Annotated in this window: 59 protein-coding genes, 1 pseudogene and 1 other annotated feature; of the genes and pseudogenes, 53 read left to right on the top strand and 7 right to left on the bottom strand. The window is 40.9% G+C overall.

Going from position 1 to position 57,671, the window contains the following annotated elements; all coding sequences use genetic code 11:
- Window positions 1-18 precede the first annotated feature (18 nt).
- Together LC091_RS01515 and LC091_RS01510 are read left to right on the top strand one after the other, a co-directional pair.
- Entirely contained in the window at window positions 19-1,167 is a 1,149-nt protein-coding gene (locus tag LC091_RS01515) for an NAD(P)/FAD-dependent oxidoreductase (protein ID WP_226679963.1), read from the top strand.
- A gap of 32 nt (window positions 1,168-1,199) precedes the next feature.
- Window positions 1,200-1,673 (top strand): DUF3830 family protein, encoded by a 474-nt coding sequence (locus LC091_RS01510; protein WP_226679962.1) that lies wholly within the window; start codon window positions 1,200-1,202, stop codon window positions 1,671-1,673.
- Window positions 1,674-1,736: 63 nt separating this feature from the next.
- Here LC091_RS01510 and LC091_RS01505 read toward each other — a convergent pair whose 3' ends face one another.
- Window positions 1,737-2,876, bottom strand: coding sequence for an aminotransferase class V-fold PLP-dependent enzyme (locus LC091_RS01505; protein ID WP_226679961.1), 1,140 nt, complete (start codon window positions 2,874-2,876; stop codon window positions 1,737-1,739).
- 55 nt (window positions 2,877-2,931) lie between these two features.
- Between LC091_RS01505 and LC091_RS01500 the strand changes: the two genes are divergently transcribed.
- The 3 genes and pseudogenes from LC091_RS01500 (at window position 2,932) to LC091_RS20545 (ending at window position 4,880) form a co-directional block, all read left to right on the top strand.
- Window positions 2,932-3,612, top strand: a complete 681-nt coding sequence (locus LC091_RS01500) for a Crp/Fnr family transcriptional regulator (protein WP_226679960.1) — start codon at window positions 2,932-2,934, stop codon at window positions 3,610-3,612.
- Window positions 3,613-4,090: 478 nt separating this feature from the next.
- The gene (locus tag LC091_RS01495; protein ID WP_226679959.1) at window positions 4,091-4,546 is read left to right on the top strand and encodes an SRPBCC family protein; all 456 of its coding nucleotides are present in this window, start codon (window positions 4,091-4,093) and stop codon (window positions 4,544-4,546) included.
- Between the two features lie 29 nt (window positions 4,547-4,575).
- Window positions 4,576-4,880: pseudogene (locus tag LC091_RS20545) on the top strand (amino acid--tRNA ligase-related protein).
- A gap of 72 nt (window positions 4,881-4,952) precedes the next feature.
- Here LC091_RS20545 and LC091_RS01485 read toward each other — a convergent pair.
- Window positions 4,953-5,807, bottom strand: coding sequence for a glycerophosphodiester phosphodiesterase (locus LC091_RS01485; RefSeq protein WP_404819649.1), 855 nt, complete (start codon window positions 5,805-5,807; stop codon window positions 4,953-4,955).
- A 553-nt stretch (window positions 5,808-6,360) separates the two neighbouring features.
- Here LC091_RS01485 and LC091_RS01480 point away from each other — a divergent pair.
- The 9 genes from LC091_RS01480 (at window position 6,361) to LC091_RS01440 (ending at window position 13,684) form a co-directional block, all read left to right on the top strand.
- On the top strand, window positions 6,361-6,816 hold the full coding sequence (locus LC091_RS01480; protein WP_226679958.1) for a GNAT family N-acetyltransferase: 456 nt from the start codon (window positions 6,361-6,363) through the stop codon (window positions 6,814-6,816).
- A gap of 44 nt (window positions 6,817-6,860) precedes the next feature.
- Window positions 6,861-7,568, top strand: a complete 708-nt coding sequence (locus tag LC091_RS01475; RefSeq protein WP_226679957.1) for a DUF2711 family protein — start codon at window positions 6,861-6,863, stop codon at window positions 7,566-7,568.
- An 11-nt stretch (window positions 7,569-7,579) separates the two neighbouring features.
- The gene (locus tag LC091_RS01470) at window positions 7,580-8,311 is read left to right on the top strand and encodes a class I SAM-dependent methyltransferase (RefSeq protein ID WP_226679956.1); all 732 of its coding nucleotides are present in this window, start codon (window positions 7,580-7,582) and stop codon (window positions 8,309-8,311) included.
- A 196-nt stretch (window positions 8,312-8,507) separates the two neighbouring features.
- Window positions 8,508-8,777, top strand: a binding site (T-box leader).
- A 53-nt stretch (window positions 8,778-8,830) separates the two neighbouring features.
- Entirely contained in the window at window positions 8,831-10,462 is a 1,632-nt protein-coding gene (metG, locus tag LC091_RS01465) for a methionine--tRNA ligase (RefSeq protein WP_226679955.1), read from the top strand.
- A gap of 66 nt (window positions 10,463-10,528) precedes the next feature.
- Complete coding sequence (locus LC091_RS01460) at window positions 10,529-10,957, top strand: hypothetical protein (RefSeq protein WP_226679954.1); 429 nt, start codon at window positions 10,529-10,531, stop codon at window positions 10,955-10,957.
- Window positions 10,958-11,167: 210 nt separating this feature from the next.
- A complete protein-coding gene (locus LC091_RS01455) occupies window positions 11,168-11,434 on the top strand; it encodes a hypothetical protein (RefSeq protein WP_226679953.1) in 267 nt (88 codons plus the stop codon).
- Window positions 11,435-11,517: 83 nt separating this feature from the next.
- Window positions 11,518-11,922 carry a hypothetical protein gene (locus LC091_RS01450; protein ID WP_226679952.1) on the top strand — a complete coding sequence of 135 codons (405 nt, stop codon included), beginning with the start codon at window positions 11,518-11,520 and terminating at the stop codon, window positions 11,920-11,922.
- Window positions 11,923-12,451: 529 nt separating this feature from the next.
- Window positions 12,452-12,865, top strand: coding sequence for an RrF2 family transcriptional regulator (locus LC091_RS01445; RefSeq protein WP_226679951.1), 414 nt, complete (start codon window positions 12,452-12,454; stop codon window positions 12,863-12,865).
- Between the two features lie 111 nt (window positions 12,866-12,976).
- Entirely contained in the window at window positions 12,977-13,684 is a 708-nt protein-coding gene (locus LC091_RS01440) for a nitroreductase family protein (RefSeq protein WP_226679950.1), read from the top strand.
- Between the two features lie 49 nt (window positions 13,685-13,733).
- Here LC091_RS01440 and LC091_RS01435 read toward each other — a convergent pair whose 3' ends face one another.
- Window positions 13,734-13,907: a hypothetical protein gene (locus LC091_RS01435; protein ID WP_226679949.1), complete on the bottom strand. Its 174-nt coding sequence runs from the start codon at window positions 13,905-13,907 to the stop codon at window positions 13,734-13,736.
- A 38-nt stretch (window positions 13,908-13,945) separates the two neighbouring features.
- On the bottom strand, window positions 13,946-15,451 hold the full coding sequence (locus tag LC091_RS01430; RefSeq protein ID WP_226680468.1) for a glycine betaine uptake BCCT transporter: 1,506 nt from the start codon (window positions 15,449-15,451) through the stop codon (window positions 13,946-13,948).
- A 152-nt stretch (window positions 15,452-15,603) separates the two neighbouring features.
- Between LC091_RS01430 and LC091_RS01425 the strand changes: the two genes are divergently transcribed.
- The 24 genes from LC091_RS01425 (at window position 15,604) to spo0A (ending at window position 37,689) form a co-directional block, all read left to right on the top strand.
- Window positions 15,604-15,885, top strand: coding sequence for a YqhV family protein (locus tag LC091_RS01425; protein ID WP_226679948.1), 282 nt, complete (start codon window positions 15,604-15,606; stop codon window positions 15,883-15,885).
- Between the two features lie 77 nt (window positions 15,886-15,962).
- The gene (gene spoIIIAA / locus LC091_RS01420; protein WP_226679947.1) at window positions 15,963-16,895 is read left to right on the top strand and encodes a stage III sporulation protein AA; all 933 of its coding nucleotides are present in this window, start codon (window positions 15,963-15,965) and stop codon (window positions 16,893-16,895) included.
- A complete protein-coding gene (gene spoIIIAB, locus LC091_RS01415) occupies window positions 16,892-17,407 on the top strand; it encodes a stage III sporulation protein SpoIIIAB (protein WP_226679946.1) in 516 nt (171 codons plus the stop codon). Before spoIIIAA ends, spoIIIAB begins: the two co-directional genes overlap by 4 nt.
- 277 nt (window positions 17,408-17,684) lie before the next feature.
- On the top strand, window positions 17,685-17,888 hold the full coding sequence (gene spoIIIAC / locus LC091_RS01410; RefSeq protein WP_010194848.1) for a stage III sporulation protein AC: 204 nt from the start codon (window positions 17,685-17,687) through the stop codon (window positions 17,886-17,888).
- 16 nt (window positions 17,889-17,904) lie between these two features.
- Window positions 17,905-18,294: a stage III sporulation protein AD gene (gene spoIIIAD / locus LC091_RS01405; protein WP_083800911.1), complete on the top strand. Its 390-nt coding sequence runs from the start codon at window positions 17,905-17,907 to the stop codon at window positions 18,292-18,294.
- Between the two features lie 27 nt (window positions 18,295-18,321).
- Window positions 18,322-19,494, top strand: coding sequence for a stage III sporulation protein AE (gene spoIIIAE / locus LC091_RS01400; RefSeq protein WP_226679945.1), 1,173 nt, complete (start codon window positions 18,322-18,324; stop codon window positions 19,492-19,494).
- 12 nt (window positions 19,495-19,506) lie between these two features.
- Window positions 19,507-20,127 (top strand): stage III sporulation protein AF, encoded by a 621-nt coding sequence (gene spoIIIAF / locus LC091_RS01395; RefSeq protein ID WP_226679944.1) that lies wholly within the window; start codon window positions 19,507-19,509, stop codon window positions 20,125-20,127.
- 6 nt (window positions 20,128-20,133) lie between these two features.
- Complete coding sequence (spoIIIAG, locus tag LC091_RS01390; RefSeq protein WP_226679943.1) at window positions 20,134-20,802, top strand: stage III sporulation protein AG; 669 nt, start codon at window positions 20,134-20,136, stop codon at window positions 20,800-20,802.
- Between the two features lie 3 nt (window positions 20,803-20,805).
- Window positions 20,806-21,459 (top strand): SpoIIIAH-like family protein, encoded by a 654-nt coding sequence (locus LC091_RS01385; protein ID WP_226679942.1) that lies wholly within the window; start codon window positions 20,806-20,808, stop codon window positions 21,457-21,459.
- 424 nt (window positions 21,460-21,883) lie between these two features.
- Window positions 21,884-22,384 (top strand): acetyl-CoA carboxylase biotin carboxyl carrier protein, encoded by a 501-nt coding sequence (gene accB / locus LC091_RS01380; RefSeq protein ID WP_226679941.1) that lies wholly within the window; start codon window positions 21,884-21,886, stop codon window positions 22,382-22,384.
- A gap of 16 nt (window positions 22,385-22,400) precedes the next feature.
- Window positions 22,401-23,753, top strand: a complete 1,353-nt coding sequence (accC, locus tag LC091_RS01375; RefSeq protein ID WP_226679940.1) for an acetyl-CoA carboxylase biotin carboxylase subunit — start codon at window positions 22,401-22,403, stop codon at window positions 23,751-23,753.
- Window positions 23,754-23,774: 21 nt separating this feature from the next.
- On the top strand, window positions 23,775-24,179 hold the full coding sequence (locus LC091_RS01370) for an Asp23/Gls24 family envelope stress response protein (RefSeq protein WP_010194870.1): 405 nt from the start codon (window positions 23,775-23,777) through the stop codon (window positions 24,177-24,179).
- Window positions 24,180-24,561: 382 nt separating this feature from the next.
- The gene (gene nusB / locus LC091_RS01365; RefSeq protein WP_226679939.1) at window positions 24,562-24,963 is read left to right on the top strand and encodes a transcription antitermination factor NusB; all 402 of its coding nucleotides are present in this window, start codon (window positions 24,562-24,564) and stop codon (window positions 24,961-24,963) included.
- Window positions 24,964-24,990: 27 nt separating this feature from the next.
- Entirely contained in the window at window positions 24,991-25,866 is an 876-nt protein-coding gene (gene folD, locus LC091_RS01360; protein WP_226679938.1) for a bifunctional methylenetetrahydrofolate dehydrogenase/methenyltetrahydrofolate cyclohydrolase FolD, read from the top strand.
- An 84-nt stretch (window positions 25,867-25,950) separates the two neighbouring features.
- Entirely contained in the window at window positions 25,951-27,306 is a 1,356-nt protein-coding gene (gene xseA / locus LC091_RS01355) for an exodeoxyribonuclease VII large subunit (protein ID WP_226679937.1), read from the top strand.
- Entirely contained in the window at window positions 27,299-27,535 is a 237-nt protein-coding gene (locus LC091_RS01350) for an exodeoxyribonuclease VII small subunit (RefSeq protein WP_226679936.1), read from the top strand. Before xseA ends, LC091_RS01350 begins: the two co-directional genes overlap by 8 nt.
- 12 nt (window positions 27,536-27,547) lie before the next feature.
- Window positions 27,548-28,432 (top strand): polyprenyl synthetase family protein, encoded by an 885-nt coding sequence (locus LC091_RS01345; RefSeq protein WP_226680467.1) that lies wholly within the window; start codon window positions 27,548-27,550, stop codon window positions 28,430-28,432.
- 769 nt (window positions 28,433-29,201) lie between these two features.
- The gene (locus LC091_RS01340; RefSeq protein ID WP_226679935.1) at window positions 29,202-29,801 is read left to right on the top strand and encodes a hypothetical protein; all 600 of its coding nucleotides are present in this window, start codon (window positions 29,202-29,204) and stop codon (window positions 29,799-29,801) included.
- Between the two features lie 22 nt (window positions 29,802-29,823).
- Window positions 29,824-31,716, top strand: a complete 1,893-nt coding sequence (gene dxs, locus LC091_RS01335; RefSeq protein WP_226679934.1) for a 1-deoxy-D-xylulose-5-phosphate synthase — start codon at window positions 29,824-29,826, stop codon at window positions 31,714-31,716.
- Between the two features lie 6 nt (window positions 31,717-31,722).
- Window positions 31,723-32,559 (top strand): TlyA family RNA methyltransferase, encoded by an 837-nt coding sequence (locus LC091_RS01330; protein ID WP_226679933.1) that lies wholly within the window; start codon window positions 31,723-31,725, stop codon window positions 32,557-32,559.
- 92 nt (window positions 32,560-32,651) lie between these two features.
- On the top strand, window positions 32,652-33,101 hold the full coding sequence (gene ahrC / locus LC091_RS01325; RefSeq protein ID WP_010194884.1) for a transcriptional regulator AhrC/ArgR: 450 nt from the start codon (window positions 32,652-32,654) through the stop codon (window positions 33,099-33,101).
- 22 nt (window positions 33,102-33,123) lie between these two features.
- On the top strand, window positions 33,124-34,830 hold the full coding sequence (gene recN, locus LC091_RS01320; RefSeq protein ID WP_226679932.1) for a DNA repair protein RecN: 1,707 nt from the start codon (window positions 33,124-33,126) through the stop codon (window positions 34,828-34,830).
- 499 nt (window positions 34,831-35,329) lie between these two features.
- On the top strand, window positions 35,330-36,625 hold the full coding sequence (spoIVB, locus tag LC091_RS01315; protein ID WP_226679931.1) for a SpoIVB peptidase: 1,296 nt from the start codon (window positions 35,330-35,332) through the stop codon (window positions 36,623-36,625).
- Between the two features lie 272 nt (window positions 36,626-36,897).
- The gene (spo0A, locus tag LC091_RS01310; protein WP_226679930.1) at window positions 36,898-37,689 is read left to right on the top strand and encodes a sporulation transcription factor Spo0A; all 792 of its coding nucleotides are present in this window, start codon (window positions 36,898-36,900) and stop codon (window positions 37,687-37,689) included.
- Between the two features lie 88 nt (window positions 37,690-37,777).
- Here spo0A and LC091_RS01305 read toward each other — a convergent pair whose 3' ends face one another.
- The gene (locus LC091_RS01305) at window positions 37,778-37,930 is read right to left on the bottom strand and encodes a YycC family protein (protein ID WP_226679929.1); all 153 of its coding nucleotides are present in this window, start codon (window positions 37,928-37,930) and stop codon (window positions 37,778-37,780) included.
- A gap of 92 nt (window positions 37,931-38,022) precedes the next feature.
- Here LC091_RS01305 and LC091_RS01300 point away from each other — a divergent pair, with 92 nt between their 5' ends.
- Entirely contained in the window at window positions 38,023-38,748 is a 726-nt protein-coding gene (locus LC091_RS01300; RefSeq protein ID WP_226679928.1) for a glycerophosphodiester phosphodiesterase, read from the top strand.
- A gap of 27 nt (window positions 38,749-38,775) precedes the next feature.
- Here the strand turns inward: LC091_RS01300 and LC091_RS01295 are convergent, their stop codons facing one another.
- The gene (locus tag LC091_RS01295; protein WP_010194894.1) at window positions 38,776-39,018 is read right to left on the bottom strand and encodes a DUF2627 domain-containing protein; all 243 of its coding nucleotides are present in this window, start codon (window positions 39,016-39,018) and stop codon (window positions 38,776-38,778) included.
- Window positions 39,019-39,207: 189 nt separating this feature from the next.
- On the opposite strand from LC091_RS01295, the gene LC091_RS01290 reads away from it, so the two are divergent.
- The 9 genes from LC091_RS01290 to LC091_RS01250 all read left to right on the top strand — a co-directional run bounded on the left by LC091_RS01290 (window position 39,208) and on the right by LC091_RS01250 (window position 50,981).
- Window positions 39,208-41,259, top strand: a complete 2,052-nt coding sequence (locus tag LC091_RS01290) for a sigma 54-interacting transcriptional regulator (RefSeq protein WP_226679927.1) — start codon at window positions 39,208-39,210, stop codon at window positions 41,257-41,259.
- Between the two features lie 135 nt (window positions 41,260-41,394).
- A complete protein-coding gene (gene yqiS / locus LC091_RS01285) occupies window positions 41,395-42,294 on the top strand; it encodes a phosphate butyryltransferase (protein WP_226679926.1) in 900 nt (299 codons plus the stop codon).
- Window positions 42,295-42,347: 53 nt separating this feature from the next.
- The gene (bcd, locus tag LC091_RS01280) at window positions 42,348-43,451 is read left to right on the top strand and encodes a Leu/Phe/Val dehydrogenase (protein WP_226679925.1); all 1,104 of its coding nucleotides are present in this window, start codon (window positions 42,348-42,350) and stop codon (window positions 43,449-43,451) included.
- A gap of 76 nt (window positions 43,452-43,527) precedes the next feature.
- The gene (gene buk, locus LC091_RS01275) at window positions 43,528-44,655 is read left to right on the top strand and encodes a butyrate kinase (protein ID WP_264179189.1); all 1,128 of its coding nucleotides are present in this window, start codon (window positions 43,528-43,530) and stop codon (window positions 44,653-44,655) included.
- Window positions 44,656-44,671: 16 nt separating this feature from the next.
- On the top strand, window positions 44,672-46,096 hold the full coding sequence (lpdA, locus tag LC091_RS01270) for a dihydrolipoyl dehydrogenase (protein ID WP_226679923.1): 1,425 nt from the start codon (window positions 44,672-44,674) through the stop codon (window positions 46,094-46,096).
- Window positions 46,097-46,152: 56 nt separating this feature from the next.
- Window positions 46,153-47,145, top strand: a complete 993-nt coding sequence (locus tag LC091_RS01265) for a thiamine pyrophosphate-dependent dehydrogenase E1 component subunit alpha (RefSeq protein WP_226679922.1) — start codon at window positions 46,153-46,155, stop codon at window positions 47,143-47,145.
- 12 nt (window positions 47,146-47,157) lie between these two features.
- The gene (locus LC091_RS01260) at window positions 47,158-48,141 is read left to right on the top strand and encodes an alpha-ketoacid dehydrogenase subunit beta (protein WP_064098284.1); all 984 of its coding nucleotides are present in this window, start codon (window positions 47,158-47,160) and stop codon (window positions 48,139-48,141) included.
- 220 nt (window positions 48,142-48,361) lie between these two features.
- Window positions 48,362-49,711 carry a dihydrolipoamide acetyltransferase family protein gene (locus LC091_RS01255; protein ID WP_226679921.1) on the top strand — a complete coding sequence of 450 codons (1,350 nt, stop codon included), beginning with the start codon at window positions 48,362-48,364 and terminating at the stop codon, window positions 49,709-49,711.
- A gap of 304 nt (window positions 49,712-50,015) precedes the next feature.
- Entirely contained in the window at window positions 50,016-50,981 is a 966-nt protein-coding gene (locus tag LC091_RS01250) for an NAD(P)-dependent alcohol dehydrogenase (protein ID WP_226679920.1), read from the top strand.
- Between the two features lie 62 nt (window positions 50,982-51,043).
- On the opposite strand, the gene LC091_RS01245 is transcribed toward LC091_RS01250, so the two are convergent.
- Window positions 51,044-51,472 (bottom strand): hypothetical protein, encoded by a 429-nt coding sequence (locus LC091_RS01245; protein WP_226679919.1) that lies wholly within the window; start codon window positions 51,470-51,472, stop codon window positions 51,044-51,046.
- A 199-nt stretch (window positions 51,473-51,671) separates the two neighbouring features.
- Between LC091_RS01245 and LC091_RS01240 the strand changes: the two genes are divergently transcribed.
- The 5 genes from LC091_RS01240 to LC091_RS01220 all read left to right on the top strand — a co-directional run bounded on the left by LC091_RS01240 (window position 51,672) and on the right by LC091_RS01220 (window position 57,537).
- The gene (locus tag LC091_RS01240; RefSeq protein WP_226679918.1) at window positions 51,672-53,537 is read left to right on the top strand and encodes a methylmalonyl-CoA mutase subunit beta; all 1,866 of its coding nucleotides are present in this window, start codon (window positions 51,672-51,674) and stop codon (window positions 53,535-53,537) included.
- Window positions 53,527-55,704 carry a methylmalonyl-CoA mutase gene (scpA, locus tag LC091_RS01235; protein WP_226679917.1) on the top strand — a complete coding sequence of 726 codons (2,178 nt, stop codon included), beginning with the start codon at window positions 53,527-53,529 and terminating at the stop codon, window positions 55,702-55,704. Before LC091_RS01240 ends, scpA begins: the two co-directional genes overlap by 11 nt.
- Complete coding sequence (gene meaB, locus LC091_RS01230) at window positions 55,697-56,716, top strand: methylmalonyl Co-A mutase-associated GTPase MeaB (protein ID WP_226679916.1); 1,020 nt, start codon at window positions 55,697-55,699, stop codon at window positions 56,714-56,716. The genes scpA and meaB overlap by 8 nt, the downstream gene beginning before the upstream one ends.
- A 181-nt stretch (window positions 56,717-56,897) precedes the next feature.
- Window positions 56,898-57,335: a BrxA/BrxB family bacilliredoxin gene (locus LC091_RS01225; protein WP_226679915.1), complete on the top strand. Its 438-nt coding sequence runs from the start codon at window positions 56,898-56,900 to the stop codon at window positions 57,333-57,335.
- 61 nt (window positions 57,336-57,396) lie between these two features.
- Window positions 57,397-57,537 (top strand): hypothetical protein, encoded by a 141-nt coding sequence (locus tag LC091_RS01220; protein WP_226679914.1) that lies wholly within the window; start codon window positions 57,397-57,399, stop codon window positions 57,535-57,537.
- Window positions 57,538-57,671: the final 134 nt, after the last annotated feature.

Here is a 57,671-nt window from a genome sequence, read left to right as displayed (position 1 = left end):
AAGAAGGGGGAAACACACATGACACAGCAGTACCCAGAAGTCGTTATTGTGGGAGCTGGCATTATCGGATGTAGCATAGCGTACTTTTTAGCAGAACAAGGCTGTACAAATGTTCTCGTCATCGATGAAGGGGGAATCTCTTCTGGTGTCACAGGAATCTGCCCTGGAGGCATTCGCCAGCAATGGGGGACTGAAATCAACTGCATGATGGCGAAAGCTTCTGCGGAATTCTACTATTCTATTAATGAAAGATTAAACCCTGAGTACGAAATAACGTTTCGTAAAGTAGGATATCTTTATACATTTCATTCCGAGGAGGCGGTTGCCGGCTATAGGAGGAACATGGCGCTTCAAAACTCATTAGGTATTCCAACGAAAATGATTACACCAACGGATGCAATGGAAATCGTACCAGGACTGAACAGCAACAGTTTCTTGGCAGCCTCCTTCTGTGATACAGATGGATTTGCTGATGATGCCTACCATGTTACAAATAGCCTGGCTATCGCAGCGAAGCAAAAAGGCGTTCAATTTATCTCGGATAAAGTTCAAAGGCTGGTTAGAGAAGGAGACCGGGTCATAGGTGTGGAATGTAAAACAAAAGGCATGATCCAGTCTGGAAATGTGGTCAACGCCGCGGGTCTTGGCTCTGTAAAATTAGCGGAGACGGCAGGCATTGAAATCCCAATAAAAGAAGAGGTTAGAAGAATCCTCTATACAAACCGCCTAGAGGAGCGAGTCCTTGAACCGCTCCTCGTTTCATTTGAAAAGGGATTTGCAGCCAAACAACTCACAGACGGTACCATCTATTGCAGTTATCTTGGCAAAGATTTGCAGCCGCCTTATAACAAGTTCGATTTCCAATTGCGGGCAGCGGAAGTAGGTATGGAACTCTTCCCGCCTCTTGAAAAGGTGGAATTCCGCACCCATATAGATGGAAGATATGATAGTACTCCAGACCATCAGGCTATTCTTGGTGATATAGATGGGATAGAGGGTTATTATCAAGCTATCGGAATGAGTGGACACGGCTTCATGATGGCACCGGCTATCGGAAGAACATTGGCACAGACCATTTTGAGGGAATCGCCATTCATTGATATTTCCAGTTTGCATTACCGGAGATTTGCCGCTAATCAGCTAGTCTATGAACCAAGTGTCGTCTAAATACAAGCTAATCAAAGAAAGGAGAAAATCAGATGAAAGCAATTAAATTGACCTTTCCTGAACATGGAGTAAGTATAAGAGCTACACTTTTGGAGGATAAAGCCCCAAAAACATGTCAGGCATTTTGGGATATTATCCAGGAGCCTATAGAAACAAATGGCCGACATGCTATGTACACTGGGAAGGAGATCTCTGTTCAACTTCCAGGAGAAAGAGCTGCTTCAACGAATTTGCATGAAGTATCTCCTGAAAATATCACTTGTTTTCCACTGCCAGGAGAACTTCTTTATACTTATATGCCTGCCTATGCATGGGGAGGCAATCCAAAAGCCATCTATGATCTGGGTTGCTTTTATGGACCGGATGCCCGTACTTTTTTCCCGATGGGTTGGATTGCTGGAAACCGTTTTGCAAAGGTATGGGACGAAGACTTGGAAACCTTCGGAGAGATGGGGAGCAAGGCAAATACAGAAGGAGTTCAACAGATTGTTATAGAAAGAATTTAAAGGAAAAAGGCTGTCTGAGATGGATTAAGTTTCCATACTGAGGCAGCCCTTTTTAGAGGGGAATCATAAAGACAAGGAGTTCAACGCATCAATCGCTTGTCGGATATCTTCCTTTGTATTGTATAAATGTGGAGCGATTCGAATTACATCTTTGCGGGCAGACACAATAATACCTTTTTCCTTCATTAATTTTTCTATTAGTGGTGCTTCCTCAAAATATAAAGCGGTATTAGCCCCTTTTTCAGTTGAGTTCTGAGGGCTCATCACATGAAAACCGTGTGACTTGGCATATTTCATGGTAAAGTCGGATAGGTCCTCTAGATACATTTGAATTTCCTTTACCCCAATATCTAATAGTAGCTTCATTGCTGCAGAGGCCACATATGCATTTATGACAGGTGGAGTTCCTGTATCAAAGCGTGAAGCATAGGAAGAATAATTATTGCGTTTGACATCAAAAGAGAAAGGATCTGCCTGGCTGAACCATCCGGTCACTTTTGGTGTCAATTTTGATGCGAGCTCCTTTTTAACATAAAGAAAGGCAATTCCAGGAATACCTAACATGAATTTCTGTGCTCCTGCAGCTAAAAAATCCACATTCATGTCTTTCACATCTATATTAATGTTTCCAATAGATTGATAGGCATCTACAAAAAGATACGATCCCTTTGCATGAGCCAAAGCAGCAATTTCTTTAACATTCTGCTTCCAACCATTGTAATAGGAAACATGTGAAATGCTCGTTAGTAGAGTTTTAGTGTCTAAATACTTATCATAATCATCTAGTGAAATGGTATAATCTTTATTACTAGGTATATAGTTTACAGTAACGCCCAAGCTCTTGTTATTGGTCTGCATCGCATGACCTATACATGGGAAATCCAATTCCGTTGTGATAATTTTATTCTTCCCATGATTGACAGGGAAACTGCTCAGAACGGAGGAGATGCATTCTGATACGGAAGACATAATGGCGATTTCGTCTACATCTGCATTGATTAGCGAAGCAAAACGCTGCTTGGACTCGTTAACTTTATCCATCCATAACTCCCAATCCATTCCACCTTGAATCAAACTTTCTTTATATTCTTCCATTGCATCAATGACTGGTAAAGCAAGTGCGCTCTGGGAACAACTAGATAATTGTATCTTTTCTTTTAAAGTGGGAAAAAGCTCTCGATATTGAAATAGGGTTTTGGTCAATTCTTTCACTCCTTAAAAATAGATAGTAGAGGTGATAACATTGATAACACATTCTGTGCAAGAGATCCACGCGGTAACACCCTGGTTAGAAAACCTTCCTTTTGATTGGAGCCCTGTCATTGAAAAGGCTACGAAGAAAAAAATGAAAAAACATAAAGTCGTCTTTGACCAGAACGAACAAGCGGACCACTTATACATCGTCACTTCAGGAAGAGTGAGACTTTACTTGATATCACCTAATGGCGACGAGAAAGCATTGGCCATTATCGGAAAGAATGGCTTGGTTGGTGAATGTGGCTTTTATGATGAAGGAGTTTACTCCACTAGCGCCATCACTGCCTCGGAAGCAACTCTGTATCAAATTCACAAGGAAGAGTTCCGTAACTTACTGAAACAGCACTTTAATCTCGTTGAACAAGCGATGTTCCTTTCAACCAGAAAATATAAACTTCTCTGTATGCAAACACTCCAACTAAGTTATAGTAAAGCGATGCCGAGAATTTGCGCATCTCTCATTCAATTAGCCTTAAACTATGGTACTACCGTTGATCAACAAGAAATACAAATCTCCATTACTTTTACCCATCAAGAACTTGCGAACCTTATTGGAACAACAAGAGTAACCGTAGTTAAAACTTTGCGTCTTTTAGAGGATGAAAACATTTTAATTAAAAGGAACCGTTTTTATGTAATCAAGGATTTGGAAAAACTTACTGAGCTAGCTCATAAAGAATAATACAATAACTTACCTTCATAATACGGTTTATAGTTTAAAAATTCTGTAAACTTTTTTACACATAGTGAGATAAAATAATTTCCCGACAACACAATATCCATCGTATTCAATCGCATAACTGAAGATCAGGAGTAGGTAATCAATTTTATTTTTATAATATATTAGTGTTTTTAAAAGTAGAGGTCCAAATGTTTCTGATTGGGAATCGCTAATTTAACAGAACTTGTGAAATATAATTAGCTGGAGTGAGTTTATGGATAGGTTTTTATTTGTCTTTGGAATGATCGTATTTTTCTTTAGTTTTATATTTTTTATAATGAATTTTTTTTCTGATTATGACAGTACAACAATGATAGGTTCTGTGTTAATAATGTTCAATGCGAGTATAGCAATGTGTGTTTCAGAGATTTCAACAAGAATTAAAGACATAAAATGAAATTATAGTGCTAGTGAATACTTGTAAAAAGGAGAAGGGTTAATGCCTCTGATTGAGCATCGTCAATTTATCAAAGCACCTGTTGAGATATGTTTTGATCTAGCAAGGAATGTAGATATTCATACCCAGACGACTTCTAAAACAAAGGAAAGAGCTGTTGCCGGAGTGACAGAAGGCTTATTAGAGCAAGGAGATTTTGTCACCTGGGAAGCTATTCACTTTGGTATTAAACAAATGTTGACAGCTAAAGTAACATTAATGGAACCACCTCATAAGTTTGTGGATGTTATGGTGAATGGAGCTTTCCAGTCTTTTACCCACACTCATCAATTTTTTGAAGCAGATGGTGGGACCATTATGGTGGACAATTTTCAATACAAGTCGCCTTTCGGTCTGATAGGAGTTACTGCTGACAAGTTGTTTTTAGAGAGGTATATGAGAGGATTTATTATTTCGCGTGCAAAGGAATTGAAAAGGATTGCTGAGAAGTTAGATTAACTTTATACCAATGATTTTTTTAAAAAAGTGTGTCGCCCGCATTTAATCAAACCAACATTTTTAATCAACCAGCAATAACAGATCGTTTTCAATTAGTAGTAAATGGTGCTGAAATCATCAATGCCTACTCAGAATTAGTCGACCCTGTAGAACAGAGGAAACGATTAGAGACACAAGCTATGTCATGGAAATGGATGAAGACTACTTGTTGGCCATGGAATATGGGATGCCTCCGATTTCCGGTTGGGGATTTGGGATTGAGCGATTGCTGATGGTATTAACGGATTGTGATACGATCAAGGACTGCGTTTTATTTCCGTTAACTAAAAAATAGTTATAAAAAAACTGCACCCCATTGTTAGTTATATATGACAATAGGGGTGCAGTTCTTTGTCAGTTATCCTCTTTATTTTCCTTTTTTCACTTCATGCAATAGGTCTGGGAAATTGGTAAATATGCCTGTTACACCCCACTCAATAAGCTTTTCCATTTCTTCTTTCTCATTGACTGTATATGGATGGATTTCTAGCCCGTTTTTTAGGGTTTTTTGGACATACTCTTGGTCAATCATGGCGCTGTTTGGACCAATTCCAATAGCATATTTTTTTATGGTTTTTAACTCTGTATCTGATAAAGCTGCTGGAGATGTGTACCACATAAGTTGCACTAACTTGACAGATGGGTCAATTTGGTTCATCTTCATTAAGCTATCCGGACTGAAAGATTGAACAAGAAGCTTATCTTTATCAATGTTATATTGGTTCACTAACTCTACTAATTCTTCTTCCATTCCCGGATATACCTCTGGTGATTTTGTTTCAATATAATAACTAGCATTTTTACCGAACTTTTGAAAAACTTCTTCTAGTGTCGGAACTTTAAGACCTTCGTATTCAGGATTGGCTTTCTCGGGGTATTTCTCATTGAACCAGCTACCTGCATCTAGTTTTTTTATTTCCTCAAGTGTATGGTCCTTTACTTGACCAGTGCCATTTGTCGTTCTGTCTAATGTTTCATCATGCATGGCAATAAGATGGCCGTCTTTTGTCATTTGAAGATCTATTTCAATATAGTCTCCCTTCATCTTTTCACCCATTTGATAAGAGGTCATTGTGTGTTCCGGCGCATGACCCGAAGCGCCTCGGTGTGCAACATTCAGGATATCCTTATTTTTTTCAGAAGCATCTGCTGCAAAACCAGTCCCCATTACAGATAAACTAAGTGCTAGAGCCCCAATTGTCATTTTAAGTCCTTTTTTCATCATGTTTACACCCTCCTATTTGTAAATGAACTACTTCTAAACTGTAACAAGGAAGCATGAACGTTCTTTTACAGGGGCGTAAATGGGTCGTAAAGTTTTGAGGACAAAATCAAGAAGGGCTGACATATTTGAACCAGCTTTTGTAAGAAGGGGAGAACTGGTTGATCCACATATTCACTTTTGAAGATTATGAACGCTCAAGAATAAAGAATTCTGTCAAAAAGATTGAGATATGTACCTTATTTTGAAATAATTGGTATTAAGGTTTAAAGTTAGGGTCTATAGACCTTATTTTTAGTACAGTTAACGGACACTTATCTCGCAAATGGGGGTAAAGGATGTTGAAAAAGGTATCAGAAAAAGTAATATATTTTGTATTTACTTTGTTTTTATTTGTTCTGTTATGGAAGGCAATGGGGGTATTCTGGAATGCTTTCGTACCATGGAATCTTACAACGGATTTAATAGGATTGTTTGTGGTTGCGCCATTGCTAATAATATTGGCTTTTGTTTTGTCGGGTTTGTCATTTAAAGTTATAAGGGGTTGTTAAATGTGTACCAATATTTCAATGGCCTGGTAATAAGGGAAGGTACAGAGGGTGTTCCTGCTGAATTTGTGGAAGCTCTGTTTGAAGATGCAGGCTGGGTTAGGAATACACCTGCTTGGCAAAAAGAGAAGTTTTCCCTTATTTTCAAAAACTCTACGTGGGCATTTACAGTTTGGGATCAAAACAAGATGATTGGGATGGTTCGAGTAATCTCAGATCAAATAATGGTTGCAAACATTTTAGATTTAGTGGTTTTATCCGAATATCGCGGGAAAGGAATCGGGCAGAAAATCGTAGAACTGTGTGTTCAAAAACTTCCTCATGGTGATTGGTTTGCACATACTTCCGCTAATAATTTCAGTTTCTATGAGAAGTGCGGTTTTGAGGTAAAAGACTTAACCCAGAATGGGACTTGTGCCTATTATGGTTATATTCGAGCGAGAAAAGACGGCCATAGGTAGAGGAATTAAAATGGGCCATAAACTTTGGATAAGGAGAGTTCAATTTGGATACTGAAAGAGTCGCTCCAGAACCTCATAGACATACAGTTTGTGCCGATGAGGACGTTTCAATAAAGGAATTTTATAAAGGTGTTTTTAATGAAGTATATATTTTCTTCCATCCTTTTATTAAACCAGTTACCATAGATCCCAAACTGTTTAATTCAGAAACAAACATAGACAAGTTTCAAATTATCAATCATTGCGAAATGGTAACCTGGAAAGAATTCTTAGCTCTCAATGGATTGAAAAGTTATGAAGAGTTAGATATTGGCCTCCGCACAAGAATACTTGGCTTAAAAAAGGAGTATGAGAATAAGAAATTCACAGAGATCATTAACACTGTCAGTGGGAAAGAAAATCTTATTCCACCAACAGAGGGAATGCTCCCTGAGCTCTTAATAAATAATCTGTTAGGAGCAATTAAAAAGGAGAAGTATGATTGGATTTGGGTTGGCGATGAATTTGGTACAGAAAGAAAATTAGAGTACATAGATGACTTAATCAATCAAGATACACTAGCAAGACATAACCTGTTCACTCATGATAACTCCATCCTTATTACCACACATTGGGATAGCCATTTCTCTATGATATGTGCAGATGATAGAAAGAAGTTAGATAGAATAATAAAATGGTGTAACCTAGAAGGATTTTATTGTGATGATCACACAGAGATATATTGGAGCGTTCGTACCTCAAAAAAAGAATAGGAGATGTTTCAATGGAATTCAGAGGATCTAGTGTTTACGATCAATCGGATTTTTTTACAAATTATATGAATAGAAGAAACAGAAAAGACAGTCCTAATAATGCCATTGAAGGCCCAATTATGTCCGAACTAGTTGGGAACATTCAACATAAAACCATCTTAGATTTAGGGTGTGGAGATGCATCGTTTGGTAAAGAACTGCTGCAATTAGGGGCGAGGCACTACACTGGAGTCGAAGGTTCTATACAAATGCTAGAGGCAGCGCACTCTAACTTACTTGAATTAGACGCCACAATATACAATGAAACGATGGAATCATATGATTTTCCTAGTGAGTCATATGATCTTGTAACTTCGCGTTTTGCCATTCATTATGTATCAGACATTGACCGCCTGTTTCAAAATATTTACGGAACCCTAAAAAAGGATGGGAGATTTGTATTCAGCATTCAACATCCGCTTACAACTTCCTCTTTTGCCAGTAAGGTGACTGGAGATAAACGCGGGAATTGGATTGTGGATGATTATTTTCAAGATGGTCAAAGGAAAGAGCCATGGATTAATCAAGTGGTGGTTAAGTATCATCGCACGATTGAACAGTATTTCACAGCATTAAGAGAGGCGGGTTTTACTGTAAGAGATTTGCGCGAAGGTACACCGAAGCGCGAACACTTTAGTAGTGAAGAAGAATTTGTTAGGAGACAGAGGATTCCAGTAGTTTTGGCGTTTGCTTGTGTGAAATAAAGTGGAACACAAGTCTAAAATATAGCTACAATGGATAAAGTGGATGTAAACATGGATAAATCGTTTTTATGATGGATAAATTGATTTTACAATTGATAAAAGTGTCTTTACAATGGATATAATTATTTTACGATGGATAACCGAAAATATCTTTTACAATTCCACCCAATGTGTCATAATAAGGAAAATATATGTATGAAACGCTATGATAAGGAAAGTAAATCAGCCTTCATTTTCTTACAGAGAGCTTCGGTAGCTGAAAAGAAGCAGAGAATAGTTGATTGAAAATGGCCTTTGAGCAGCAAAGTCGACTTTCTGAGTAAGAATTAGATTTTGACGAGATTTGGCACTCGTTACAAATGTCAGAGTATAAGAGTGATTTGGTTTCACTCCGTACTTATGGAGGCTAGTAATGTGAATTACTAGTAAATTAAGGTGGTAACACGAGATAAACCTCGTCCTTAGGCAATCAATTTGTCTATGGGCGAGGTTTTTTATTTGGATTAGGAGGATGAGAAAATGACTATTTTTATTGGAGGAGCTTGGCCTTATGCCAATGGTTCCTTACATTTGGGCCATGTTGCAGCATTATTACCAGGAGATATTTTAGCAAGGTATTACCGGCAAAAAGGAGAAAAGGTCTTATATGTTTCAGGAAGTGACTGTAACGGAACGCCGATTTCCATAAGAGCAAATAAGGAAGGTACCACAACAGAAGCGATAGCCAATCGTTATCATCAAGAATTTACAGAGTCGTTCAGAAAGCTAGGATTTACTTATGATTTTTATTCCCGAACAGACGCAGATCACCATCATAAATCCGTTCAGGAAATATTCTTAAAACTGCTAGAAAATGGCTACCTTTACAAAAAAACAATTGAGCAGGCCTATTGTGAGACAGATCAACAATTTCTTCCTGATCGTTTTGTTGAAGGGGTATGTCCGAACTGCGGCGCTAAAGCAAGAGGAGATCAATGCGATAATTGTTCTGCTATTCTAGATCCACTGGATTTATTAGAAAAGAGATGCAAGATATGTGGAAGCCAACCTTCTATTAAAGAAACAGAGCATTTTTATTTTTCCCTTAGTCAATTTCAGCAACGTTTGGAAGCTTTAGTGGAGGATGCTGAACAAGAAAATAGCTGGCGGGAAAATGCGATTAGCCTCACACAAAGATATCTAAATGATGGTGTGCCAGATCGCGCAGCGACACGTGATCTACCAAATGGAGTAAACGTTCCAATACCAGGATTTGAAGGGAAGAAAATATATGTCTGGATTGAAGCGGTGTCAGGCTACTTAACAGCAAGTAGAGAATGGGCAAAACAACAAAACGAAAAGATAGCAGACCTTTGGAATAAAGAAACCATTTCCTACTACATTCACGGCAAGGATAATATCCCCTTCCACACAATTATCTGGCCTTCCATTTTAATGGGTATTAATAATCTAGCACTACCAACACATATCATCTCCAATGAGTATTTAACACTCGAAAAACGGAAGATAGCGACAAGTCAAAACTGGGCAGTTTGGGTTCCAGATATGTTAGAAAGATATGATGCAGACTCTATCCGCTATTTTCTAACAATCAATGCCCCTGAAAATAGAGACACTGACTTCTCATGGCGAGAATTTATCTACAGTCATAATAGTGAATTGCTAGGCGCATATGGGAACTTTGTTAATCGAACATTGAAGTTTATCGAGAAATCTTACGCAGGAACAACGCCAATAGGGAAGATTGAATTAGAAATCAAGGGTAAGGTTGAGGTGCTTTATAAAGAAGTTGGCTCCTTAATTAGAGAGGGACAATTTAAAAAGTCATTAGAACAAATTTTTGAATTCGTGCGCTATGCCAATAAATATTTTGATGAGCAAAAGCCATGGATCCAAATTAACGAAGATAAGCCTTCCTGTGATAAAACGATGGCTAATTGTGTGTATATCATTGCAAACCTTACACAATTGTTAAACCCTTTCCTACCTATATCAAGTGACAAAGTTAAAGAGATGTTGGGGTTGAAAGAGCTTAGATGGGAAGAAATAGAAGTTTTAACTGTACATCTGGAAGAAATAAAACCACTTTTTGAAAGAATTGATGTAAAAAGAATTGATGAAGAATTAGAGAGGTTAAATGAGACATATTAATTTAAAAGAAGTTGAATAGTTTGATGTGTAATGCTGAATATTAAGCTAAAAACTAGGAGGAATTTAATGATTAAGAATCTAAGATTGATATGCCTAGTTATATTGGTTTTAATTTCAGGGGCTACTACTGCAAGTGCTGAAAATACAAATTTGTTTGGAAGACCAAAATCAATAACATTTAAAGGTGAAAATCAAAATTGGCTTGTTGTTCACCTGATGTATCTTGTTGGAACAGAGATAGAATATGAAACTAAAATTAGATACAAAGGTAATAATGAGCAATTAAAAAATCGCCCTTCTTTGTTCTACACATTCATTGATAAAGAAGAAAAATTGGGTGTAGGTGGAGTATTTTCACTGAAGGAATCAAATGTGTTTAAAATCGAAAGAAGGGTATGCGATGGATGTCAATACTTAGATAAGAAAAAGAAAATAACACTCATTATTGATGACTGGGAGGATTATGAAGAAAGGGTAGTTTTATATAGGCAATAAGTTCTTTGCTATCGGGTATTTACATTAAATAAATATATCTATAATATCGAGCGCTATCCCGTTAAATGGATCAGCGCTCTTTTAGTCTAAAAAAAAACTTATTGCAGGACTTTTCAGATTATAAAATAATTGGTATTAAGGAATAGGGCAGGATTGTAGAAAAAGAATTTGTTTTTTATGAAGTAGTATAAGAGGAGGTTAGGTGGAAAAATGGTTTGGATGTACATAGGAATAGCAATAATTTTATTAATAGGATCTTCACTAATAATTTTTGGATTTAAACTTACTAAAGAAAAGCATAAAAAAGAAGAATATATAGGCAATACTGCTGGTTGCAGTGCTGGAATAGTAGAAACAATCTTATTATTTTCCCTATCTTTTTTACTAAAGTCTGTTCCATATTGGTTAATGAAAGTTATTTTATTTTTAGTGGGTTCTATGTTAATAATTTTTGGAGTCTTTCTTCTTAGCAACTAAGTAAAGTGGAATAGTGAGTGAAGTCTGTTATTGAACAAACTATGACCTATAACTGTATAAGGTAAACACAAGGAGTGATGGAAATGAGTTTAGCCAGTTATATTGGCTGTAACGTAGAAATACCCATTAATGATGAAGATGATGATTTAGTTACAATAGGTAGTTGTTTTTCAGATGAAGAACACCGAATCAATGTACAGAAGTATCAATTCAAAACTCCTTATGTTTATGAGGTGTCAAGTGATTGGGGAATTGAAATTTCGGAATATATAAATCCTAAAAGGTGTGCTGAATCAAAAAAGAAGCTAATAGACCTATGTAAAATAATGGACAGTTATCTTAAAAATGGCGATTTTTTTGAGCTGTATAGTTGTTGGATAGGGGAGGAAACTGAAAAGCGAGAAGGCGAATTAACCCTGCAAATCAACAGCTTTGATATTGACCAAATTAAAATGCCAGAAAAAACGCTGGTGCGATTTGAAAAATGAAGTCTTCTTATTCAAGAAGGGAATGCGTTATATCAACAAAATAAAAGGCTGCTATTATAATTATCTTGATCTTCCGTAATCTAGAGCTATCCTTGAATAAAGGATAATTCTCTCTGGCAACAGTTAAAAGGTAAATACCGAAGAAAAGAAAGACTTCCATGAACAGGTATTATTTTTGTTCATGTCAAGATTAAACTTTATGATTTGGTTGGGGTGGGATAAATGAGTGTTTTTCTCTTTGTTATCGTTCACATTGTTATAGGATTAGCAATTATATATTGGTATGGAAAAATCCCTAAAGCACTTACTGTATTTGCATCTGTTTTTCTATCTATGAGCAGTATTTATTGGGCAACAGTCTATATAACTTTGTTGATAAATTAATTGAGCTGCAACTGAAGAACGGAATAATTAAACCACATTGCATTTCTAAAGGATTTCGTGCCCATTGTCACCTACCAACTACCTAAACACTTTGACTTTTTATGGGAGATGTTTCACAATAAAGGTTAGATGAAGAGGTGAAACAATGTCTGAAAAGGTAACAAGTACAAAGTGGTTCAGTGTGGCCATTCAGGCACTCGTGGTGCTTGCTAATAATGAAGGTCGATGTCCGAGCGGGGAATTAGCAGAGAAGCTTAATTCTAAATCTGTCTTTTTAAGAAAAATATTAAGGCATTTGGTTAAAACTGAATTAATCCAGGCAAAAGAAGGCCGGGACGGTGGGTATTTTCTAGTGAAAGATCCAAGCGAAATCAAATTGTCCGAAGTGTATGATGCCATGAAAGCAGAGACGTTTCCTAAAGGTTTTTTTAATGTAGAGAGCAAAGAATGTTTTGCTGCCACTACTCGCGAATCCCTTTGTACACTCCGTGATGAAATGGAAGGCTGGGTCGTAGCCGGTTTAGAACAAAAGACCATAGCTGATTTAATGAAAAAGTGAAACATAGCTGTTTCGCTTTTTTATTTTGGTTAAGATTAACTGTAGTTGACAAAGGAACAGTTAACACCATATACTGTTCTTGTAGAAAATACAGTTAAAGGGGAAATAAATATGTCTAAAAACACAATGAGTAAAGAAGAATATTTAAATAAAGTAAAAGAAATTGATACAACCAAAGAAGCGCCAAAGCAGTTGGAAGATACAGACTTTCTGACAGTCGCAAAAGAACGCCGTTCCGTAAGACAGTATGATCCTGAATTCAAAATGGATAAAAGTGAAATCCTGGAGATTTTAGAAACAGCTACGTTAGCACCTTCATCTAGCAATCTTCAACCATGGAGATTTCTAGTTATTGAGGACCAAAAGGAAAAAGAGCGTTTGTTGCCAATCGCCAATAATCAGCAACAAATCGTCGATGCTTCCGTTGTTATCGCTGTACTTGGAGACAGAGAAGCGTATAAAAATGCTGATCGTATCTATAGTGCAATCGCTGAAAAAGGAAGAATGCCAGAAGATGTGAAAGACATGTATGTGAACAGCATTCTAGATGGGTACGGTAACTTTTCTAAAGAACGTTTAGCGAAAATCGCTCACATTGATGGTGGACTTGTCGCTATGCAATTAATGCTGGCAGCAAAGGCTAAAGGCTATGATACCGTACCAATGGGCGGTTATGATGAGGCCCAATTCTTAAAAGCATTTAATGTTCCGGAAAACTATGAGGCTGTAATGTTGATTTCTCTCGGCAAAGGCTCTAAAGCAGGATTTGAGAAGACACGCCTTCCACTTGATGAAGTGGTAAGCTGGAATAAATATTAATAAGAAAGAGTGCGCAAATTCCGAGGAGAGTTTGCGCACTCTTTTCATTTTATTCATTGATTTGCTGTTGAACCCGTTGGATTTTCTGTTGAGCCTTTACAAGCTCGTCTATTGCAAAATAACAAGCTTCTGATTCTGGGGTGTTGGAGCTGACTTGTTTTAAATGATGATGTGCTTTATGAATAATATCTTGCGCTTCTTGTAATTCACTTTTAAAGTTCATAACTAATCGTCCCTTCCATCCAAATTAATTTTTCACGCTCAACGCTCCTTCGTCTTCTTCAAAGGAACCTTCCCCTTAATCTCCAATCGAAAGGCTTTGACAATTGCGAAGGCCATCATCAGCAAAACAAAGGTCAAAGGAAAAGCACTCACAATGATCGCGGTCTGCAGCCCTTCTAATCCCCCGGTATACATTAACACAACAGCAGAAGCAGATAGAATTAATCCCCATGTTAGTTTTACGAAAAATGGCGGATTTATATCTCCGTTGGTTGTTTGCATACCAAGTACAAACGTAGCTGAATCTGCACTTGTAATAAAGAAGGTCGCAATCAAGAGTATCGTGATAATAGATAAAACTGTCCCAAATGGCAGAAGTTTATAAACATAAAATAGTCCCGTTTCAAAGCTTTGGGCAGAAACTTGAGCACCTTCAAACAGTTCCATGTGAATTCCTGTCCCTCCAAAGACGCTGAACCAGAATGCGCATACGAGTGTTGGAACCAACAATACAGCAATGACAAACTCCCTAACAGTACGTCCTTTAGAAACCCTCGCAATGAAAGTACCGACAAAAGGTGACCAGGAAATCCACCAGGCCCAGTAGAAAATCGTCCACCCTTCAATCCATTCGGCATTTTCATTACTGAAAGGAGCAAGACGAAGCCCCATGCTCGGCAGATTCTGTATATAATCTCCAAGTGTTGTGGTAAATAAATTTAATAAGAAAGTTGTTGGTCCTATAAAAAGGACCGCAAATAATAGAAGTGTAGCAAGTATCATGTTGGTGTTACTTAAGTATTTGATTCCTTTGGAGAGGCCAGTCCCTGCTGAAACGATGAAAAGGACGGTCACAATTGCCATTATGATCAGCTGTATAGTGAAATTATTTGGAATGCCAAACAGATAGTTGAGTCCGCCGTTTATTTGTTGTGCACCTAACCCAAGTGATGCACAGACTCCGAAAACAGTGGCAAAGACGGCCACAATATCCACCGTTTTTCCGAAAGCTCCGTTTGTTTTCTCGCCCAATATAGGGTATAAAGTGGCGCTCATCAATCCAGGAGCGTCTTTTCTGAATTTGAAATACGCGATGGAAAGAGCGATAGTCGCATAGATGGCCCACGCATGAAATCCCCAGTGTAAGAAAGTGTAACGAAGACCTAATTTTGCAGAAGCCGCAGTTCCGCCTTCCCCAAGTGGAGGAGTGGCGAAGTGTGAGATGGGTTCTGCGACTCCGTAGAAAACAAGTCCAATACCCATCCCTGCGCTGAATAACATAGCAAACCAGGTCAAGGTTGAGTAATCCGGAAGATCTTTGTCTTTACCGAGCTTTATTTTGCCGTATTTGCTAAAGATGAGAAATAATGCAAATAAAAGAAAGAAAGTAGCCGCCAACTGATAAAACCAACCAAAAACATTTAGGATGAATGAGTTTGCCTGATCCATTCCTTTACTAAACGGTTCAGGAAAAATAACCCCGATCAATACAAACAAAGCAGCAACGATAACGGAAATCCAAAAAACTTTACCGATTCCTTTCATAACATCCACGCCTTTCCTATGTATTCCTTTCGCTAGCATTCCCTAATTTACTTCATTCCTTTCAAACTAAATTTACTTCTTCTTTCAAGCTCCTCTGCATAGGTTGTACAAGATGTTCTAATGTGCAGCTGCATGAGGGAGGACAAATTCTAATGAAAAAATTATTAAGCCACTTTGACTCGGCCGTTCTATCCATGGCAGGAATTCGAATCTTTTCGGGGTTATTAGAAATTACTGCGGCAATTATCATGCTTAGCTTAAATGATGTGAAAAAAGCGGTTGTGGTGAACTCGATGTTAGCGGTGGTAGGTCCTTTGATTTTTATTTCCACTATGATGATCGGCCTGATCAGTATGGCAGATGAAATTTCTTTCTCAAAAATGATTTATATCGCAATTGGTTTGGGCTTTATCTTATTTGGCATCTATAAGTGAGAAAATGCAATCCGTTGTTATATATTGTCCGAGCGCGCATACATTGTAAGTAATAATAGGACAAGAAGGGGATATGTATGCTTGCGAGTATTTCAACCGTGTTGCCACCGGACATAACCGGTGTTATTGATACACTTTCACCACCGTTACTCGAGAGGATGGAAGAAATACGAGTTCGGGTAAATCGCCCCCTAGAATTGATGATAGATGGGAGTCCCTATTTTCCATCGTATATAGTGACGGCAACAGATGCGATTCACATTTTAAACAAAATAAGCAAGCATTCCATTTATGCACTGGAAGAGGAACTCAAACGAGGATATATCACCATAACCGGTGGACATCGAGTTGGACTAGCTGGAAAAGTGATCACAGAACAGGGAAAAGTGAAGGCGATCCGGGACGTTTCCTCCTTTAACATCAGAATTGCCAAACAGAAAATTGGAGTTGCTACACCACTAATTCCTTATATGTACGAAAAAGGCAGATGGCTTAGCACGATGGTCATTGGTCCGCCACAAACAGGTAAGACAACGCTATTAAGAGATCTCGCGAGGGTTATGAGCTCCGGTTGTGAAGAAAAGCGAGTTGCCTCATGCAAGGTAGGGATTGTGGATGAACGCTCTGAAATCGCTGGTTGTGTACACGGTATACCTCAGCACGATTTAGGACAAAGGGTAGATGTGCTCGACAGCTGTCCAAAGGCAGAAGGTATGATGATGATGATCCGTTCCATGAGCCCAGATGTCATTGTTGTGGATGAGATTGGAAGAATGGAAGACAGCGAGGCGGTGATGGAAGCGGTTAATGCTGGGGTAGGGCTTCTTATGTCGGTACATGCTTTTTCGTTTGATGAGCTTAAAAGCAGACCAAGTCTTCGAGAAATCTTATCGTACCGGGCAGTTAAACGGTTCGTGGAACTGACAAGATCGAATGGACCGGGCTCCATCAAGAGAATCGTAAATGAAATGGGAGAGGAGATCTACCGGGAAGAGGGTGTGAGAAGATGATCAAACTTATAGGTGCAGTCTTAATACTAGTGGCCACTTCCTGGGCAGGGTTTGAAGCGGCAAGACACCTGACAGAAAGGCCAAGGCAATTACGACAACTAAAAGTAGCCTTACAATCGCTTGAAGCTGAAATCATGTATGGTCACACGCCCCTTGCAGATGCCACCAAAAACATCTCCAAGCAATTGGAAAAACCACTCTCATGGTTTTTTGAAAGCTTTGCAAATAAATTGGAAAAAGCTAGCCTGACAGTGAAAGAAGCCTGGCAAGAAAGTTTAGATGATGTCTGGAAAAACACCGCCTATAAAACAGCAGAACTCGAAATAATGAAACAATTCGGTGAAACACTCGGCCAGCATGACCGCTACACCCAACAAAAACATATCCAACTGGCATTAACTCACTTAGAACGTGAAGAACTAGAAGCCCGCGACAAACAAAACCGCTACGAACGAATGGTAAAAAGCTTAGGAGTCCTATCAGGCTTACTGCTGGTGATTTTGCTGATTTAGCTTAGTAGAAGTAAGAAGATTATTGATTGTTTCTGGCTGTGGATTGGAGCAAATGACGAAGACTCCAGCGGGGGAGTAGCGACATTGTTGAGACCCCGCAGGCTTGCCGAAGAGGCTCAAAGTCGCCCCGCGGAAAGCGAAGTCATTTGCGGAAAGGAACAGCGGTGTAAACGAAATAAGTTGATTGTAGTGAAAGCGAGCCGCTGCAACGGAAATCAACGGCTAAACTTAAAAAGAAATACCCAAAAGCAAACCGGAAAAAATAGGAGGAGCGTCCATGGGCATTGAAGTAGACGTAATATTCAAAATCGCCGGCATCGGCATCGTCGTAGCCTTCCTGCACACCGTCTTAAAACAACTCGGCAAAGAAGAATACGCACACTGGGTAACCCTACTCGGATTCATCTACATTCTATTTATGGTAGCAAGCATCGTCGACGATCTATTCAAAAGAATCAAATCCGTATTCCTGTTCCAATGATAAGGGGTGTTGACCAATCGAGATTCTCCAAATAGTAGGTCTTGGCTTAATCGCCACCTTTCTTGCATTAGTCGTAAAAGAGCAAAAACCGACATTTGCCTTCATGCTAGTCGTATTTGTCGGTTGTGCTATTTTCTTATTTTTAGTAGAGCAAATATTTGATGTCATCAGGATGCTAGAGAGGATCGCCATTAACGCCAATGTAAATTTAATCTATGTAGAAACTATTCTCAAGATTGTTGGAATCGCCTATATCGCAGAATTCGGTGCTCAAATCACGAAAGACGCTGGGCAAGGTGCAATCGCATCCAAGATCGAATTGGCCGGGAAAATATTAATACTCGCGATGGCCATTCCCATCTTGACCGTTATCATCGAAACCATCATCAATCTCATTCCTTCTTAAAATGAAAAAGCAGAGGGGAGCAATCCTATGAAATTCATTCTCGCAATCATTGCAGCCTTGTTAATCCTACTGTTCCTTCCATTTGAAATAGTACAAGCCTCACCCTCTTCGCCGTCAGAACTAGTAACAGATCAAATAGAAGGAATTGATGTAGAAGAAATCAAGGTGTACTGGGAAGAAGTAATGGAGGAGTATGGCGGGTTTTTGCCAGAAAGCCAAAAAGGGTCATTCATGGAATTTGTAAAAGGGGACAAGTCCTTCTCATTGGAAGAATGGTCAAAAGGTTTCCTGAAATACTTATTTCATGAACTGCTAGCAAATGGAAAACTATTAGGTAGTCTTATCTTACTTACCATCTTCAGCATGTTCCTACAAACGCTTCAAAATGCCTTCGAGCAAAAAACAGTCAGTAAAGTGGCCTATAGTGTCGTGTTTATGGTTTTAATTATCATCGCCCTTAACAGTTTTCATATCGTTATCTCATACACACTTGAAGCAATTACCGCTATGACAGGGTTCATCATTGCCTTGGTTCCACTGCTCATCGCGCTCATCGCATCTTCAGGTGGGTTAGTTTCAGCAGCTTTTTTCCACCCCATAATTTTGTTTTTAATGAACACAAGCGGTCTGCTCATCCAATATGTCGTACTTCCGCTATTGTTTCTTTCGGCCATCTTAAGCATTGTCAGTACGCTAAGCGAACATTACAAGGTAACACAACTTGCTGCATTACTTCGAAACGTAAGCATCGGAATTCTAGGAATCTACTTAACGGTATTCCTTGGTGTTATCTCCGTTCAAGGTGCAACCGCAGCGGTGACAGATGGGATTGCCATTCGTACCGCCAAGTTTGTAACAGGAAATTTTATTCCTGTTATCGGCAGAATGTTTACAGATGCCACCGATACCGTGATTACAGCATCTGTGTTATTAAAAAATACAGTCGGGATCCTGGGTGTGGCCACATTGATTTTACTTGCTGCATTCCCGGCAGTGAAAATTCTTTCCATTGCAATTATCTATAAACTTGCCGCGGCTCTGCTTCAACCTCTGGGAGGCGGTACCGTCATAAAATGTCTGGATATTATCAGCAAAAGCATCATTTATATTTTTGCTGCCTTGGCTATTGTCTCCTTTATGTTCTTTTTAAGCATCACGGTCATCATTGCAGCAGGAAATATAACCGTGATGGTCAGGTAAGGGGGAGAGTTAATGAGTTACCTAACAGAATGGATCACCAGTATCATCTTATTTATTCTTTTAGCAACCGTAGTCGAGATGTTACTTCCGAATTCTTCCATGCAAAAATACACAAAACTAGTGATTGGCCTTCTGCTGATTGTCGTCATCCTAACCCCTATCTTGAAGCTTCTTTCCACAGATATGGATGAACTTTTTGCCAAAATGACCACGCATTCTTCCTACACTTCAAAAGAAAACACAGAAAATTTAATAGAAATGAAGAAAAAAGAAATACAAGCCTCTCATGCTGCATACATTTTAAATAAAGCGGCTGTCCTAATGAAAGAAGATGTGGAGGAGGAGTTGAGAGAAAGCTATGGTTTAACAGTGAAAGACTTACAGATTGTCGTGAAAAATGAGGACCAGCTTACCGAAATGCCAATAGAAGAAAATATAGAGTCCGTTGTGATTCTACTCGAGCAAGCTGAAGAGACAGCCATTCAAGTTGTAAAACCTGTTCAAATTGACACCTCCAGACAAAAGGAACCAGCTCCTTCCTCGAGAGAAGAAGGGAAAATAGCAACTTTCCTAGCAGATCGATGGCAACTACAACCAACCAATATTTCAGTAGCAGTCGAAGGGGGGGATTAGTACAAGGTGGAAAAGAAAAACCAAGCATTCATTCCATGGCTAAAATCTCTGCTTACCAATCAGTCAAAAGATAAAAAAGCAAAATACCAATACATGACGGTCATACTCGTCCTTGGGGTAGGATTCATTTTATTCGGAAATCTGTTCTTTGGAGAAGACAGTGCAACTTCTCCAGGTGGCGGCGTCCTGCCAGCCATGAAGCAGCAAGAACCGGAAGATGAACCGGTATTTGGACAAAGTGATGATGCCAACGCACCTTCTACTATCTCTGATTACGAGGCAAGCTTTGAGAATCAGTTGAGAGATGCACTTGAGGCCATCACCGGCGTTAATGACGTATCAGTCGTCGTTAACGTGGATGCTTCCGAGCAAAAAGTCTTTCAGAAAAACGTCACCACCTCCCAGCAAAACACGGTCGAAACAGACCAGCAAGGTGGAAAACGTGATGTCACTGATACCTCAAAAGACGAACAAGTCCTCGTCATCAGGAAGAATGAACAAGAAATTCCAGTCGTAACCGAAACTAAGAAACCGGTCATACGCGGAGTTCTGATTGTAGCAAAGGGCGCTGAAAATATACATGTAAAACAAATGATTTTGGACGCTGTCACAAAAGTGCTCGACGTCCCACAGCACAAAGTAGCAGTACTTCCAAAAAAATCTGAGGGGGAATAATCCATGTTATTAAAAAAACAAACCGTTTGGTTACTAACTATGTTAAGTCTCGTATTTGTCTTATCCGCTTACTACTTTATTGGTGATCAACAAGCCGGCGAACAACTGGCAAATGACGCCACAGAACAACCAGCAGCCACTGAAACCGCTGAAAACCACGGCGGGGAAGAAGGCGAAGCAGCTGGAACTGATGGCGAAGAAGGCACTGAAGGCGCAGAGGGCGTTGAAGGAGAAGAAGCGACAGAGGAAGATGGAAGTGCTGTAGTAAAATACATCTCTTCAGACGAGACATTAGCAGAAATGCGCTATGAACTGGAAAACCTTCGCAGCGTACACCGTGCAGAACTAAAAGAAATGATGGCAAGCACAGATCTACCAGCAGAAGAAATCTCCAAAGCAGTTGACCAATACAACGAACTTGCCCAAATCTCTGAAAAAGAACTAATCCTAGAATCCACAATCCGTTCCCACAAGGACGTAGATGATGCACTAGTTCGCGTAACAGATGGCAAGATCAGAATTACAGTCAAAACAGCAGCACACTCGCCACAAATGGCAAACGACATCTACCACATGGTACGCCAAGAATTCAAAGACGTACGTAACGAAGACATCGCATTCGACTTCCCACCAGCAACAGAAGAAGGCGACGAATAAAAGATGATAGCAAAGGCCGAAGCCCTGGGAAATGTGGGGCTTCGGTTTTTGGGTTTTTATATTTGTTGGTTTTAGTTAAAAGCATTTAGCAAATTAATCTTTTGAACTTTTGATAAAAAGTTGTTTCTCCACTAGACAGTATTTCCCCAACACTCCCCCTATCCACCGCACCAAAAATCCCCTATAATAATAACTAAAGCGTTTTCATCATCCCGTAATGCAACACGAAGCCTAAATTCACACAACCACCCAAACTTAGCACTAGGTAATAATATCTATTACTATTTTTAGTTGAATTTCAGGAGCTTGTATCGTATGATGAATATGAACTATTTTGTTAAAATGTACATAGCAACACCTAGGCAACTACACGCAACATCAATGCAGCAACTAATCATCAAAAGGACCGAGGAGTGAACGAAATATGTTAAAGATCCAAGAAATCAGAGAAATTATTAAGTTGATTGACCAATCCAATATAGATGAATTCACGTATGAGAATGAAGGTTCCAAAATTAAAATGAAGAAGCATGCGGAGCAAACTGTCGTGAGCACGCAACAAGTAGCTGCACAAGCGGCACCACAACAACAGGCACAAGCACCACAAGCGCCTGCTCAGCAAGCTCAAACACCAGCTGCAGAAACTAAACAAGAAACAGCGGCACCTAAACAGGAAGACGCGAACCTACATAAAATCACTTCCCCGATGGTTGGGACGTTCTATGCTTCTCCATCACCGGATCAAGCGGCGTATGTCCAAGAAGGCGATAAAGTTGGAGAAAACTCTGTCGTTTGTATCGTGGAAGCAATGAAACTGTTCAATGAGATTGAAGCAGAAGTCAAAGGCGAAATTGTCGAGGTTCTGGTTGATAATGGCCAATTAGTAGAATATGGTCAACCTTTATTCCTTGTAAAAACAGTATAAGGAGGGGGCGACACTCATGATAAAAAAAGTATTGATTGCCAATAGAGGAGAAATTGCAGTACGTATTATTCGTGCATGTAAAGAAATGAATATTGAGACAGTGGCTGTTTATTCGGAAGCGGATAAAGAATCCCTTCATGTGCAGTTGGCGGACGAAGCATATTGTGTCGGACCAAAAACATCTAAAGACAGCTACCTTAACTTTACTAACATCATTAGCGTAGCAAAACTTACAGCGTCTGATGCTATTCATCCAGGATACGGATTCCTTGCGGAGAACTCGGACTTTGCTGAGCTTTGTAGAGAGTGTAACATTACATTTATAGGACCAAGTCCGGAAGCAATAAGTAAGATGGGGACGAAAGATGTGGCGCGTGAAACGATGCGTAAAGCGGGTGTGCCAATTGTTCCTGGTTCTCAAGGTATCATCGAAAACATCAATGACGGTATCACCATTGCTAACGACATCGGTTATCCTGTTATCATTAAAGCAACAGCAGGCGGAGGCGGAAAAGGTATCCGTGTTGCGAGAAATGAAGAGGAACTGAAAAAGGGTATTTCCATTACACAGCAAGAAGCGGCAACTGCTTTCGGTAATCCTGGCGTGTATCTTGAAAAATTCATCGAAGACTTCCGTCACGTTGAAATTCAAGTAATGGCAGATGGTCATGGTAATACGATTCACCTTGGTGAGCGTGATTGTTCCATCCAACGCCGTCTACAAAAGCTTGTGGAAGAAACGCCTTCACCTGTATTGGATGAAGAAATTCGCGCTCAAATGGGTGAAGCGGCAGTAAAAGCTGCTGAAGCAGTGGACTATATGGGTGCAGGTACGATAGAATTTATTTATGACTATCAAAATAGAAAATTCTACTTCATGGAAATGAACACCCGTATCCAAGTAGAGCATCCTGTTACGGAAATGGTGACAGGCGTGGATCTAATCAAGGAAATGATTCGGGTTGCATCTGGAGAAACATTATCTCTTAAGCAAGAAGATGTCGTTTTCAACGGCTGGTCGATTGAGTGCCGTATTAATGCTGAAAATCCAGAAAAGAACTTTATGCCTTCCCCTGGAAAGATTGAAATGTACCTTCCGCCAGGTGGTCTTGGTGTTCGAGTGGATTCGGCAGTTTACCCTGGCTACAGCATACCGCCATATTATGATTCCATGGTGGCAAAGCTAATCACTTATGGAGCAACGCGTGAAGAAGCTGTCTCACGAATGAAACGTGCGTTAAGCGAATTTATTATTGAAGGCGTTCATACTACGATTCCTTTCCATCTGAAACTAATGGATCACGAAAAGTTCAAAGATGGGGACTTTAATACGAAATTTCTTGAGAAATATGATGTCATGAATTCTTAACTATATTTAGGAGGGTTAATTATGAGCGAAAGAAACTTATTGGAAATGGAAAACAACAATTCACTTGGAAAAGTTGAAATTGCTCCTGAAGTAATTGAAGTAATTGCTGGTATTGCTGCTTCCGAAGTGGAAGGCGTTATGTCGATGCGCGGTAACTTTGCTGCTGGTGTGGTAGAGAGACTTGGGAAAAAGAATCACGGTAAAGGTGTAAAAGTCGACCTTTCTGAAGAAGGCATTAAAGTGGATGTGTTTTGTGTGATGCAGTTCGGTATTTCCATTCCGACAGTTGCACAAAAAGTACAAGACAATATCCGTCAAGCACTGTTGAATATGACAGCACTGGAAATTACAGAAGTAAATATCCATGTGGTCGGAGTGCAGTTTGAAGCACAAAAAAATGAAGTAGAAGTAGAACAAGAAATTTAATAAGACCTCACCTTGTAGGCACTCTCATTAGAAGGGTGTCTACAATTTTTTTTGCTTACGAAAAGTACAATCCCAAGTTTCCCTTGTGTTCCCCCACATAATTAGGTACAATTTTAGTCGCTACTTTTAACTAGGCTTTCTTAAAAAGTATAGTAGCGTATTATCTCGGTAAAGATGAAACTGACATATTTAAATAGAAGAATGACACCTTTCTAGCTCCCCCAGAGCAAATGATGAAAACGGTTAATTCCGAACATTTAATGAAGGTAGAATCATTTTGTATGTGATTTAGCAAAAAAAACGAATGAAAAACATGTGTTTTTTGATAAAAATGTGCTATTATCTTTTTATACTAGTATAGGCACGATAAGGAGATCGAACAATGAAACGTAGTGAATCAAGAGAAAAGGCGCTTCAAGCCATTTTTCAAATGGATTTAAGTGATATTGCGCCTGATGAAGCAATTGCAAACGTATTAGAAGAAGGAGAAAAGCCGGCAGATTTCTTAAGCAGTATCGTGTTTGGAACGAAAGAGCATCAGGAGGAAATCGATTCCACGCTGAAATCCCACTTGGAAAAATGGTCTCTAGACCGTTTAGGAACAGTGGACCGTACCATTCTTCGCATGACTGTTTTTGAAATGATGTTTGTTGAAGAGATTCCGGTTAATGTCAGCATGAATGAAGCAATTGAACTTGCTAAAACTTTTGGTGATGACAAATCAAGCGGATTTATTAACGCAGTCCTTTCTAAAGTAAAGACTACCATTGAAAATAATGCATAAGTAGTAGCATAAAAGGGGGAGCTATTCATGTCAGCAGTTATAGTATCAGGTAAAGATCTTGCATTCGAGAAAAGAGCTTTAATTAAAGAGAAGGTTTCTGAGTTACATACGGAAAAAAATATCCAACCAAGCTTGGCTGTTATTTTGGTAGGACAAGATCCTGCTTCACAATCCTATGTAAGAGCGAAAGAGAAAGCATGCGCCGAAGCTGGAATTAAAAGTATTTTGGAAGAGTACCCAAGTTCTATTTCGCAAGAAGAATTATTGGATAGAATCACTCATTTTAATGACGATGCTTCCGTGCACGGCATTCTGGTGCAGTTACCTTTGCCTGGTCATATCGATGAACTGGCTGTTATTGAACATATTTCTCCAAATAAAGATGTAGACGGGTTTCACCCTGTAAATATTGGTAGAATGATGATTGATCAAAAATCATTCCTACCTTGTACTCCTTATGGGATTGTTGAAATGATTAAATCCCTTGATGTTTCTATTTCCGGTAAGCACGTGGTGGTAATCGGAAGAAGTAATATTGTAGGAAAGCCGGTCGGGCAATTACTTCTAAAAGAGGATGCCACGGTTACCTATTGTCATTCCCGTACGAAGGATTTGGCCTCCATTACCAAACAGGCCGATATATTGATTGCTGCAGTTGGGCGTGCAAAACTAATTGGGCCTGAATATGTGAAAGAAGGCGCAATTGTGATTGATGTCGGTGTCAACAGACTTGAGACAGGAAAACTGTGTGGGGATGTGGACTTTGAGTCGGTGAAAAAAAAAGCGAGCTTTATCACACCTGTTCCTGGAGGGGTCGGTCCGATGACGATTACGATGTTGTTGCACAATACGCTACAATCAGCACAAAATCAGGCAAGTGAAAACAAGACGTTTTCCAGTTAATATGGTATCTTAGAAGATGGATGGGACTTAAGGTTCTTCCGTCTTTTTTTCGTATGACCATGCTTCAAAAAGGAGTTAACTATTATGAGTGAACGCAGATACTTAACGGTTACTGCTCTAACGAAATACATAAAAAGAAAATTTGATGTGGACCCTCATTTGCAAGATGTGTGGCTGAAAGGGGAGATATCCAATTTCAAGCAACATAGCAGAGGACATATGTACTTTACCCTCAAAGACCAAAACGCACGACTCCAGGTGGTTATGTTTGCCGGTCAAAACCGAAACCTTGCCTTCAAACCACAAGAAGGAATGAAGGTCCTTGTTCGTGGAGAAGTAACCGTCTATGAAGCAAACGGATCCTATCAGATGTACATAAAAGAAATGCAACCTGATGGTGTCGGCAGTCTGTTTTTAGCCTATGAGGAACTAAAAAAGAAACTTTCCCAGGAAGGTTTGTTTTCACCAGAATACAAAAAAACATTGCCTAAATATCCGCGTGCTGTAGGGGTAATCACCTCTCCAACAGGAGCGGCGGTCAGGGATATCATCACCACCTTGAAGAGAAGATATCCACTAACAAAAATAATTGTTATTCCCGCTTTGGTGCAAGGGGTGAATGCTGCACCTTCCATTGTGAAGGCTATTCAAACCGCCAATAAAATGTCTGATCTTGATGTGCTTATCGTGGGCCGTGGCGGAGGTTCCATCGAAGAGTTATGGGCCTTTAACGAAGAAGTCGTAGCTAGAGAAATTTTTGCTTCTAAGCTGCCGATCATTTCAGCAGTTGGTCATGAAACGGACTTTACGATAGCGGACTTTGTAGCGGATATGCGCGCACCGACACCTACTGCTGCGGCCGAATTGGCTGTTCCGCATATCAACGAACTGATGGAGCGCCTTTCAGACCGTAAATTCCGGCTGCACAGAGCTTCTAATAAATTGATGCAACATTACAAGGACAGGTTGACGGCTTTGCAGAAATCGTATGCGTTCAGGTTCCCGAAAAATCTTTATGCACAAAAGCAGCAGGATCTTGATCGGACTATGGATGATCTTGAGGCGGCCATGAAAAGAATGGTGGAACGTAAGCATGTAAAATGGGAGCAACTCGCTGGGTTACTTGCAAGAAACCACCCGAAAAAGCAATGGGAAGCAGAAAAGCTTACACTAGATCAGCAAACAAAATTGCTTACGAAGCAAATGCAGCAGGTATTACAAAAGAAACAATGGGAATTCCAACATAAACTATCCAAGATGGATGCATTAAGTCCTCTTAAAATTATGAACAGAGGATATAGCCTAGCTTACCAAGAAGATGGTACCATCATTAAAAATGTGAGACAGGCAGAAAAAGGAGATACCATTCAAGTTCATCTTCAAGATGGCCGGTTAGAATGTGAAGTACAAAATGTAAAGGAGCGAAACGGGAATGACTGAAAAAAAGGACGTTACTTTTGAAGAAGCAATGAAAGATTTGGAAAACATTGTGGAAAAGCTTGAAGAAGGAGATGTGCCATTAGAAGAAGCCATTTCTTTTTACAAAGAAGGAATGAAATTGTCCAAGCTTTGTCATGACAAGCTTTCTAATGTGGAGGCAGAAATGGAACAGATTTTAAAAGAAAATGGCGAATTGGAGTCATTCCAAGTACAGGAGGATGAAGCTTAATTGTCACAGGTGATGGATTTACAAACTTTTATGAAAGATAGAAAGAAGTTGGTGGAGGACGCACTTTTTTCTTATATGAATGTTGTGGAAGCACCGGAAGTTTTACTTGAATCCATGAATTATTCCTTGAAGGCAGGCGGGAAAAGACTTCGGCCTTTGTTAGTACTTGCTACGTTGAAGTCTTTTGGGAAACCTGAAGAACTCGGAATGCCGGTAGCTTGTGCCGTAGAGATGATACACACCTATTCTTTAGTGCACGATGATCTGCCGAGTATGGATGATGACGACTTCAGACGCGGAAAGCCGACTAATCATAAGGTGTTCGGTGAAGCGATGGCAATTTTGGCTGGTGATGCCCTGCTCACGCATAGCTTTGAGGTCATGGAAGATCTATTGAATCTAGACGTCAAGCCAATAAAAGTTGTCACTCTGATGAAGGAGCTAGCCAAAGCTGCAGGGCCAACAGGAATGGTCGGAGGACAAGTAGCGGATATGGAGGGAGAAGGTGCACAACTCTCACTTCAAGACCTTGAATATATACATAGAAATAAAACAGGGAAGCTTCTCGGATTTAGTATTGTGGCAGGTGCCATACTGGGAGATGCAACAGAAGAACAGATTTCTAAGTTGGATCAGTTTGCCGACCACCTCGGTCTTGCCTTCCAAATCAGGGATGACATTCTGGATATTGAAGGGGATGCCGCTAAAATTGGCAAGCCGGTAGGGTCTGATACCCTAAACGAAAAAACGACCTATCCTTCTCTTTTAACTATGAATGGCGCGAAAGAAAAGTTGGAATATCATATTAAAGAGGCAAAGCAAATTTTAGAGGAAATCCCATTAGAGTCGGATCTTTTGGAGCAACTTTGCGATTTAATTGCCAAAAGAGACCATTAATCGACAAAAGTAGCAGTCAAAATTGAGCATTTCCTCTTTTTGTGGTATAGTGTATGGTACAAATGAGTGGTGCAGTATTCTAGTCAGTCCACCTTATCTGAAGGCGGGCCTAAAAATCCGCTAAAGGGCACATCGATGAAGTTCCTTGTGTCGGCTTGAGGCGCCCAGCCTTGGGTTGATGCTGGGAGTTAAGGTAGTAGGGCGATCCACAATGGCATGTGGGCGAAGACCCTACTTCCGTGGAGGCCCATTCTCACCCTTGTTTTTCCCCTAGGGGAGCAAGTGGTGAAATGGTGATAAACCTGCTATATGTCTAACTGGGTTAGGCATATACAGCGTAGCCTGCCTTGAGTGGAGTCGGAGGGGATTATGGTATGGGATCTATTCACTAGGCCGGTGAATCTATCTATGTATTCCATATGAAATCCGTTCTGCAAAAGAGGCTAAGATCTGGTTAAGGGCTGTAGAGGAAAACTCCTAGACTGTTCTGACATTAAGACATGTATTGGGGATTATAGTGCGGACTAAGTGGTAATCCAGTCTAGTCGCTGGCGACACGGCTAAGGCAGGTTTAAAGGGAAACCGCCAGTATGGCGACATCTGGTACTTGCTTGGGAAAACCTACTGGACCTAAGCCGCAGTTTTTACTCAATGCATGACCACTTATACATAATAAACGATTGAAGTTTGGTGGATTAAATAATATTGTCTATAATAAAATGTAAGATAACTACAAAAGCTTACTTATATAGAGTTGGGATTTTATACTATGGTTAATAAATGGAAAGATGCAATAAATTGGAGTTTAGCTATCGCCGTTATCACACTCGTGTTAGCGGCTATTTTTTCAATCGTTTCCACCTATCTGCTCTCAGGAGTAACATGGGCAGTAGGAATGGTCATTGTCTTTATCATCGTCTTTATCGGGATTTTTTTCGATATGCTTGGTATTGCATCCACAGCAGCAGATGAAAAACCGTTCCATGCCATGGCAGCAGAAAGGGTAAACGGTTCCAAGCAAGCTATTCAAATTGTCAGGAATGCAGATAGGTTTGCAAGTTTCTGTAATGACGTTATCGGCGATATTTCTGGAATTATTAGTGGTACCGCATCTGCGATAGTAGTGATATCGTTTACCCTGTCAGTAGGGCAAACAGAGGACTCTTTGTTCCACTATATTGTGGCTGTTGTCTTCACAAGTGTTGTGGCGGCTGTTACAGTTGGTGGAAAGGCTTTCGGAAAATCGATGGCGATTCGGTATTCCACGCCTATCCTGTTTCAAGTAGGAAGACTGTTTTATATACTAGAAGACAAATTTAACATTGCAGTGTTAAAGGAAAACAAAAAGCGTAAAAATAAGCGAAATTAGCAAGGAAAGAGAGTGGTCCCTTTTGGATCTTACAAAGATTAAAAATCCGCAATTTTTAAAGAAAATGTCTATAGATGAATTGGAGAGCCTTAGTGAGGATATCAGACGTTTTCTGATTGAGCAACTCTCCACATCAGGCGGCCATATCGGGCCAAACCTTGGGGTGGTCGAACTTACTGTTGCCTTGCACAAAGTATTTGACAGTCCTAAAGACAAGTTTTTATGGGATGTTGGACACCAGGCCTACGTTCATAAAATCTTAACAGGTAGAGCATGTGATTTTGATACGTTGCGTAAATATAAAGGTCTCTGTGGGTTTCCGAAAAGGAATGAGAGCGAGCATGACGCATGGGAGACTGGACACTCTTCCACCTCTCTTTCCGGAGCGATGGGTATGGCGGCTGCTAGAGACATTAAAGGAACAGATGAGTATGTTATTCCGATCATCGGTGACGGAGCTTTGACTGGCGGGATGGCCCTAGAAGCTTTAAATCACATCGGCCACGAAAAGAAAGACATGATTGTTATTTTAAATGATAATGAAATGTCCATTGCGCCGAATGTTGGTGCCTTGCACAGTGCGCTAGGAAGAATGCGCACAGCTGGTAAATACAATTGGGTAAAAGACGAACTGGAAGTGCTTCTTAAGAAAATACCTGCAGTTGGCGGGAAACTGGCGTCAACGGCTGAGCGCATCAAAGACAGTTTGAAATACCTTGTTGTCAGCGGTATGTTTTTTGAAGAACTTGGTTTTACCTATTTAGGTCCAATTGATGGACATAACTACAACGATTTAATTGAAAATCTTAAATATGCTAAGAAGACAGAAGGACCTGTCTTGATCCATGTGGTCACGAAAAAAGGAAAAGGCTATGAGCCGGCTGAACTGGACACAATCGGTACTTGGCACGGAACAGGTCCGTATAAAATTGAAACGGGTGACTTCCTAAAGCCTGTTGGCGGACCACCGGCGTGGAGTAGTGTAATCAGTGAAACTGTTCGAAGACTTGCGCGTGAAGACGAGCGCATTGTAGCCTTGACACCTGCAATGCCTGTAGGATCTAAGCTTGAAGGATTTGCAAAAGAATTTCCAGATCGAATGTTCGATGTTGGAATCGCAGAGCAGCATGCTGTCACGATGGCAGCCGGACTTGCAACACAAGGAATGAAACCATTCCTGGCTATTTATTCTACCTTCCTGCAAAGAGGGTACGACCAAGTCGTGCATGATGTCTGCCGTCAAAACTTGAATGTGTTCTTTGGAATTGACCGTTCCGGCTTGGTTGGGGAAGATGGCGAAACGCACCAAGGTGTTTTTGATATCGCCTTCCTAAGACATTTACCTAACATGGTCCTGATGATGCCAAAAGACGAGAACGAAGGACAACATATGGTCTATACGGCTAATAAGTATGATGATGGCCCGATTGCACTTCGCTATCCGCGTGGTAACGGTCTGGGTGTCAAAATGGACGAGGAATTAAAAGAAATTCCAATTGGATCGTGGGAAGTGTTGAAAGAAGGAACAGACGCTGTCATCCTGACATTCGGAACGACAATTGGAATGGCGCTTGAAGCTGCTGATTACTTGAAAAAAGAAAATCTGTCCGTAAAAGTGGTCAATGCAAGGTTCATTAAACCGATGGATGAGGCGTTATTACATGACCTCTTCAAATCAGGTATACCTTTTGTAACGATTGAAGAAGCAGTCCTTCAAGGTGGGTTCGGCAGTGCGGTTGTTGAATTTGCAAGCGATAATGGGTACACGAACCGTGTGGTAAGAATGGGAATTCCGGATCGCTTCATTGAACATGGAAGTGTGAAGGAGCTGCTACAGGAAATAGATTTAACAACAGAAAAAGTCGTGGAAAATGTTAAATTGATTGCAGCTAGAAGAAAACAAAAAAGGGCTTAAGGATATATGGCGAAAAAAGAAAGAGTAGATGTCCTTTTAGTGGAGCGCGGCCTTGTGGAAACACGCGAGAAAGCAAAGCGCTCCATTATGGCTGGACTTGTATATTCAAATGAACAACGGCTGGACAAGCCAGGTGAAAAAGTAGCATTGGATGCCCCTTTGACTGTAAAAGGGAATGTGATGCCATATGTAAGCCGAGGCGGTTTAAAACTTGAAAAAGCGCTTAAAGTCTTTGACTTAGATGTGAAGGATAAGATATTACTTGATATTGGAGCTTCTACTGGCGGGTTCACGGATTGCGCTCTCCAAAATGGTGCAAAGCTTAGCTACGCACTTGATGTAGGGTACAATCAACTTGCATGGAAACTCCGTCAAGATGAACGGGTTGTCGTGATGGAGCGAACCAATTTCAGATACGTTACACCTGTTGATTTAAATGAAGGCATGCCGGATTTTGCTAGCATTGATGTATCATTTATCTCACTGAAATTAATTTTACCTGTCTTAAAGACCTTGCTTGTATCAGGCAGCAACGTAGTGGCGCTTGTTAAGCCTCAGTTTGAGGCAGGAAGAGAGCAAGTAGGCAAGAAAGGTATTGTCCGCGAACCGAAGATACACGAAGCGGTGATGGATAAGATTATTGACTTCAGCTTGAAGGAAGGGTATGACGTGATGAATGCCTCTTACTCTCCTATTAAGGGAGGAGAGGGAAACATTGAATTCCTCCTTCATTTGCAATGGAATGGGCATACAGAAGATACCGCAGAAAATAATCTCGAAACTTCCATATCCGCTCTAGTTGCAGATGCGCACCTACAATTGAAGGTCGAAAAAGGGGAATAACTATTACGATGGTTGTTCCTTTTTTCTTTTACATATTGAAAGGTTTCCATTAACATAGAGCTAGGTTATATAGATTATTAAGGGGTGCCAACATGACAAAGGGCCAAAGACACATAAAGATTAGAGAATTAATAACAAACAGCGAAATCGAAACACAAGACGAGCTTGTCGATCGTCTGAAAAGCTTAGGTTTTAATGTAACCCAAGCAACGGTTTCAAGGGACATTAAAGAGCTTCACCTCGTAAAAGTTCCGCTATTAGACGGTAGATATAAATACAGCCTTCCAGCAGATCAACGCTTTAATCCTCTGCAAAAACTTAAACGCTCTTTGATGGATGCGTTTGTGAAAATAGACATCGCAGGCCATATGATTGTGATGAAAACGATGCCGGGTAATGCAAATGCCATCGGTGTTTTAATTGATAATCTAGATTGGTCAGAAATTCTCGGAACTATTTGCGGTGACGATACATGTTTAATCATTTGCCGTACACCGGAGGATGCAAAAGAGTTATCCGACCGCTTTATTAATATGCTATAAAATCACGCGAGGATGTGATGGTATGATTGCTGAGTTAACGATTAAGAATTTTGCTATTATTGAATCCCTTTCTGTTTCTTTTGACAAAGGGTTAACAGTTCTAACCGGGGAGACTGGAGCGGGTAAATCCATTATCATTGATGCCATCCACTTGCTGGCAGGTGGACGGGGATCACATGAATTTGTCCGTTTCGGAGAAAAACGAGCGGAATTGGAGGGCTTGTTCCTTCTTGAAGATGAGAAACATCCAGCTTATAAAGTTTGTCAGGAGCTTGGTATTGATATTGAAGACGAAATGGTTGTTTTGAGACGAGAAATCCATGCTACAGGCAAAAGTGTTTGTCGCGTTAATGGAAAGCTTGTCACCATTGCCCTCTTAAGGGAAGTCGGTCAGACATTGGTGGACATACACGGACAGCATGAACACCAGGAACTGATGGACCCTGATTTACATCTCTCGCTTTTAGACCAGTTTGGCGGAGTGGCTGTTCAAAAGGAACTTCAAGAGTATAGAAATATTTATACTTCTTTTAAGGATGTAGAAAAAAGGCTGCTAGAACTCACGGAAAATGAACAAAAGGTTGCACATCGCCTTGATTTATTGCAGTTCCAAGCAGAAGAAATCAGTAATGCGCAATTAACCGTGAATGAAGAAGATGAACTTCTCGAGGAACGGAACAAAATCAGTAACTATGAGCGCCTTTATCAATCGCTCAACAACTGTTACCATGCGATGCACGGGGAACAAAAGGGACTTGATTGGGTCGGACAAGCCATGTCTGAATCGGAAGGTCTCGAAGAAATCGATAAAAACCTTAGAGATGTTCATGAAATCATTTCCAATTCTTATTATCAATTAGAAGAACTATCTTATCGTATTAGAGACGAAATAGATCAGCTTGAGTTTGATCCAAACCGACTTGATTTTATAGAGGGCAGATTAAATGAAATTAAACAGCTGAAGCGCAAGTATGGCACTACGGTTGCTGAAGTGTTGGAATATGCTTCGAAAATAGAAGAAGAGCTCGAGACCCTGCAAAACCGGGATTCGCATATCCACCAGCTGCAGGAGTCATTAGAGTCGCTCAAACAAGATCTTGCACTTGAAGCAAAATCACTTACAGATGCACGAAGAAAAGCGTCTGAGAAACTAATGAAGAGCATCCATAAAGAGCTTAAAGACCTGTACTTAGAAAAAGCAATCTTTGATGTGAATATGGATGTGAAAAAAGAAAAGGCATCAGGTGATGTTGTGTTTGGGAAGAACGGCGTGGATGTTGTGGAGTTTTACCTTACAACAAACCCAGGGGAACCATTGAAGCCAATGGCTAAAGTAGCATCTGGTGGAGAGCTTTCTAGGATTATGCTTGCTTTGAAGAGTATCTTCTCCAGACACCAAGGCATCACATCCATCATTTTTGACGAGGTCGATACAGGAGTCAGCGGCAGGGTGGCGCAGGCTATCGCTGAGAAGATTTATCAGGTTTCGATTGATTCGCAGGTGCTTTGTATCTCCCACTTACCGCAAGTTGCTGCCATGTCAGACACCCATCTATTCATCAGTAAGGAAGTATCCGCTGAGCGCACGAAAACGAAGGTGCGAGGACTGGATCAAGATGAAAAGGTCCGTGAGATCGGGCGGATGATTTCTGGTGTGGAGATTACTTCGTTGACGAAGGAGCATGCACGAGAGTTGTTGGAGATTGCGGGGAGTATTAAGCAGGGGTAATGGATTAGAGTGATTGGCCGTTCGCATATTGAGTGTGGACGGCTTTTTTGGGTCCTCATCGTTATGAAGACTTGAGTGACGAAGAAAAAGGAGGAGAGAGGTCCTCATCGCTACTATGAAGACATCAGTGACGAGTAATCAGTAGGAGAGACGTCCTCATCGCGGTTATGAAGACATCAGTGACGAGAAATCAAGAGGAGAGATCCTCACCTCCAATACGAAGCCCTTGGTGACAAGGATATTTTTGAAATACCTAGCCAAGGCCATTAAACTCACTGAAATTTAACAACGATAGCGGCCTTTCAAAAGCAGCCCCACATTTACATAATATTCCCCATCCCTCCTCCTGATATTTATCCCCATTCTCCCCATATTACATAACTATCCATAATGGGTAGCATTTAAATTAATATCGTTGTTATAAATGTAGCCGGACAAGGCAAAATTATATAATGTAGCCATGAATGGTGTGGGATAGGACCGAGGAGAGTGAAAATGTTTGAGAGAAGATATAATTAGAAAAATTGTTGGTGTATTTCTCCTTGTTTCAGTCATGGTATTATGTGTAAGTCAACCATTTAAAGAGTATGTCCAAATCCCGAATAAAATAACGATGTTTGAAGGGCAAGGGTTACATTTCCAGTCATCTGTTCCGGTGACTGCAAAGGTAAACGAAGATTCTTCCTCCTCTCTCGGGATTGAGGCAAACGATAGAACATTAGCATTCCAAGGCAAAAAGGCTGGGGAAGGGCAGGTTGTTTTACAACTGGCAGGTATCCCGGTTAAGCAAGTCAATGTAGATGTCATACCTGAATATAAAGTGTATCCTGGTGGTCAATCGATCGGCGTAAAGTTAAATACGTTAGGTGTACTGGTAGTAGGTCATCACCAAGTGGACACAGAAGATGGGAAAAAATCACCTGGAGAAATAGCAGGCATTCAAGTTGGCGATATCATCACAAAGATTAATGGGAAAACCATTGAACAAATGAGTGACGTTGCTCCATTCGTACAAGAATCCGGCAAAACCGGAAACCCCCTTGATGTTGTCATCACACGAGAAAAAGAAACCATTGAGACGAAACTTATTCCTTTAAAAGACAAGCAAGAAAGCTCCTTCAGAATTGGATTGTATATACGGGATTCTGCAGCGGGTATTGGAACCATGACTTTTTATGATCCCATTACCATGAAATATGGAGCGTTAGGACACGTAATATCAGATATGGACACGAAAAAACCAATTATTGTCCAAGACGGACAAATCGTACGATCCACGGTTACTTCCATTGATAAAGGCAGTAATGGGGTTCCTGGGGAAAAGCTTGCTCGATTCTCTAGTGACCGTTCAGCCATTGGGGATATCTCTAGAAATAGTCCGTTTGGGATTTTTGGTACCTTGCATAAGGATATTGAAAACGGAATTAGAGATAAAGCATTGCCAATTGCCTTATCATCTGAGGTGAAGGAAGGCCCTGCCAAGATCTTGACAGTGGTCGAAGGTGATAAAGTGGAAGAGTTCGATGTAGAGGTATTAAGCAGCATTCCGCAAAAATTCCCTGCCACCAAAGGGATGGTCATAAAAATTACGGACCCTGCCCTTTTGGAGAAAACAGGAGGAATTGTTCAAGGGATGAGTGGAAGCCCAATTATACAAAACGGCAAAGTAATTGGCGCGGTCACGCATGTTTTCGTAAATGATCCTACAAGCGGATATGGTGTTCATATTGAATGGATGCTGAACGAAGCGGGTATTGATATTTATAAAAAGGACAAAGAGAAAAAAGTGGGCTAAGGCAGCTCGCTTTTTTCTTTTGTTTTGCGAAAAATTACGTTAAGATGAAGGGTGTAAAGATTTTTCGACATATATTGAAATAAATGTAAATAAGTGCGGTTTGCGTCGAATTTAAGAGTATTCTGGAGAAAAATAAAGATTTTATATAAATTTTACGGTTTTTTAAATTTTTTAAAGGAAAACAGGTTGCATTGTCGAATTTAATATTTAGAATAAAATTAAGAGCTTCATGCTTTGTAGAAAGTATAGGGACTGAGGAGGAAACTAGTTATATGAAAATTAAAGTATGTGTTGTAGATGACAACCGCGAATTGGTCGGTCTTTTGGAAGAGTATATTTCAGCGCAAGAGGACATGGAAGTTGTAGGGGTAGCTCACAATGGTCAAGAATGTCTTCAGTTGCTTCAAGATAAAAATCCGGACGTATTAGTACTTGATATCATCATGCCTCACCTGGACGGCTTAGGAGTACTTGAAAAAATGCGTGGCCTGAACCTTGAGAAATCTCCTAATGTTATCATGTTAACTGCTTTTGGACAGGAAGATGTGACAAAGAAAGCGGTCGACTTAGGTGCTTCCTATTTTATCTTAAAACCATTTGATATGGAAAACCTAGTGGGCAACATCCGTCAAGTAAGCGGAAAAGCATCACCTATCCTTAAGAGATCCGGTTCATCATCTGTTCGTTCCTCCAGCCCAGAAAATAAAGGTAGAAACCTTGATGCCAACATTACAAGCATCATTCATGAAATTGGAGTGCCTGCTCATATTAAAGGTTACCTATACTTACGAGAAGCAATCTCGATGGTGTACAATGATATCGAATTGTTAGGATCCATCACAAAGGTTCTATATCCTGATATCGCTAAAAAGTACAACACCACAGCGAGCCGTGTAGAACGTGCCATTCGTCATGCGATTGAAGTAGCTTGGTCGCGCGGAAATATCGACAGCATCTCTTCTCTGTTCGGTTATACCGTATCTATGTCAAAAGCAAAACCTACAAATAGTGAGTTCATTGCGATGGTCGCGGATAAGTTAAGACTAGAGCACAGAGCTTCTTGAGAGGGTAAGCAATAAGAAATATTAGTAAAATGAAAACCCAACATGCAAATTTGTATGTTGGGTTTGTCTATGTTACATATAATTAATATTACTCATTATTATTGCCTGATTCAGTTCGTTCCAATTCTACAAGCTTTTGAACAAGGATATGTTGAGGGAGATGCATGACTTGTTCAATTGGCACATCCAAAGCCTCAGCAAGTTTTTGGGCGGTTTCAGCAGATATTTGTAATGGGCGCATTCTGTTCACCTCACTTTATCTAAAAATTTTACTAAATAATACGTACGTTTACAATTATTTCTGACAAGAAAGAGATAGAAAGGTGTGTAAAAATGACCAAAATTTTTGGCCACAGAGGTTCAGCTGGTACTCACCCTGAAAATACGATGATCAGCTTCGAACAAGCATACAAAGACGGAGCGGATGGTATTGAGCTAGATGTTCAATTAAGCAAAGATGGCATACCTGTTGTCATACACGATGAAAAAGTGAATCGGACAACCGACAGTAAAGGCTTTGTGCAAGAATTAACCTTAAGGGAATTAAAACAACTGAATGCCGTACATAAATTCAAAAAGCAATATAAACATGCAGAAATACCTACATTAGAGGAAGTGCTGGAGTGGGCTTCGAGAAAGCAGACGATTGTCAATATTGAACTCAAGAACAGTATTCTGCCTTATGCAGGTATGGAGGAGAAAGTACTTAAGCTAGTAGACAAATATAAGATGGATCACTTGATCATTTTTTCAAGCTTTAACCATTACAGCATAGCTCGTTTAAATACTTTAGCGCCAAAAATAGAGAAAGCTGTTTTGTATATGGAAGGCATTTATAAGCCGTGGGATTATACGAAATGGGTAGGCGGAAGCGGGATTCATCCCCATATTAAGGCAGCAACTGCCAGTATCATACATCGTTCACAACAATCGGGAGTACCTGTTAGACCATTCACGGTTAATGATGAAAAAACGATGAAGAGGTTGTTTGCAGAAGAATGTGCAGGATTTTTCACAGACTACCCGAAAAAAGCAGTGCAAATAAAATATCAAAATTAAAACCGGCTGCCCAAACAGCCGGTCTTATTATTTCTCTCTCTTTTGAAACCTTTTTTGGACATTGTTCCGCTTACGGTCGCGGTGAAAAATAAATCCGGCAACAAACCATAATCCAATTAAGAAAAATAATAATCCGATAATGAATTGTAAAGTTAATGAAGGGATTAGTGGGTGTGCAATGTTAAACACCATGTCACGCATCAGTTTTATTCCATATACAGCAATAATGCCAGGAATCAATAAAATAATTAAAGCGATTATACGTTGCATATCAATTGTTGGCCTCACTTTCAAAGCTTTCGGTTTCCATTATAGCAGAAATAATCTTGCAAGAAAGCGAAAAAAGATTTAAGATAAAAGTGTGCAAGAAATTTCATACCTTTTATAGAAGACTGTGAATTTTCTTTCAATTTACTTATTTTAAGAGAAATATAAGTATCAGGTGTAGAGGGGTTTTTTATGCAGACGGTATTAGTAGTTGGTGCTGGTAAAGGTGGCTCTGCGATTTTAAAAATGTTAACGCATTCAGGAATGTTTGATTTGTTTGCTGTAGTCGATATTAACCAGGCGGCACCTGGCTTGAAGCTTGCTAAAGATATGGGGATTACAGTCGGACAAGATTGGAAGGACTTCCTATCTGAGAAGATTGATATCATCATTGAAGCAACAGGTTCAGATGAAGTATTTAGGGAGATTCGTGAGGCGAAGAATCCCAAAACGGTACTCGTTCCTGGAACGGTAGCTCATATTACAGCAACTTTGGTAGAAGAAAAAGAACAGCTGATTGCTAAAATGAAATATGAATCCCATAAGCGAGACCTCATATTCAATCTTCTTCACGATGGATTAATGGTGGTTGATCAACAAGGTAAGGTAATTATCTACAATAAAAGTGCTGAAAAAATAGTAGGAATTAAAAAAGCGCATATGCTAGGTCAGCATATCTTAGAAAATGTGCCGACAAGCAGACTGCAAGATGTGATACATACGCAAAAAGTAGAAAAGAACAAAGAAATGCTACTGGAGAACGGCAAAAAAATCATTACAACAAGATCTCCTCTTATTGATGAGGATGGAAAGGTGATTGGAGCCTTCGCCGTTTTCAAAGACATCACAGAAGTGATGAACCTTGCAGAGGAAGTAACAAACCTAAAAGGTATCCAGACCATGCTTGAAGCAATCATTCAATCCTCCGATGAAGCCATTTCCGTCGTTGATGAATTTGGTAGGGGGTTAATGATAAATCCTGCATACTCAAGGTTGACAGGACTCGAAGAACAGCAAATCATTGGCAAACCTGCTACAGCAGACATTTATGAAGGGGACAGTATGCACATGAAAGTGCTGGAAACCAGAAGAGCTGTACGCGGTGTAAATTTGAAAGTGGGTCCTTCTAAGAAAGAAGTCATCGTTAACGTGGCACCAATCATTGTGGATGGCAAGTTAAAGGGGAGTGTGGGGGTTATCCACGATGTCTCTGAAATACAAACGCTTACCACTGAGTTGGACCGGGCAAGGCAAATTATCAGGACGCTTGAAGCCAAGTATTCTTTTGAGGATATCATTGGTTCCTCTGAAGAGATGAGCCTTGCTATTGAACAGGCCAAGCTTGGAGCAAAAACTCCGGCAACCGTATTGTTGCGTGGGGAGTCTGGTACAGGGAAGGAACTTTTTGCCCACGCTATTCATAATGCCAGCAGTCGTAAGTATAACAAATTCATTAGAGTGAATTGCGCGGCCCTTTCAGAATCTTTACTAGAAAGTGAACTTTTCGGATATGAAGAGGGTGCTTTTTCTGGGGCCAAGCGAGGCGGTAAAAAAGGTCTTTTTGAAGAAGCGAATAACGGAAGTATTTTCCTTGACGAGATTGGGGAATTATCTGCCAATACTCAAGCAAAACTATTAAGGGTTTTACAAGAACATGAAATCATACGCGTGGGTGGTACAAAGGCAGTTTCCATTAACGTACGGGTCATTGCTGCTACGAATGTTAATCTTGAAAAAGGGATTGCAGATGGATCTTTCCGTGAGGATCTCTATTATCGATTAAATAGAATGCCGATACACATCCCACCTCTTCGCAAAAGAAAAGAAGATATAGAAGCGTTAAGTGAACATCTAATAAGAAAAATCAATCAAGATTATGGGAGAAATGTGGAGGGGTTAACTCCTCGTGCCATCAATCATCTTGCCGCCTACGATTGGCCAGGAAATGTTAGAGAGCTTGAAAATGTCCTAGGACGAGCCATTATTTTTATGAAATTCAATGAAGTATTTATTGATACGGAGCATATTCCCGACCTTGCAACGAGTGGAGAGAAGGTTATCCAAGATTCTACCGAAACGGTTGCAAATGATTACACTCTGGCAGAAATGTTGGAAGGTTATGAAGCGAAAATAATTCAGAAGACATTGAAGAAGAATAAAGGCAATAAAACGAAGACGGCAAAAGAACTGGGAGTTTCTATTAGGAATCTTTATTACAAAATGGAAAAGTTCATGATTGATTAAGATTGCATGCAAAAAATTGCAGGGTGTGAAGAAACTTGCTTGCTATTGATAAACGAAATAAAGCGTTTTCACCAAAAGTGAGTTGGCACGCTTCTTGCATAAATAATATTGGAGTAGAAAGGAAGGGTTGAGAAAATGAAACTAGAGGAACTTATCACCAAAGCAACCCAGCTCACTTCTAAAGTCGTAGCTATTGCGGCAGCCGAAGATGAAGAAGTGATCGAAGCGGTTTCTCATGCTTTAGACAAACAGTTGGCTTCCTTTATACTGTTTGGACATGAGAAAAAAATTATTGCATTACTAAAGGAACATAATGTAGATGCATCACACCCGGCATTGAAAATAATATCTGCTGATGGTGCGAAAAAGGCATCCGAACTTGCTGTGAAAGCTGTTTCCAGCGGAGAAGCGGATGTATTGATGAAAGGAAATGTTCCAACAGCCACCATTCTAAAAGAAGTGTTAAATAAAGAATATGGTTTGCGAACGGGAAATGTTTTATCACATGTTGCAGCTTTTGAAGTGCCTGGATATGAACAATTAATTTTTGTAACAGATGCTGCAATGAATGTAGCACCTGATCTTCAGCAAAAGGTGCAAATCGTTCAAAACTCGGTTCAGGTTGCAAGGGCACTGGGTATAGAGTTACCGAAAGTTGCGCCACTCGCAGCTGTGGAGGTTGTGAACCCAGCTATGCAAGCAACAGTTGACGCAGCACTTCTTACACAAATGAATAATAGAGGGCAAATAAAGGATTGCATTATTGATGGCCCGTTGGCCTTGGACAATGCCGTATCAGCCCTTGCTGCTGAACACAAAGGCATCCAAAGTGAAGTGGCAGGGCAAGCAGACATCTTGTTTGTTCCGACCATTGAAGCCGGAAATGTCCTATACAAATCATTGATCTATTTTGCGAAAGCAAAAGTCGGCGCAATCATCGCCGGAGCAAAAGCACCAATTGTATTAACATCCAGAGCCGACTCAGCAGAGAGTAAGTTAAACTCACTCGCACTTGCAGTTTGTTCTGTGAAATAAATATTTTATAAATCATACTAAAATCATTTACTATCTTGGGGAGGAATTTTATCATGGAAATTTTCAAATATATGGAGACTTACGACTACGAGCAATTGGTGATCTGTCAAGACAAACAATCAGGACTAAAAGCAATCATTGCTATTCACGATACAACACTTGGACCAGCCCTTGGTGGAACACGCATGTGGACATACGCAAACGAAGATGCAGCAATTGAAGACGCACTTCGCCTTGCAAAAGGGATGACGTACAAAAACGCTGCAGCTGGGTTAAACCTAGGTGGCGGTAAAACAGTTATCATCGGTGACCCTCGCACAGACAAAAACGAAGAAATGTTCCGTGCTTTCGGCCGTTACATCCAAGGATTAAACGGACGCTACATTACAGCAGAAGATGTTGGAACAACTGTTGCTGACATGGACTTGATCTATGAAGAAACAGACTATGTAACAGGTGTATCTCCTGCATTCGGTTCTTCCGGTAACCCATCTCCTGTAACAGCATTTGGTGTATACCGCGGAATGAAAGCTGCAGCGAAAGAAGCATTCGGAACAGATTCATTAGAAGGAAAAGTGGTAGCAGTTCAAGGTGTAGGAAACGTGGCGTTCAACCTTTGCCGTCATTTACACGAAGAAGGCGCGCAGCTTATTGTAACTGATATCAATAAAGAAGCGGTAAACCGTGCAGTTGAAGAATTCGGTGCAAAAGCAGTAGACATCAACGACATCTACAGTGTGGATTGCGATATCTATGCACCATGTGCATTAGGCGCAACAATCAACGACGAAACGATTCCTCAATTAAAAGCAAAAGTTATCGCTGGTGCAGCAAACAACCAATTGCTTGATACAAAACATGGCGATATCATTCACGAAATGGGTATCGTTTACGCTCCAGACTACGTAATCAATGCTGGTGGAGTAATCAACGTAGCGGATGAGCTATACGGATACAATCGTGAGCGCGCAATGAAAAAAGTAGAAGGAATCTACGACAACATTGAAAGAGTTATTGAAATCGCAAAACGTGACGGTATCCCGACTTACCGTGCAGCAGATCGTCTTGCTGAAGAGCGTATTGAAAGAATGAAAAACTCCCGCAGTCAATTTTTACAAAACGGACATCATATTTTAAGCCGTCGTAACGGACGCTAATATAAATAAATATTAAGTTTCTCAGAAGGGGCAAACGGGGTGAAAAGTAATTTCTCTCGTTTGCCGTCCGTCTGAAATGGAGGTTTCAACAGTGTTAGAAAAGGAATATCGCATACTTGTCATCAATCCGGGATCCACATCAACGAAAATCGGCGTATTTGATAATGAACGCTCTGTATTTGAGAAAACATTACGTCACGATAGCGAAACGATCAATTCCTTTGCAAGTATCTATGATCAGTATGAATTCAGAAAAACGACCATTCTTGAAACATTAGATCAAGAAGGCATCAATATATCAAAACTTAGTGCTGTATGTGGCCGCGGTGGACTTCTTCGTCCAATCGAAGGAGGAACATACGCTGTTAATAAAGAAATGCTACATGATTTGAAAATTGGGTTTGCAGGCCAACACGCGTCTAACCTTGGTGGAATCATCGCCTATGAGATTGCAACTGGTTTGAATATCCCATCTTTCATCGTGGACCCGGTGGTAGTGGATGAGCTGTCTGACATTGCTCGTATTTCAGGATTTTCACTAATCGAGCGAAAAAGTATCTTCCATGCCTTAAATCAAAAAGCGGTTGCACGCAGAGTAGCGAAAGATCTAGGCAAAAAATATGAAGACCTTAACCTGATTGTTACTCACATGGGTGGAGGTATCACTGTAGGCACGCACATTGGCGGTAAAGTAGTTGATGTAAATAACGGTCTTCATGGTGACGGTCCATTCAGTCCAGAGCGTGCTGGAACGGTGCCTGCTGGTGAGCTGGTATCACTGTGCTTCTCAGGTGACTATTATCGTGATGAAATTATGAAGAAGCTAGTAGGACAAGGTGGTCTTGTAGGATACCTTGGAACGAACGATGCAGTTAAAGTGGAACAAATGATAGAGGCTGGCGATGAAAAAGCGGCTTTAATATTTGATGCAATGGCTTATCAAGTTGCAAAAGAAATCGGTTCAGCAAGTGCAGTGCTGGCAGGTAAAGTAGATGCCATCATTTTGACTGGCGGACTTGCCTATGGAAAAGGATTTGTAAAACAAATTTCCGAGCGCATCAGCTGGATTGCAGACGTTATCGTACAACCAGGTGAAAACGAATTGCAAGCTCTTACAGAAGGAGCGCTTCGCGTATTACGTGGTGAAGAAGAAGCAAAAGCATACCCTGGAACGGTCGTAGACACAAAAGTAGTACAGAGCTAGAAGGGAGCAAGGAATAATGGCACAAGAATATGATTTAGTCATCCTAGGTGGCGGAACAGGCGGGTATGTCGCGGCTATTCGTGCATCTCAACTTGGCTTAAAAACAGCAGTAGTAGAAAAGAAGAAAATCGGCGGAACTTGCCTTCATGCAGGATGTATCCCAAGTAAAGCATTACTTCGTAGTGCAGAAGTTTTTGCGCAAACGAAGAACAGTGAAGAGTTCGGCGTAATCTCAGGTGAAGTGAAACTTGACTTCTTCAAAGTGCAAGAGCGCAAACAAAAAATCATTGATCAGCTTCACGGCGGTGTGCAACACCTGATGAAGCAAGGGAAGATTGATGTGTTTTACGGAACAGGCCGTATCTTAGGGCCTTCCATTTTCTCTCCAATGCCAGGAACAATCTCTGTGGAGTTCGAAAATGGTGACGAGAACGAAATGTTAATTCCGAAGAACGTTATTGTCGCAACAGGATCTCGTCCACGTTCTCTTCCTGGACTAGAAATTGACGGCACACAAGTCATGACTTCTGATGAAGCATTATCACTAGAGGAACTTCCAAAATCAATTATCATCGTAGGTGGAGGCGTAATCGGTATCGAGTGGGCATCTATGTTAGATGATTTCGGTGTAGAAGTAACCGTACTTGAATATGCTGATCGCGTATTGCCGACAGAAGACAAAGAAGTTTCCAAAGAAATGCAACGTCTGTTGAAAAAACGCGGCATCAAGGTAGTGACAAGTGCGAAGGTTCTTCCAGAAACGCTTGAAAAAGCAGATGGATCTGTAACAATCAAAGCCGAGCACAAAGGGGAAGAGAAATCCTTTACTGCGGAAAAAATGCTAGTGTCCGTTGGCCGTCAAGCTAACGTTGAGGGCATTGGTCTTGAGAATACAGATATTCAAGTGGAAAAAGGATTCATTAAAACCAATGACCGTTTCCAAACAAAAGAATCACACATCTACGCAATCGGTGATGTAATCGGCGGCTTACAGCTTGCACACGTTGCTTCCCATGAAGGAATCGTGGCAGTAGAGCATATGGCAAATGAAAATCCTGCGCCAATCGATTACTCCATGATCTCCAAATGTGTGTACTCAAGTCCTGAAGTGGCGTCTGTTGGTTACACAGAAGAAGAAGCAAAAGAAAAAGGCTTCGATGTCAAAACAGGTAAATTCTCTTTCCGCGCAATTGGAAAAGCACTTGTGTACGGGGAATCTGATGGTTTTGTAAAACTTGTAGTGAACAAAGAAAACGATGACATCTTAGGTGTTCACATGATTGGACCACATGTTACCGACATGATTTCTGAAGCAGGATTAGCACGTGTACTTGACGCAACACCATGGGAAATTGGACACACCATCCATCCGCATCCATCCCTATCCGAAGCAATCGGCGAAGCAGCCCTTGCAGTAGATGGAAAAGCGATTCATTCTTAAAATTTGAAATGGGAGCTACACGCTTCCAACTCTCTACATATAGGAGGTAAACTTAAATGGCAGAAAATCGTCACCAAGCCTTAGGGCTTACAGATGAAAACGTATTAGAAATTTTCGAAACAATGTTACTAGCTCGCCGCATTGACGAGCGTATGTGGTTACTAAACCGCGCAGGTAAAATCCCATTCGTTATCTCTTGCCAAGGTCAAGAAGCAGCACAAGTAGGAGCAGCATTTGCTCTAGACCGTGAAAAAGACTACGTATTACCATACTACCGCGACATGGGTGTTGTTCTTACTTTCGGTATGACAGCAAAAGAATTAATGCTTTCCGGTTTCGCAAAAGCGGAAGATCCAAACTCAGGCGGACGTCAAATGCCAGGTCACTTTGGTCAAAAGAAAAACCGCATCGTAACTGGTTCTTCCCCTGTAACAACACAAGTACCACACGCAGTTGGAGTGGCACTTGGTGGCCGTTTAGAAGGAAAAGACCTATGCACGTTCGTAACATTTGGTGAAGGTTCATCCAACCAAGGGGACTTCCATGAAGGCGCTAACTATGCAGCAGTTCACAAGCTGCCAGTTATCTTCATGTGCGAAAACAATAAATATGCCATTTCTGTTCCTTACGAAAAGCAAGTGGCATGTGAAAAAATCTCTGACCGTGCACTAGGGTACGGAATGCCTGGTATCACTATTGATGGAAACGACCCGCTTGAAGTGTATGCGGCTGTTAAAGAAGCAGCAGATCGTGGACGTCGTGGTGAAGGCCCTACTCTTGTTGAGGCAATCTCTTACCGTTTGACTCCTCACTCTAGTGATGACGATGACCGTGCATACCGTGAGCGTGATGAAGTGGATGCAGCAAAAGCGAAGGATCCAATCATCAGCTTTGCAGCTTACTTAAAAGAAGTTGGCGTATTAACAGATGAAAAAGAAAAAGAAATCAACGATAAAATTGCAAAAGAAGTAAACGAAGCAACAGAATACGCAGAAAATGCTCCATATGCAGATGCTGAATCCGCAATGAAGCATGTCTACGCAGAGTAAGGGGGAACTATCGTGGCAGTTATTTCTTATATAGATGCAGTAACAATGGCCATCCGTGAAGAGATGGAACGTGATTCTAAAGTATTCGTACTTGGGGAAGACGTAGGAAGAAAAGGTGGAGTATTCAAAGCGACTACTGGCCTATACGATCAATTCGGGGAAGATAAAGTTATCGATACACCCCTTGCAGAATCAGCAATCGCTGGTGTAGCAATCGGTGCAGCAATGTATGGCATGCGTCCAATCGCAGAAATGCAGTTCGCGGATTTCATCATGCCTGCAGTTAACCAAATCATTTCAGAAGCGGCTAAAATCCGTTACCGTTCAAACAACGACTGGACTTGTCCACTTGTTGTTCGTGCTCCATATGGCGGAGGAGTTCACGGTGCACTTTACCACTCTCAATCCGTTGAGGCAGTGTTCGCGAACCAACCTGGTTTGAAAATTGTTATGCCTTCTACTCCTTATGATGTAAAAGGTTTATTGAAAGCGGCAATCCGTGATGAAGATCCCGTTCTATTTTTCGAGCACAAACGTGCGTACCGTCTGATCAAAGGCGAAGTACCAACAGATGATTACGTATTACCAATCGGTAAAGCAGACGTAAAACGCGAAGGCGAAGATATCACGGTTATTACGTATGGTCTTTGCGTACATTTTGCACTACAAGCAGCAGAGCGTCTTGCACAAGACGGAATCTCGGCTCACATTCTAGACTTGCGTACAGTGTATCCGCTTGATAAAGAAGCAATCATGGAAGCTGCTTCTAAAACAGGAAAAGTACTTCTGCTTACGGAAGATACAAAAGAAGGAAGTATCATGAGTGAAGTATCTGCAATCATTGCAGAAAACTGCTTATTCGACCTTGACGCACCAATCATGCGCCTTGCTGGACCTGATGTACCTGCAATGCCATATGCACCAACTATGGAAAAATACTTCATGGTTAACCCGGACAAAGTAGAAAAAGCGATGCGTGAGCTAGCTCAATACTAAAACCTGATTTTTAAGTGGAAGAGTGAAGGAATGGTAATGTTGATTTCCTTGCAGTTGATTGTAGTGGAAGGAGCTTGACTCCTGCGGGAGGAAGGGACAGGGGAGACCCCGGAAGGCGTAGCCTGAGGAGGCTCCCGGACCGCCCGCGGAAAGCAAGCTCCTGGAACGGAGATCAACTGCAGAGTTCAACAGAGCCAACCGATTAAAGGAGGTTCTCATCATGGCAGTAGAAAAAATTACCATGCCGCAGCTTGGGGAAAGCGTAACTGAAGGAACAATCAGCCGCTGGATCGTAAGCGTAGGCGATAAAGTAAACAAATACGACCCTCTAGCAGAGGTCATGACAGATAAAGTTAACGCAGAAATTCCATCTTCTTTTACAGGAACTATTAAAGAACTTGTAGCAGAAGACGGGGACACACTAGCAGTAGGAGAAATCATCTGCTACATCGAAACAGAAGGTGGCGGAGAAGCAGAAGCAACTGCTGACGCACCGAAAGAAGAAAGTGCACCTGCATCTGCATCTGCACCTGCAGCAAAATCCGAAGCGCCATCAGCACCAGCTGTAGAAGAGGATGCAGACGCACCTAACAAACGTCGCTACTCTCCAGCAGTTCTTCGTCTTGCACAAGAAAACAATGTAGATCTTGAGCAAGTAAAAGGAAGCGGAGCAGGCGGCCGTATTACAAGAAAAGACATCCAAGCGGTGATCGATTCTGGCAACATCCCAACTGCTGATTCCAAGCCTGCAGCTACTCAAGCTCCAGCAACGGAAGCTCCAAAGGCGGCACCTGCAGCACCAGCGGCTCCATCTGCACCTGCAAGTGCTCCTAAAGCAGCACAACCAGTAAACGTACCAGTTGAAGCAGGCGATATCGAAATTCCTGTAACAGGCGTCCGTAAAGCAATCGCTGCAAACATGCTGCGCAGCAAGCACGAAGCTCCACACGCTTGGACAATGATTGAAGTGGATGCTACAAACCTTGTTGAATACCGCAACTCCTTAAAGAGTGAATTCAAGAAAAAAGAAGGCTACAATCTTACTTTCTTCGCATTCTTCGTAAAAGCTGTTGCTCAAGCATTGAAAGAATTCCCACAAATCAACTCTATGTGGGCTGGCGATAAAATCGTTCAGAAAAAAGACATCAACATCTCCATCGCCGTTGCGACAGACGACGCGCTTTATGTGCCAGTTATCCGCAACGCTGATGAAAAAACAATTAAAGGTATCGCTCGTGAAATCACAGAACTTGCCAACAAAGTTCGCGCTGGTAAATTAACATCTGCAGAAATGCAAGGTGGAACATTTACTGTCAACAACACTGGTTCTTTCGGGTCTGTACAATCACAAGGTATCATCAACTACCCACAGGCAGCCATCCTGCAAGTGGAATCCATCGTGAAACGTCCAGTAGTAATGGACCACGGCATGATCGCAGTTCGCGACATGGTAAACTTATGTATGTCTCTTGACCACCGAGTTCTTGATGGTCTTGTATGCGGACGCTTCTTAGCACGCGTTAAAGAAATTATCGAGAAGATGTCTAAAGAGAATACGTCGATTTATTAATAGTTTGGAACCAACCGATAAAGTCCTCCTCGAATGGAGGGCTCTGTCGGTTTTTTTGTTTTCGCCCGATTACTCGTGATAATCGCCCGTAAAATCAAATTATCGCCCGATTGCAGTCAATTATCGCCCGTAAATCTCAAAAATCGCCCGAAAGACCTCCAGAATCGCCCGAATAGTTTTCACCGACACTTCGGCCGGAAGTTTATATTTTATATTGTCTACAGACAGGTGGACGTATTTACTTGTAGATCAACATACAATGATTGCAAGCAAATAAAAAACTTTTCCCCAGAGGAGGCAGTCCATGAAAGCTGTTGTGTATACCAAATATGGTCCACCAGAGGTACTTGAATTAAAAGAGGTTGATAAACCAGTTCCAAAAGATAATGAAATTCTAATAAAAATAGTGGCGACAGCTGTCAATGCTGCAGATTGGCGATTGAGAAAAGCAGACCCGGTAGCAGTAAAATTGTTCTTTGGACTAACACGTCCCAAGAAGTCCATTCTAGGCGGAGTCCTGTCAGGTATAGTTGAGTCTGTTGGAAGTAAAGTTACTCAATTTAAAGCAGGGGACCAGGTTTTTGGTTCTACAGGGATGAGTATGGGTGCTTACGCAGAATATATATGTCTGCCTGAAAATGGAGTTGTAGCAGTGAAACCATACAATCTAAGCTATGTTGAGGCAGCCACTGTTCCTTTCGGAGGGCACACTGCCATTCATTTTTTAAGAAAAGCAAATATACAACCTCGGCAAAAAATTCTAATCTATGGGGCATCCGGTGCAGTCGGTACAGCAGCAATCCAACTAGCCAAATTATATGGTGCTGAGGTTACAGGGGTATGCAGCACTGCCAATGTAGAAATGGTGAAGTCTTTAGGGGCAAACAAAGTAATTGATTATACAAAAGAAGAAATTGCTGGAGAAAATTATGATGTGATTTTTGATACGGTTGGGAAAATACCCTATGAAGCAGTCAAGAAAACGCTTAAGAAAAAAGGAACCTGGATTCTCGGCGCATCAGGCCTCACTCAGATGGTGCAGGGATATTGGAGTGGCATGTCACGCGGTTATAAAATAATTTCAGGTCTGGCATTGGAAAAAGAAGACGACATTAGGTTTTTGAAAGAGCTGATTGAAAAAGGCAAGTATAGAGCAGTTATCGATAAAAGCTATCCGATGGAACAATTATCAGTTGCTCACAGCTATGTAGAAAAGGGGCACAAGAAAGGCAATGTTGGGGTTATTATCGATGAAACCTACGATAAATAGGTAATTAAAAAGGGTATAGGAAACCGCTATGTTTCCTATACCCTTTTTGTCAGATATTCCGTTTATCTGTTCGCCAAAAACATCCCATCCAACTCTCGCATCTTATCATAAGCCTCCAACAGATTTTCAGGTACAACGGTCCTTCCAAAAACCCATGCATTTTTTTCGATTTGACGCATCAAGATTTTTTTCTCTTCTTCTCCGCCATACATCAGTATTCTCAAGTCATGCTTGTTCTTTTTAAAATCCAGGTAATAGCCGACTTCATGAAAGAGTATGAGTTTCACAAAGTTTTCATCAGTTTCTCTAATTTTATTATTGATCTTCGCTTTGTATCCGTTAATCTGCAAATAATTGAACTTGATCGTGTTAGTCGATATGTTAAAGCTCATCGGTGCTTTTAGATTATTGTCAAATTCAAAATTAATATCTAAGCTAAGTTCCTCTAGAGTTTCTTTAATTATGTTTTCAATGGTCCATATGTATAACATCGCTACAAATCACTACCTTTTTAAAAGACTATCGATTATATAGTAAGTATAGTTTTTCTATCTAAGGAATACCACTGAAAAATAAGTAATTCCTATGCTTTCTTTATTTGCCGTGCCCACATAACTATATTAAAATAAATATATGAACTTTTGAAAAATTTAAATTTGTAAGCGATTACGTAATTAAGGGGACGAGGGGATGAAGATGAGTAGATTGAAAGAGATGAAGAACAATAGTTTCCCGAAGGTGACAATGGAAGAGTGGGTGGAGCAGGCAGAGAAAGCGTTAAAGGGGAAACCTGTTTCCAAGCTCAACACCGCTACATACGAAGGTATAATACGTAAACCGGTATATACAGAAAATGATAAAAATGACCAAGCACCTAAACAATTAATAGACCAGGCTAATTGGGCAGTCAGCCAGCAACTTTATGCATCTACTTCATTCGAGGAATTAAATGCTCAAATGAAAATGGAACTAGAGAGTGGCTTGCAATTTATTCATTTTGCAACCTATCCGTCAACAGAACCTAATGCATTAATAATAAACGACCAAACAGCACTTAAAGAATTATTCAGTGACATCTCCATGAATGACATAGCTCTCCAAGTACATGCCGGAGCCAGCGCCACAACATTCATCAATGCATTGATCGATAGCGGGATGGAAACGAAGAACTTGCAAGGAATCATTGGGGCAGATCCTGTTGGGGAGCTTGCAGCAACAGGCAGACTGAGTCAACCTTTGGAGCAGTATTATGACGAAATGAAATCCAATATAGAGTGGAAGGAAAACAATGCTCCACACCTTAAAACAATTTGGGTCCAGTCCAATGCCTATCACAACGGAGGAGCAAATGCCGTACATGAGCTTGCGGCTGTCATGGCGACGGCCGTTGAATATTTGCAACAACTGATGAATAGAGGTTTGACCATTGGTGAAGCTTCCCAGGAAATAGCATTCACTTTTCCGGTAGGAAGTGACTTTTTCATGGAACTCAGCAAGCTGAGAGCGGCACGAGTGTTATGGACAAATATCGTGGAAGCTTTTGGGGGCGATGAAAAAGCACAGAAGATGACAGTCCATGCCACAACTTCTATGTTTACCAAATCTAATCTTGATCCGTACGTCAACATGCTCCGGTCGACAACTGAGGCATTCTCTGCCGCAATTGGAGGAGCAGACAGTATCAATGTGGAAAGCTTTCAGCAAGGCAATGATGCTTTCTCCCGAAGAATCGCAAGAAATACTCACTACATCTTAAAAGAAGAGAGCTTTTTAGATAAAGTCGTGGATCCAGCAGCAGGATCTTATTATGTTGAAAACCTGACAAATCAATTGGCTGATGAGGCATGGAAGCTGTTTCAGGAGCTGGACAAGCTTGGCGGAATAGTGGAAGCTCTGCGAATAAATTTTCTACAGGAGCGCATTACTGAGGTAAAAGAAAAGCGTCTCAAGGATGTCCAAAGCAGGAAAAAAGTGTTGGTCGGAACGAATATGTTTGCCAATCTTCAAGAGGAGTTAAAGTGGCAAATAAGCACTCAACCAATTGAGAAGAATGAACATGCTCCAGTCAAAGTACAGGCCATTTCATCTTTAAGATTATCGGAAGCCTTTGAAAGCCTGCGTTACCAAGCCAAGGTGTATCAGGAAAAACAGGGAACACCGCCAAAAGTTACTTTGATCAATCTTGGTTCATTAGCAACCCACAAGGCCCGAACTGACTTTGCATCAGGCTTTTTCCAGGTAGGAGGTCTTCAACCTGTACTCAGCCCAAGCTTTGAAGATGCTAAAGAAATAGTGGAGTGGGTCTCTGAACAAAACATAAATGGTTATGTATGCATTTGCGGCAGTGATGACACTTACGAGGAGTTTTTAAATGCAGCGGTGGTGGCTGTTAATTCGCCTAATCGAAAAGTATTGGTTGCTGGCTTACTTGAAGCTGGACGTCATAAAGAGCTGCAGGAAATAGGGGTTAGTGATTTCATTCATATACGCTCCAATTGTTATGAGCAATTAGTAAAGATACACCAAGAAATGGGGTTGACCGACAATGAAGCCTGATTTTTCAACAAGAACACTAAATAAGGAAACCACAGCTACGAAAGTGCCACTGTCCAATGAAGCGGTGGAAGAACTATTTTATGAAACAAATGAACAGATTAAATTAAAGGCCAATTACACACAGGCCGACTTGGATGGAGCCGATCACTTGGGAACTCTTCCTGGTATAGCCCCGTATTTGCGAGGGCCTTATCCGACGATGTACGTTAACCGTCCATGGACTATCCGTCAGTATGCCGGTTTCTCGACTGCGGAAGAGAGCAATGCATTTTACAGAAGAAACTTGGAAATGGGGCAAAAAGGGTTGTCGGTTGCCTTTGACCTTGCGACACATCGCGGCTATGATTCTGACCATCCCCGTGTAGAAGGGGATGTTGGAAAAGCAGGAGTTGCCATTGATTCTATTCTTGATATGAAAGTTCTTTTTGATGGTATACCATTGGATAAAATGTCTGTGTCGATGACGATGAATGGTGCGGTTCTGCCAATTATGGCCTTTTATATCGTTACGGCGGAGGAACAAGGGGTAAGTCCAGAAAAGCTTTCCGGGACCATTCAAAATGATATTTTAAAAGAATATATGGTTCGTAATACGTATATTTATCCGCCAGAGATGTCCATGCGAATTATTGGCGATATTTTTGCTTACACGTCCCAGCATATGCCGAAGTTTAATAGCATCAGTATTTCTGGTTATCATATGCAAGAAGCAGGGGCTCCGGCTGATATTGAGCTTGCCTATACGCTAGCAGACGGTCTCGAGTATGTGAGAACAGGACTTGAAGCGGGTATTAATATCGATAAATTTGCACCAAGACTTTCGTTCTTCTGGGCAATTGGCATGAACTTTTTCATGGAAGTGGCGAAAATGCGGGCCGCCAGATTCATATGGGCGAAGATGATGAAGGAGTTCTTACCGAAAAATCCAAAATCCATGGCATTAAGAACCCACTCTCAAACATCAGGATGGAGCTTGACGGAGCAGGATCCATTTAATAATGTCACGCGCACTTGCATTGAAGCACTAGCAGCAGCCAATGGGCATACGCAATCATTGCACACCAACGCATTGGATGAAGCAATTGCGTTACCAACGGACTTTTCCGCACGTATCGCCCGCAATACGCAGTTGTATTTGCAGGAGGAAACGGAAATTACCAAAGTTATCGATCCTTGGGCTGGTTCATATTATGTGGAAACTTTGACGAAGGAATTGATTGATAAAGCGTGGGCACATATTGAAGAAATCGAAGAGCTTGGTGGCATGGCAAAAGCGATTGAAACCGGATTGCCGAAGATGAGAATTGAAGAAGCATCTGCACGCCGTCAAGCGAAAATCGATTCAGGAAAAGAATCTATCATTGGTGTGAACAAATTCCGTTTAGAAAAAGAAGATATGGCTATTGATGTTTTGGATATTGATAATGCAGAGGTTCGTAAAAAACAGATCCTTCGTTTGCAAGAACTTCGTGAAAATAGGAATGAAACAGAAGTGGTATCTGCTCTAGAAGCACTGACAGATGCGGCTCGCACAGGGAAAGGCAATCTGCTTGAACTGGCTGTGGACGCGGCGCGCGCTCGTGCAAGCCTTGGTGAGATTTCAGATGCTATTGAAAAGGTAGCCAATCGACATCGTGCTGTCATCCGTTCTATTAGCGGAGTGTACAGCAGTGAATTCTCCAACGAGGAGGAGATGAAGGCTGTGAAGGATAAGATTGAGGAATTCTTGGAGCTCGAAGGAAGACGCCCGAGAATTATGATTGCAAAAATGGGACAGGACGGTCATGACAGGGGGGCAAAAGTTATTTCCACCGCGTTTGCCGACCTTGGATTTGATGTAGATATCGGACCTCTTTTCCAAACACCAGCAGAAACAGCACTGCAAGCGGTGGAAAATGACGTGCACGTTATCGGAATCAGTTCCCTTGCTGCCGGTCATAAAACACTTCTTCCACAATTAGTAGAAGAGCTGAAAAAATTGAACCGTGAAGACATTATCGTTGTTATAGGTGGGGTAATCCCAGCACAAGATTATGAATTCCTATATAGTAAAGGCGCTTCCGCTATTTTCGGACCTGGGACGGTTATCCCGCGTGCAGCTGAAAAGGTTCTAGAGGAGATCTACGAACGCCTTGGCTATGAGGAAGTGGAAGAGACGCATGACTAAAGAGCGTATACCGCGAAAAAAGGTGCTCAAAAAGGAGGAGCGGATAACAGCGGATATCATCTCTGGTATCCATGCAGGAGTCCGCTCAGACCTCGCTCAAGCCATCACGCTTGTGGAAAGCAATGCAACACGACATTTTCATAAAAGCCAAGAAATCATACAAGAAATCATGCCTTCGACCGGGCGCTCTGTTCGGATAGGGATAAGCGGAGTACCAGGTGCAGGCAAGAGTACTTTCATAGAAGCGTTTGGATTGTACTTGTGCGAGCAAGGCCATAAAGTCGCCGTGCTTGCAGTCGATCCGAGTAGTTCCAAAACAGGTGGTAGTATCCTTGGGGACAAAACGAGGATGGAGCAACTCGCAAGGCATCCGAAAGCATTTATCAGGCCATCTCCTTCAAGTGGCACATTGGGTGGAGTTCATAGGAAAACGCGTGAAAGCATTCTTTTATGTGAAGCTGCGGGCTATGATGTAATTTTAGTAGAAACAGTCGGAGTCGGACAGAGCGAAGCCATTGTCCGTGATATGGTCGATTTCTTTTTACTGCTTGTTTTAACTGGGGCAGGCGATGAGCTACAAGGTATGAAAAAAGGCATTATGGAACTTGTTGATGCTATTGTCGTTAACAAAGCGGATGGAGAGAATAAAGCAAGAGCAGAGAAAACTGCTCATGAGTACAGACAAATCCTTCATTTCTTGCAGCCTGCAACAGAAGGATGGGAAACGAAAACTTTTACTTGTTCGGCTTTGAATAATGTGAATGTTGATGAGACTTGGAAGATTGTTCAGGAGTTTGTGGAAAGAACAATGGAATCCGGAATTTTTAGTGAACGCAGGAATGCACAAAAAAAGACTTGGTTTTATACTTCGTTAAAGGATCAAATAGAGCGGATGTTTTTTGACGATGAAAAGGTGAAAAAAGAGTTACCAGTTCTTGAGAAGCAAGTTGGGGAAGATGAGGTTTCTGTATCTTTGGCTGTGGAGAAGTTAATTAGAAGTTACAGACATTAATTATAGGGCAAAAAAAAGGAAAGTGAGCATATCACTTTCCTTCATCTAGGGAGTATAGGGGTATGGATATCTAGATGTTAATGATATAATACCCGCCAAAATAGAAAATAAACCTTTTTTGTTTTTTTATTTGAAAATAATTGGTATGATAAGAGTAGTTTAAAACTTGAGGTGATACAACATGAATATCGATTTTAATATGTTTATGAATGATGTTGTTCGTACTGCCAGAGAAGAAATGGATAACGCTGGCTATGAGCAACTTAGAACAGTAGAAGATGTTGAAGAAGCATTTGCACGTAAAGGGACGACACTTGTAATGGTGAACTCTGTTTGTGGTTGTGCAGGAGGTATCGCACGTCCAGCTGCAACGCATGCGGTGCATTATGACAAGCGCCCGAACCACTTAGTTACTGTGTTTGCAGGGCAAGATAAAGATGCGACGGAGAAGGCTCGTGAATATTTCGAAGGCTACCCGCCATCCTCTCCTTCTTTTGCTTTATTAAAAGACGGCAAGATTGTAACGATGGTAGAAAGACACGAAATCGAAGGCCATGCGCCAATGTCTGTCATCACAAAGCTTCAAGGCTATTTTGAAGAGCATTGTGAAGAGCTATAAGAAGTATTTAAAAGAGTGCCGGTTCCATTTATGGGACCGGCACTTTTTGTTGTTTAGGAGATTGAATGATGGAATAATCGTCATGGTGATCCTATATCGTCGTGATAATGGCCTCGATGACGAAAAAAAGGAGAAGAGCCGTCCTCATAGACGTGATGAAGACATCAGTGACGAGAAAAAAAGAGAAGAGCCGTCCTCATAGACGTGATGAAGACTTCAGTGACGAGAAAAAAAGAGAAGAGCCGTCCTCATAGACGTGATGAAGACTTCAGTGACGAGAAAAAAAGAGAAGAGCCGTCCTCATAGACGTGATGAAGACTTCAGTGACGAGAAAAG

Origin of the sequence: Sutcliffiella horikoshii, from assembly GCF_020524325.1 — a bacterium.
GTDB lineage: Bacteria > Bacillota > Bacilli > Bacillales > Bacillaceae_I > Sutcliffiella_A > Sutcliffiella_A horikoshii_D.
This window is presented reverse-complemented; position numbering and strand designations above follow the sequence as displayed.

What these genes read in the sequence shown, in the direction of transcription:
- LC091_RS01515 (WP_226679963.1), top strand. Translation starts at nt 19, where the DNA reads ATGACACAGCAGTACCCAGAAGTCGTTATTGTGGGAGCTGGCATTATC.
- LC091_RS01510 (WP_226679962.1), top strand. Translation starts at nt 1,200, where the DNA reads ATGAAAGCAATTAAATTGACCTTTCCTGAACATGGAGTAAGTATAAGA.
- LC091_RS01495 (WP_226679959.1), top strand. Translation starts at nt 4,091, where the DNA reads ATGCCTCTGATTGAGCATCGTCAATTTATCAAAGCACCTGTTGAGATA.
- LC091_RS01485 (WP_404819649.1), bottom strand. Translation starts at nt 5,807, where the DNA reads ATGAAAAAAGGACTTAAAATGACAATTGGGGCTCTAGCACTTAGTTTA.
- LC091_RS01470 (WP_226679956.1), top strand. Translation starts at nt 7,580, where the DNA reads ATGGAATTCAGAGGATCTAGTGTTTACGATCAATCGGATTTTTTTACA.
- metG (WP_226679955.1), top strand. Translation starts at nt 8,831, where the DNA reads ATGACTATTTTTATTGGAGGAGCTTGGCCTTATGCCAATGGTTCCTTA.
- LC091_RS01460 (WP_226679954.1), top strand. Translation starts at nt 10,529, where the DNA reads ATGATTAAGAATCTAAGATTGATATGCCTAGTTATATTGGTTTTAATT.
- LC091_RS01455 (WP_226679953.1), top strand. Translation starts at nt 11,168, where the DNA reads ATGGTTTGGATGTACATAGGAATAGCAATAATTTTATTAATAGGATCT.
- LC091_RS01450 (WP_226679952.1), top strand. Translation starts at nt 11,518, where the DNA reads ATGAGTTTAGCCAGTTATATTGGCTGTAACGTAGAAATACCCATTAAT.
- LC091_RS01445 (WP_226679951.1), top strand. Translation starts at nt 12,452, where the DNA reads ATGTCTGAAAAGGTAACAAGTACAAAGTGGTTCAGTGTGGCCATTCAG.
- LC091_RS01440 (WP_226679950.1), top strand. Translation starts at nt 12,977, where the DNA reads ATGTCTAAAAACACAATGAGTAAAGAAGAATATTTAAATAAAGTAAAA.
- LC091_RS01435 (WP_226679949.1), bottom strand. Translation starts at nt 13,907, where the DNA reads ATGAACTTTAAAAGTGAATTACAAGAAGCGCAAGATATTATTCATAAA.
- LC091_RS01430 (WP_226680468.1), bottom strand. Translation starts at nt 15,451, where the DNA reads ATGAAAGGAATCGGTAAAGTTTTTTGGATTTCCGTTATCGTTGCTGCT.
- LC091_RS01425 (WP_226679948.1), top strand. Translation starts at nt 15,604, where the DNA reads ATGAAAAAATTATTAAGCCACTTTGACTCGGCCGTTCTATCCATGGCA.
- spoIIIAA (WP_226679947.1), top strand. Translation starts at nt 15,963, where the DNA reads ATGCTTGCGAGTATTTCAACCGTGTTGCCACCGGACATAACCGGTGTT.
- spoIIIAB (WP_226679946.1), top strand. Translation starts at nt 16,892, where the DNA reads ATGATCAAACTTATAGGTGCAGTCTTAATACTAGTGGCCACTTCCTGG.
- spoIIIAC (WP_010194848.1), top strand. Translation starts at nt 17,685, where the DNA reads ATGGGCATTGAAGTAGACGTAATATTCAAAATCGCCGGCATCGGCATC.
- spoIIIAE (WP_226679945.1), top strand. Translation starts at nt 18,322, where the DNA reads ATGAAATTCATTCTCGCAATCATTGCAGCCTTGTTAATCCTACTGTTC.
- spoIIIAF (WP_226679944.1), top strand. Translation starts at nt 19,507, where the DNA reads ATGAGTTACCTAACAGAATGGATCACCAGTATCATCTTATTTATTCTT.
- LC091_RS01385 (WP_226679942.1), top strand. Translation starts at nt 20,806, where the DNA reads ATGTTATTAAAAAAACAAACCGTTTGGTTACTAACTATGTTAAGTCTC.
- accB (WP_226679941.1), top strand. Translation starts at nt 21,884, where the DNA reads ATGTTAAAGATCCAAGAAATCAGAGAAATTATTAAGTTGATTGACCAA.
- accC (WP_226679940.1), top strand. Translation starts at nt 22,401, where the DNA reads ATGATAAAAAAAGTATTGATTGCCAATAGAGGAGAAATTGCAGTACGT.
- LC091_RS01370 (WP_010194870.1), top strand. Translation starts at nt 23,775, where the DNA reads ATGAGCGAAAGAAACTTATTGGAAATGGAAAACAACAATTCACTTGGA.
- nusB (WP_226679939.1), top strand. Translation starts at nt 24,562, where the DNA reads ATGAAACGTAGTGAATCAAGAGAAAAGGCGCTTCAAGCCATTTTTCAA.
- folD (WP_226679938.1), top strand. Translation starts at nt 24,991, where the DNA reads ATGTCAGCAGTTATAGTATCAGGTAAAGATCTTGCATTCGAGAAAAGA.
- xseA (WP_226679937.1), top strand. Translation starts at nt 25,951, where the DNA reads ATGAGTGAACGCAGATACTTAACGGTTACTGCTCTAACGAAATACATA.
- LC091_RS01350 (WP_226679936.1), top strand. Translation starts at nt 27,299, where the DNA reads ATGACTGAAAAAAAGGACGTTACTTTTGAAGAAGCAATGAAAGATTTG.
- LC091_RS01345 (WP_226680467.1), top strand. Translation starts at nt 27,548, where the DNA reads ATGGATTTACAAACTTTTATGAAAGATAGAAAGAAGTTGGTGGAGGAC.
- LC091_RS01340 (WP_226679935.1), top strand. Translation starts at nt 29,202, where the DNA reads ATGGTTAATAAATGGAAAGATGCAATAAATTGGAGTTTAGCTATCGCC.
- LC091_RS01330 (WP_226679933.1), top strand. Translation starts at nt 31,723, where the DNA reads ATGGCGAAAAAAGAAAGAGTAGATGTCCTTTTAGTGGAGCGCGGCCTT.
- ahrC (WP_010194884.1), top strand. Translation starts at nt 32,652, where the DNA reads ATGACAAAGGGCCAAAGACACATAAAGATTAGAGAATTAATAACAAAC.
- recN (WP_226679932.1), top strand. Translation starts at nt 33,124, where the DNA reads ATGATTGCTGAGTTAACGATTAAGAATTTTGCTATTATTGAATCCCTT.
- spo0A (WP_226679930.1), top strand. Translation starts at nt 36,898, where the DNA reads ATGAAAATTAAAGTATGTGTTGTAGATGACAACCGCGAATTGGTCGGT.
- LC091_RS01305 (WP_226679929.1), bottom strand. Translation starts at nt 37,930, where the DNA reads ATGCGCCCATTACAAATATCTGCTGAAACCGCCCAAAAACTTGCTGAG.
- LC091_RS01300 (WP_226679928.1), top strand. Translation starts at nt 38,023, where the DNA reads ATGACCAAAATTTTTGGCCACAGAGGTTCAGCTGGTACTCACCCTGAA.
- LC091_RS01295 (WP_010194894.1), bottom strand. Translation starts at nt 39,018, where the DNA reads ATGCAACGTATAATCGCTTTAATTATTTTATTGATTCCTGGCATTATT.
- LC091_RS01290 (WP_226679927.1), top strand. Translation starts at nt 39,208, where the DNA reads ATGCAGACGGTATTAGTAGTTGGTGCTGGTAAAGGTGGCTCTGCGATT.
- yqiS (WP_226679926.1), top strand. Translation starts at nt 41,395, where the DNA reads ATGAAACTAGAGGAACTTATCACCAAAGCAACCCAGCTCACTTCTAAA.
- bcd (WP_226679925.1), top strand. Translation starts at nt 42,348, where the DNA reads ATGGAAATTTTCAAATATATGGAGACTTACGACTACGAGCAATTGGTG.
- buk (WP_264179189.1), top strand. Translation starts at nt 43,528, where the DNA reads ATGGAGGTTTCAACAGTGTTAGAAAAGGAATATCGCATACTTGTCATC.
- lpdA (WP_226679923.1), top strand. Translation starts at nt 44,672, where the DNA reads ATGGCACAAGAATATGATTTAGTCATCCTAGGTGGCGGAACAGGCGGG.
- LC091_RS01265 (WP_226679922.1), top strand. Translation starts at nt 46,153, where the DNA reads ATGGCAGAAAATCGTCACCAAGCCTTAGGGCTTACAGATGAAAACGTA.
- LC091_RS01255 (WP_226679921.1), top strand. Translation starts at nt 48,362, where the DNA reads ATGGCAGTAGAAAAAATTACCATGCCGCAGCTTGGGGAAAGCGTAACT.
- LC091_RS01250 (WP_226679920.1), top strand. Translation starts at nt 50,016, where the DNA reads ATGAAAGCTGTTGTGTATACCAAATATGGTCCACCAGAGGTACTTGAA.
- LC091_RS01245 (WP_226679919.1), bottom strand. Translation starts at nt 51,472, where the DNA reads ATGTTATACATATGGACCATTGAAAACATAATTAAAGAAACTCTAGAG.
- LC091_RS01240 (WP_226679918.1), top strand. Translation starts at nt 51,672, where the DNA reads ATGAAGATGAGTAGATTGAAAGAGATGAAGAACAATAGTTTCCCGAAG.
- scpA (WP_226679917.1), top strand. Translation starts at nt 53,527, where the DNA reads ATGAAGCCTGATTTTTCAACAAGAACACTAAATAAGGAAACCACAGCT.
- meaB (WP_226679916.1), top strand. Translation starts at nt 55,697, where the DNA reads ATGACTAAAGAGCGTATACCGCGAAAAAAGGTGCTCAAAAAGGAGGAG.
- LC091_RS01225 (WP_226679915.1), top strand. Translation starts at nt 56,898, where the DNA reads ATGAATATCGATTTTAATATGTTTATGAATGATGTTGTTCGTACTGCC.